Origin of the sequence: Robertkochia marina, from assembly GCF_004799345.1 — a bacterium.
Lineage (GTDB): Bacteria > Bacteroidota > Bacteroidia > Flavobacteriales > Flavobacteriaceae > Robertkochia > Robertkochia marina.
This window is the reverse complement of sequence record NZ_SSMC01000001.1, coordinates 461,371-519,041: the sequence shown is the minus strand read 5'-3', so window position 1 is coordinate 519,041 and position 57,671 is coordinate 461,371. Positions and strand designations below refer to the sequence as shown.

The 57,671-nt window shown below is 44.2% G+C and carries 49 protein-coding genes and 1 tRNA gene (2 of these 50 only partly in view); 30 read left to right on the top strand and 20 right to left on the bottom strand.

Translation table 11 applies throughout. The features are described from left to right. The 4 genes from E7Z59_RS02160 to E7Z59_RS02145 form a co-directional block, all read left to right on the top strand. A protein-coding gene (locus tag E7Z59_RS02160) for a glycosyl hydrolase family 17 protein (RefSeq protein WP_394346644.1) crosses the window boundary here: on the top strand, window positions 1-1,121 show its 3' portion. The gene continues 175 nt to the left of window position 1, outside the view; 1,121 of the gene's 1,296 nt are visible here — the last part of the coding sequence; its start codon lies beyond the left edge, outside the window; the stop codon is at window positions 1,119-1,121. Then, window positions 1,111-2,127: a glycoside hydrolase family 2 TIM barrel-domain containing protein gene (locus tag E7Z59_RS02155; RefSeq protein WP_136334645.1), complete on the top strand. Its 1,017-nt coding sequence runs from the start codon at window positions 1,111-1,113 to the stop codon at window positions 2,125-2,127. Before E7Z59_RS02160 ends, E7Z59_RS02155 begins: the two co-directional genes overlap by 11 nt. A 58-nt stretch (window positions 2,128-2,185) precedes the next feature. Beyond that, entirely contained in the window at window positions 2,186-3,685 is a 1,500-nt protein-coding gene (locus E7Z59_RS02150; RefSeq protein WP_317130449.1) for an MFS transporter, read from the top strand. 62 nt (window positions 3,686-3,747) lie between these two features. Next, window positions 3,748-5,250, top strand: a complete 1,503-nt coding sequence (locus E7Z59_RS02145) for a glycoside hydrolase family 30 protein (protein ID WP_136334644.1) — start codon at window positions 3,748-3,750, stop codon at window positions 5,248-5,250. 100 nt (window positions 5,251-5,350) lie between these two features. Here E7Z59_RS02145 and trxA read toward each other — a convergent pair whose 3' ends face one another. The 8 genes from trxA to E7Z59_RS02105 all read right to left on the bottom strand — a co-directional run bounded on the left by trxA (window position 5,351) and on the right by E7Z59_RS02105 (window position 15,092). Then, a complete protein-coding gene (gene trxA, locus E7Z59_RS02140; protein WP_136334643.1) occupies window positions 5,351-5,713 on the bottom strand; it encodes a thioredoxin in 363 nt (120 codons plus the stop codon). Window positions 5,714-5,810: 97 nt separating this feature from the next. Continuing rightward, entirely contained in the window at window positions 5,811-7,199 is a 1,389-nt protein-coding gene (locus E7Z59_RS02135; protein WP_136334642.1) for a DUF418 domain-containing protein, read from the bottom strand. A 294-nt stretch (window positions 7,200-7,493) separates the two neighbouring features. Next, window positions 7,494-8,777 carry an L-lactate MFS transporter gene (locus tag E7Z59_RS02130; protein ID WP_199287164.1) on the bottom strand — a complete coding sequence of 428 codons (1,284 nt, stop codon included), beginning with the start codon at window positions 8,775-8,777 and terminating at the stop codon, window positions 7,494-7,496. An 11-nt stretch (window positions 8,778-8,788) separates the two neighbouring features. Next, entirely contained in the window at window positions 8,789-9,535 is a 747-nt protein-coding gene (pflA, locus tag E7Z59_RS02125; RefSeq protein ID WP_136334641.1) for a pyruvate formate-lyase-activating protein, read from the bottom strand. A gap of 70 nt (window positions 9,536-9,605) precedes the next feature. After that, window positions 9,606-11,861, bottom strand: a complete 2,256-nt coding sequence (pflB, locus tag E7Z59_RS02120; RefSeq protein WP_136334640.1) for a formate C-acetyltransferase — start codon at window positions 11,859-11,861, stop codon at window positions 9,606-9,608. A gap of 276 nt (window positions 11,862-12,137) precedes the next feature. Then, window positions 12,138-12,539, bottom strand: a complete 402-nt coding sequence (locus E7Z59_RS02115; protein ID WP_136334639.1) for a hypothetical protein — start codon at window positions 12,537-12,539, stop codon at window positions 12,138-12,140. A 231-nt stretch (window positions 12,540-12,770) separates the two neighbouring features. Then, window positions 12,771-13,412, bottom strand: a complete 642-nt coding sequence (locus E7Z59_RS02110) for an SDR family oxidoreductase (protein ID WP_136334638.1) — start codon at window positions 13,410-13,412, stop codon at window positions 12,771-12,773. Window positions 13,413-13,508: 96 nt separating this feature from the next. Next, entirely contained in the window at window positions 13,509-15,092 is a 1,584-nt protein-coding gene (locus E7Z59_RS02105) for an amidohydrolase family protein (RefSeq protein ID WP_136334637.1), read from the bottom strand. A 144-nt stretch (window positions 15,093-15,236) separates the two neighbouring features. Between E7Z59_RS02105 and E7Z59_RS02100 the strand changes: the two genes are divergently transcribed. Beyond that, a complete protein-coding gene (locus E7Z59_RS02100; RefSeq protein WP_136334636.1) occupies window positions 15,237-15,581 on the top strand; it encodes a VOC family protein in 345 nt (114 codons plus the stop codon). A gap of 18 nt (window positions 15,582-15,599) precedes the next feature. Here the strand turns inward: E7Z59_RS02100 and E7Z59_RS02095 are convergent, their stop codons facing one another. Together E7Z59_RS02095 and E7Z59_RS02090 are read right to left on the bottom strand one after the other, a co-directional pair. Beyond that, on the bottom strand, window positions 15,600-16,076 hold the full coding sequence (locus E7Z59_RS02095) for a cupin domain-containing protein (protein ID WP_136334635.1): 477 nt from the start codon (window positions 16,074-16,076) through the stop codon (window positions 15,600-15,602). A 118-nt stretch (window positions 16,077-16,194) separates the two neighbouring features. Then, on the bottom strand, window positions 16,195-16,629 hold the full coding sequence (locus E7Z59_RS02090; RefSeq protein WP_136334634.1) for an RrF2 family transcriptional regulator: 435 nt from the start codon (window positions 16,627-16,629) through the stop codon (window positions 16,195-16,197). Between the two features lie 151 nt (window positions 16,630-16,780). Here E7Z59_RS02090 and E7Z59_RS02085 point away from each other — a divergent pair, with 151 nt between their 5' ends. The 8 genes from E7Z59_RS02085 to E7Z59_RS02050 all read left to right on the top strand — a co-directional run bounded on the left by E7Z59_RS02085 (window position 16,781) and on the right by E7Z59_RS02050 (window position 23,819). Continuing rightward, the gene (locus tag E7Z59_RS02085) at window positions 16,781-17,296 is read left to right on the top strand and encodes a c-type cytochrome (RefSeq protein WP_136334633.1); all 516 of its coding nucleotides are present in this window, start codon (window positions 16,781-16,783) and stop codon (window positions 17,294-17,296) included. Between the two features lie 21 nt (window positions 17,297-17,317). Beyond that, window positions 17,318-17,902, top strand: coding sequence for a fasciclin domain-containing protein (locus E7Z59_RS02080; protein WP_136334632.1), 585 nt, complete (start codon window positions 17,318-17,320; stop codon window positions 17,900-17,902). Between the two features lie 43 nt (window positions 17,903-17,945). Beyond that, window positions 17,946-19,913, top strand: coding sequence for a Sec-dependent nitrous-oxide reductase (nosZ, locus tag E7Z59_RS02075; RefSeq protein ID WP_136334631.1), 1,968 nt, complete (start codon window positions 17,946-17,948; stop codon window positions 19,911-19,913). Between the two features lie 85 nt (window positions 19,914-19,998). Continuing rightward, a complete protein-coding gene (locus tag E7Z59_RS02070; RefSeq protein WP_136334630.1) occupies window positions 19,999-20,610 on the top strand; it encodes a hypothetical protein in 612 nt (203 codons plus the stop codon). Window positions 20,611-20,617: 7 nt separating this feature from the next. Further along, a complete protein-coding gene (locus E7Z59_RS02065; protein WP_136334629.1) occupies window positions 20,618-21,094 on the top strand; it encodes a nitrous oxide reductase accessory protein NosL in 477 nt (158 codons plus the stop codon). Between the two features lies 1 nt (window position 21,095). Then, complete coding sequence (locus E7Z59_RS02060; RefSeq protein WP_136334628.1) at window positions 21,096-22,334, top strand: nitrous oxide reductase family maturation protein NosD; 1,239 nt, start codon at window positions 21,096-21,098, stop codon at window positions 22,332-22,334. Then, complete coding sequence (locus E7Z59_RS02055) at window positions 22,331-23,044, top strand: ABC transporter ATP-binding protein (protein WP_136334627.1); 714 nt, start codon at window positions 22,331-22,333, stop codon at window positions 23,042-23,044. The genes E7Z59_RS02060 and E7Z59_RS02055 overlap by 4 nt, the downstream gene beginning before the upstream one ends. Then, window positions 23,037-23,819 carry an ABC transporter permease gene (locus E7Z59_RS02050; protein WP_136334626.1) on the top strand — a complete coding sequence of 261 codons (783 nt, stop codon included), beginning with the start codon at window positions 23,037-23,039 and terminating at the stop codon, window positions 23,817-23,819. Before E7Z59_RS02055 ends, E7Z59_RS02050 begins: the two co-directional genes overlap by 8 nt. Window positions 23,820-24,000: 181 nt before the next feature. On the opposite strand, the gene E7Z59_RS02045 is transcribed toward E7Z59_RS02050, so the two are convergent. Genes E7Z59_RS02045 through E7Z59_RS02035 form a run of 3 tightly spaced genes read right to left on the bottom strand, consistent with a single transcriptional unit; the run spans window position 24,001 to window position 27,917 of the window. Further along, on the bottom strand, window positions 24,001-25,749 hold the full coding sequence (locus E7Z59_RS02045) for a glycoside hydrolase family 9 protein (RefSeq protein ID WP_136334625.1): 1,749 nt from the start codon (window positions 25,747-25,749) through the stop codon (window positions 24,001-24,003). Between the two features lie 57 nt (window positions 25,750-25,806). Then, entirely contained in the window at window positions 25,807-26,661 is an 855-nt protein-coding gene (locus E7Z59_RS02040; RefSeq protein WP_136334624.1) for an ROK family protein, read from the bottom strand. Beyond that, entirely contained in the window at window positions 26,661-27,917 is a 1,257-nt protein-coding gene (locus tag E7Z59_RS02035; protein ID WP_136334623.1) for an MFS transporter, read from the bottom strand. Before E7Z59_RS02035 ends, E7Z59_RS02040 begins: the two co-directional genes overlap by 1 nt. A 329-nt stretch (window positions 27,918-28,246) precedes the next feature. Between E7Z59_RS02035 and E7Z59_RS02030 the strand changes: the two genes are divergently transcribed. Further along, on the top strand, window positions 28,247-29,419 hold the full coding sequence (locus E7Z59_RS02030) for a hypothetical protein (RefSeq protein ID WP_136334622.1): 1,173 nt from the start codon (window positions 28,247-28,249) through the stop codon (window positions 29,417-29,419). 789 nt (window positions 29,420-30,208) lie between these two features. On the opposite strand, the gene E7Z59_RS02025 is transcribed toward E7Z59_RS02030, so the two are convergent. Continuing rightward, a tRNA-Asn gene (locus E7Z59_RS02025) sits at window positions 30,209-30,282 on the bottom strand. A gap of 131 nt (window positions 30,283-30,413) precedes the next feature. Then, the gene (gene rseP, locus E7Z59_RS02020; RefSeq protein WP_136334621.1) at window positions 30,414-31,736 is read right to left on the bottom strand and encodes an RIP metalloprotease RseP; all 1,323 of its coding nucleotides are present in this window, start codon (window positions 31,734-31,736) and stop codon (window positions 30,414-30,416) included. Window positions 31,737-31,892: 156 nt separating this feature from the next. Here rseP and E7Z59_RS02015 point away from each other — a divergent pair, with 156 nt between their 5' ends. The 9 genes from E7Z59_RS02015 to E7Z59_RS01980 all read left to right on the top strand — a co-directional run bounded on the left by E7Z59_RS02015 (window position 31,893) and on the right by E7Z59_RS01980 (window position 39,493). Further along, window positions 31,893-32,567: an SCO family protein gene (locus tag E7Z59_RS02015; RefSeq protein ID WP_136334620.1), complete on the top strand. Its 675-nt coding sequence runs from the start codon at window positions 31,893-31,895 to the stop codon at window positions 32,565-32,567. A 69-nt stretch (window positions 32,568-32,636) separates the two neighbouring features. Next, a complete protein-coding gene (locus E7Z59_RS02010; RefSeq protein WP_136334619.1) occupies window positions 32,637-33,422 on the top strand; it encodes a DUF4198 domain-containing protein in 786 nt (261 codons plus the stop codon). A 178-nt stretch (window positions 33,423-33,600) separates the two neighbouring features. Then, entirely contained in the window at window positions 33,601-33,846 is a 246-nt protein-coding gene (locus E7Z59_RS02005) for a FeoA family protein (protein ID WP_136334618.1), read from the top strand. Beyond that, window positions 33,843-35,942 (top strand): ferrous iron transport protein B, encoded by a 2,100-nt coding sequence (gene feoB, locus E7Z59_RS02000; protein ID WP_136334617.1) that lies wholly within the window; start codon window positions 33,843-33,845, stop codon window positions 35,940-35,942. Before E7Z59_RS02005 ends, feoB begins: the two co-directional genes overlap by 4 nt. A gap of 59 nt (window positions 35,943-36,001) precedes the next feature. Continuing rightward, entirely contained in the window at window positions 36,002-36,157 is a 156-nt protein-coding gene (locus E7Z59_RS15200; RefSeq protein ID WP_168731212.1) for a hypothetical protein, read from the top strand. A gap of 590 nt (window positions 36,158-36,747) precedes the next feature. Continuing rightward, on the top strand, window positions 36,748-37,263 hold the full coding sequence (locus tag E7Z59_RS01995; RefSeq protein WP_136334616.1) for a DUF6155 family protein: 516 nt from the start codon (window positions 36,748-36,750) through the stop codon (window positions 37,261-37,263). Window positions 37,264-37,448: 185 nt separating this feature from the next. Further along, complete coding sequence (locus E7Z59_RS01990; protein WP_136334615.1) at window positions 37,449-38,123, top strand: hypothetical protein; 675 nt, start codon at window positions 37,449-37,451, stop codon at window positions 38,121-38,123. Between the two features lie 248 nt (window positions 38,124-38,371). After that, the gene (locus E7Z59_RS01985; protein ID WP_136334614.1) at window positions 38,372-39,061 is read left to right on the top strand and encodes a Tat (twin-arginine translocation) pathway signal sequence containing protein; all 690 of its coding nucleotides are present in this window, start codon (window positions 38,372-38,374) and stop codon (window positions 39,059-39,061) included. A gap of 18 nt (window positions 39,062-39,079) precedes the next feature. Next, window positions 39,080-39,493: a DsrE family protein gene (locus tag E7Z59_RS01980; protein ID WP_136334613.1), complete on the top strand. Its 414-nt coding sequence runs from the start codon at window positions 39,080-39,082 to the stop codon at window positions 39,491-39,493. Window positions 39,494-39,667: 174 nt separating this feature from the next. Here E7Z59_RS01980 and E7Z59_RS01975 read toward each other — a convergent pair whose 3' ends face one another. Both E7Z59_RS01975 and E7Z59_RS01970 read right to left on the bottom strand, forming a co-directional pair. Next, window positions 39,668-40,492, bottom strand: a complete 825-nt coding sequence (locus E7Z59_RS01975) for a ZIP family metal transporter (protein ID WP_136334612.1) — start codon at window positions 40,490-40,492, stop codon at window positions 39,668-39,670. 5 nt (window positions 40,493-40,497) lie between these two features. Beyond that, window positions 40,498-41,151 (bottom strand): metal-dependent transcriptional regulator, encoded by a 654-nt coding sequence (locus E7Z59_RS01970; protein WP_136334611.1) that lies wholly within the window; start codon window positions 41,149-41,151, stop codon window positions 40,498-40,500. 84 nt (window positions 41,152-41,235) lie between these two features. Here E7Z59_RS01970 and E7Z59_RS01965 point away from each other — a divergent pair, with 84 nt between their 5' ends. Together E7Z59_RS01965 and E7Z59_RS01960 are read left to right on the top strand one after the other, a co-directional pair. Next, complete coding sequence (locus E7Z59_RS01965; protein WP_136334610.1) at window positions 41,236-43,500, top strand: TonB-dependent receptor; 2,265 nt, start codon at window positions 41,236-41,238, stop codon at window positions 43,498-43,500. Between the two features lie 53 nt (window positions 43,501-43,553). Beyond that, window positions 43,554-44,711 carry a lycopene cyclase family protein gene (locus E7Z59_RS01960; RefSeq protein ID WP_168731219.1) on the top strand — a complete coding sequence of 386 codons (1,158 nt, stop codon included), beginning with the start codon at window positions 43,554-43,556 and terminating at the stop codon, window positions 44,709-44,711. Here the strand turns inward: E7Z59_RS01960 and E7Z59_RS01955 are convergent. Then, window positions 44,708-45,682 (bottom strand): polyprenyl synthetase family protein, encoded by a 975-nt coding sequence (locus tag E7Z59_RS01955; protein ID WP_136334608.1) that lies wholly within the window; start codon window positions 45,680-45,682, stop codon window positions 44,708-44,710. The genes E7Z59_RS01960 and E7Z59_RS01955 overlap by 4 nt on opposite strands. A 128-nt stretch (window positions 45,683-45,810) precedes the next feature. Between E7Z59_RS01955 and E7Z59_RS01950 the strand changes: the two genes are divergently transcribed. Genes E7Z59_RS01950 through E7Z59_RS01935 form a run of 4 tightly spaced genes read left to right on the top strand, consistent with a single transcriptional unit; the run spans window position 45,811 to window position 52,475 of the window. Further along, window positions 45,811-46,422 (top strand): TetR/AcrR family transcriptional regulator, encoded by a 612-nt coding sequence (locus tag E7Z59_RS01950; protein WP_136334607.1) that lies wholly within the window; start codon window positions 45,811-45,813, stop codon window positions 46,420-46,422. Further along, window positions 46,422-47,774 (top strand): TolC family protein, encoded by a 1,353-nt coding sequence (locus E7Z59_RS01945; RefSeq protein WP_136334606.1) that lies wholly within the window; start codon window positions 46,422-46,424, stop codon window positions 47,772-47,774. The genes E7Z59_RS01950 and E7Z59_RS01945 overlap by 1 nt, the downstream gene beginning before the upstream one ends. Window positions 47,775-47,794: 20 nt before the next feature. Continuing rightward, window positions 47,795-48,955: an efflux RND transporter periplasmic adaptor subunit gene (locus E7Z59_RS01940; protein ID WP_136334605.1), complete on the top strand. Its 1,161-nt coding sequence runs from the start codon at window positions 47,795-47,797 to the stop codon at window positions 48,953-48,955. Window positions 48,956-48,962: 7 nt separating this feature from the next. Continuing rightward, window positions 48,963-52,475, top strand: a complete 3,513-nt coding sequence (locus E7Z59_RS01935; protein ID WP_136334604.1) for an efflux RND transporter permease subunit — start codon at window positions 48,963-48,965, stop codon at window positions 52,473-52,475. Window positions 52,476-52,531: 56 nt separating this feature from the next. Here the strand turns inward: E7Z59_RS01935 and E7Z59_RS01930 are convergent, their stop codons facing one another. Then, window positions 52,532-53,629, bottom strand: a complete 1,098-nt coding sequence (locus tag E7Z59_RS01930) for a PA0069 family radical SAM protein (RefSeq protein ID WP_136334603.1) — start codon at window positions 53,627-53,629, stop codon at window positions 52,532-52,534. A gap of 100 nt (window positions 53,630-53,729) precedes the next feature. Here E7Z59_RS01930 and E7Z59_RS01925 point away from each other — a divergent pair, with 100 nt between their 5' ends. Further along, window positions 53,730-55,148, top strand: a complete 1,419-nt coding sequence (locus E7Z59_RS01925; RefSeq protein WP_136334602.1) for a Gfo/Idh/MocA family protein — start codon at window positions 53,730-53,732, stop codon at window positions 55,146-55,148. Window positions 55,149-57,164: 2,016 nt separating this feature from the next. Here E7Z59_RS01925 and E7Z59_RS01920 read toward each other — a convergent pair. Then, a protein-coding gene (locus tag E7Z59_RS01920; protein ID WP_136334601.1) for an amidophosphoribosyltransferase crosses the window boundary here: on the bottom strand, window positions 57,165-57,671 show its final stretch. The gene runs 1,392 nt beyond the window's last position; 507 of the gene's 1,899 nt are visible here — the last part of the coding sequence; its start codon lies off the right edge, out of view; it ends in the stop codon at window positions 57,165-57,167.

The following is a 57,671-nucleotide window of genomic DNA, read 5'->3' as shown; positions in this document are numbered from 1 at the left end:
AAGGGAGTAGAGATGATCAGCCATCTCTTGAAGAGTTAAAGGAGGATATGCTGATCTTATCGGCCATGGGGGTGAATATGATACGAACCTACAATGTCCATTTTCCTCATGCAGCAAATGTGCTGCAGGCCATCAAAGAGTTAAGAGATGAAGATCCGGAGTTTGAGATGTACGTGATGCTGGGTATCTGGATCGATTGCAAGGATGCCTGGACCGACCACCCGGATCACGAGTCGGAGGCTCTTGATAAAAATACCGGGGAGGTCGAGAAGGCTGTTGCGCTCTCAAAAAAATATCCTGAGATCGTTAAGATACTTGCAGTAGGTAATGAGGCTATGGTGCACTGGGCGACCAGCTATTTTGTTCAGCCGGGAGTTATTCTCAAATGGGTGAACCATTTACAGGAGTTAAAAAAAGAAGGGCAGTTGTCGCAGGATCTGTGGATTACCAGTTCAGATAATTTTGCTTCCTGGGGAGGTGGAGATGCTTCTTACCATAAGGAAGAATTGGAAGCACTGGCCCGAGCTGTAGACTATATCTCGGTGCATACCTACCCATTTCATGACACCCATTACAATCCGGAGTTTTGGAACGAAGCCATAGATACAAGCGCTGCATTATCTCAGGAGGAACAACTGGAACGATCGATGAAGGCAGCAGCAGATTACGCTAAAATTCAGCACCAAAATGTATTGGATTACCTTGAAGAAATAGGGGTGAGCAAACCGGTACATATCGGCGAGACCGGGTGGGCCAGTAGTACAGATGGTTTCTATGGTCAGGAAGGGTCAAAGGCTGCCGATGAAGTAAAACAAGCATTGTATTACAGAAATATAAGAGCGTGGAGCAAGGCCCAAAATATAGCTTGCTTTTATTTTGAGGCCTTTGATGAGATCTGGAAAGATGCTGCGAATCCCATGGGTTCTGAAAATCATTTTGGCCTTTTCACCGTTGATGGCAAGGCCAAGTATGTACTCTGGGATGAGGTAGATCGGGGGGTGTTTAAAGGATTATCAAGAAACGGTAATCCAATAGAAAAAACCTTTGAAGGCGACAGGGAAGCACTGATGCAGGAGGTATACCTTCCGGAACTGACTAAAACGGATGCAAATGAACAATAGCATATCAAAAAGGATATTGTTTACGGTACTGTGCTTTGCAATCTTATTTACTGCTGCAGCCCAGGAGGTTTCCCTTTCAGGACGACAGCTGCAGGTTAATGGTACTCCGTATACCATAAAAGGGGTATGTTACCACCCTGTTTCCAGGGGCGAAACCCAAAGGAGTTTTGAGCATCTTGACCGTGATCTGCAGCTCATGCAGGAAGCCGGTATTAATACCGTAAGGGTTTATGAGCCTGTTGCAGACAGCATGGTGCTCGATAAGCTCTATGAAGCGGGTATTCGTGTGATCGTAGGATTTGGATATAACCAAAACGGGCAATTCGATATACTTTCTGAAACCTGTCTGGACTATGTAAGAACATACAAAGACCATCCTGCGATCTTATTTTGGGAGCTGGGTAATGAATACAATTATCACCCTGAATGGTTCGGGGGCGATATCAATACCTGGTATAAGGCCTTGAATACTATGGCGGATAAAATTCAGGGGATCGATCAGGATCATCCGGTGGCTACCGCCCATGGAGAGTTGCCCTCTGCAGAAATTTTGGAAAAGTGTCCTGCAGTGGATATCTGGGGGATGAATATCTACCGGTGGGATAATCCACAAGAGCTGTTTTCACAATGGGAGGCGATAAGTGAAAAACCGATGTATATTTCAGAAGCCGGAGCAGACAGTTATATGACGGTAGCTGCTCAGGGATATGAGGAAGGTAAGAACGAGAAGGCTCAGGCTGATGCCTTACAAAAAATATTGACCCAGGTTTTAGAGCATGAAGAGGTTAACCTGGGTGTTGCTGTGTTTTCTTTTGTAGATGAGTGGTGGAAGGCCGGAAATCCTTCCCAACAGGATAAAGGAGGATGGGCCCCGGGGAGTTCCGGAGTGCCATATGACCGCACCCCTAATGAAGAATACTGGGGTATCATTGATATTGACAGACAAAAAAAGGAAGCCTATTACATTTTGAAAACATTGTTTACCAATAATACTAAAACCAACTAAATGGTTTTTATCCCGTGCATTCCCTTTGCCGGCAAAAGCCAACCTTAAACTAAACCACATGAAAAATGCCGAGGATATTATAGGCGATCAAGTTGCCATGACTCCCGATACCACTCTTAAAAAAAAGGATATGAAAAATACACATGAATATTCAGAAAAAGTACCCATGGGGCAGAAGATCGCCTTTGGACTGGGGATGCTGGCCAACCAGATGTTCCCGGCCGCCCTGGGGGTTTTTATGGTGGTTCTTGTGCAAGACCTTGGATTTCCGCCCTTACTTTGGGGTTTGATCTTCTTTCTTCCGCGATTGTTTGACGCCATTACTGACCCAATTATGGGGTTCATTTCAGATAATACCAAATCGAAATGGGGGAGACGCAGGCAGTATGTCTTTACGGGGGCAGTTATTATGGGGGTTTCTTTTGTTGCCATGTGGCAGCTCTATGAGGCCAATGGACTTACCTATAATTTCTGGTATTTCCTGTTGTTGTCGTTCGTTTTTTATCTGGGATTAACAGTGTTCAGTGTGCCCTATGTGGCTATGGGATACGAGATGAGCGATGATTTTCATGAACGTACCCGCATCATGGCAGTAGCACAATGGATCGGGCAGTGGGCCTGGGTCATTGCACCCTGGTTCTGGGTGGTGCTGTATAAGCCAGAGTGGTTTGAAACTGCCGATGCCGGGGCCAGAGAGGTTTCCATCTATGTCGGTATTGGATGTATGCTCCTGGCAATGGTACCTGCAGTTTTCATCAAGAGTCATTCTACCCTGAATGACTCCAACCTGAAACCTATAACCCTGGGTAATGTAAAAAATAGTTTTACGGAAATTACGCAAGGCTTTAAGCAAGCCTGGAGAAATAAACCCTTCATGAAGCTTTGTGGAGCTACCTTCCTGGTCTTCAATTCTTTTAATACCATTGCGGCTTTTTCTTTTTTCATTATTGTATACCACCTTTTTGGGGGTGACGCCGGAGCAGCAGGTAACTGGCCAGCGCTGCACGGCAGTGTGGGTGCCCTTGCAACGACCTTTATTGTGATCCCTATCGTTACGAAAATGTCTGAAAAAATTGGGAAGAAGAGAACCTTTATGATCTCCCAGGCCATTTCCATTATTGGTTACATCCTTTTCTGGTTCTTATTCGTTCCGGGAAAACCCTGGCTGTTTCTTATCGCATTACCTTTCTTCTCCTTCGGTATCGGGAGCCTGTTTACCATGATGATGAGTATGACTGCCGACGTATGTGACCTGGATGAACTTAAATACGGCCTGCCTCGTAAGGAAGGTACCTTTGGAGCCATTTACTGGTGGATGGTAAAATTTGGTCAGGCCATAGCCGGATTATCTACCGGGCTTATTATGGGGTTGGTTGGTTTCACCGAAGGGGCAGCTGAACAGCCTGATGGAGCCATTACCGGACTCCGGTTGTTTTATACCCTCCTCCCTATTGCAGGAACCCTGCTGGCTATGTATGTAATGCGTAACTATGACCTTACCGAAGAGAAAGCGAACGAGATCAGCCAGGAGCTTAAAAGGAGAAGAAAAGAACAGTAAGGAGCTGCATCCTGACCGACGGCTGTAACAGAAGAAATTTAATTTCAAAATTTGAAAGCATTATGAATATTAAACACCTTGTTTTAGTCCTGCTTACCGGTGGTGTGATCACGTCTTGCCAAAAGGAAGAGCAGCCGGAGATCACTGTGTTTGAAACTTCTGCCGGTGGTAATAAATTAACACAGGTTACCGGGGGTAAACCTGCAGAGGAAGTCTCTGTGATCACCATAGATCCTGAAGTGAGCTACCAGACCATTACAGGTTTTGGAGGGGCCTTTACCGAGGCCTCGGCCTCCCTCCTTAACAGGATGAGTAAGGCCCAAAGAGATACCATTCTGCAGGCATACTTCGGGAAGGAAGGAGCCCGGTATTCTCTTACCCGGACTCATATGAATTCCTGTGATTTTTCCCTGGGTCAGTATTCCTATACTCCGGTAGAAGGCGATACAGCACTGGAACATTTTACCATTGATCCGGATAAGGATGATCTCATACCTATGATCAAAGAGGCGATGGAGTTTTCAGAAGACGGATTCCGTATCATTGCCTCACCGTGGACCGCTGCTCCATGGATGAAGGATAATAACGAGTGGGTGGGCGGAAAGCTCCTGCCTGAATATTATGACGCCTGGGCCGGGGTATTTTTAAAGTATACCGATGCCTATAAAAATGAAGGCATAGATATCTGGGGTTTTACCGTAGAGAATGAACCTAACGGTAACGGGAATAACTGGGAGAGTATGCATTTCACTCCTGAAGAAATGACCGATTTTGTACAACATCATTTGGGGCCTATGTTGGAGGCAGACGGTAAGGGAGAGATGATTATCCTGGGCTATGATCAAAACCGTGAAGAACTCCCTAAATGGGTGGATGTAATGTTCCGCGATGAGGAAAGTTCCAAATATTTTGACGGGACAGCCATTCACTGGTATGAAAGCACCTATGATTACTTCCCTGAAGAACTGCAATATGCTCATGAAAAGGCTCCCGGAAAATATTTGATTCAGACAGAAGCCTGTGTAGACTCTGAGGTACCGCAATGGCAGGATGATGCCTGGTACTGGAAGAAAGAAGCTACAGATTGGGGGTATGATTGGAGAGAAGAAGAGAAAAAATACCTGCACCCCAAGTATGCTCCGGTAAACCGCTACGCCCGCGATATTATCGGGTGTTTGAATAATTGGGTTGATGGTTGGGTAGACTGGAATATGGTACTCGACAGGCAGGGAGGTCCGAACTGGTTCGAAAATTGGTGCGCAGCTCCGGTGATCGTTGATCCTGAACAGGATGAGGTGTACTTCACGCCACTGTATTATGTCATGGCCCATTTCAGTAAATATATACGTCCGGGAGCCAGGATCATTGAGGCAAAGGCTACCGATGAATCTCTGATGGTAACCGCAGCTGTTAATCCTGATAATACCATGGCGGTAGTGGTGTTTAATGAGGGGAATACTCCGAGGTCATTTCGTTTAAATTGGAACGGACTCGAGCGAGAGATCCGGATCAGTGCCCAGGCCCTGCAAACCATTGTGATACCAACAGCCCAAAAGGAGCTTTGATACAATGTGTAATTCATTTCATAGATTAAAACAGCATTGAGATAAAAACAAAAAAACCGGGGCATTTGCCCCGGTTTTCTGATTTTGAATTGATAGTAATCTAGGAAACAGTGTTTAAAAGTTCTTTTTCAATAACCTCCTTAAGCGCATGCTTTGGCAAGGCTCCGGCCTGCATCATCGGCTGGCGATCCATCGGGATGAACAAGAGGCTCGGAATACTTCTGATCCCAAACGCGGCTGATAATTCCTGTTCTTTCTCAGTATCCAGCTTATAAATGGTGATCTCCGGATGCTCATTGCTTAATTCTTCCAATATTGGGGCTACCATTTTACACGGGCCACACCAATCGGCATAAAAATCTATAATGGCGGGTTTGTCACCCTTGAACTTCCACTCTTTTTCTGCGGTATAATCGAATATCTCTTCTCTGAATTTTTCAGCAGTTAATTGTACTGTTGGCATATTTATGACATTTTGATGGTACAAAGATAAGTTGCAACCAGGTGGCCTACAGTAACCTATGTTACCTACTTTTCCTGTGGAGGTCAACAGGGTCAGGTTATTTGTCGCTCTTTACCTGTAACGGCTGCCCCGGCATAGCCACGATTCCCGGGGTTGACCTTTTAAAAGGCATTTTACGCCAATAAGTAAGGCTTCTCCACAACCATTCACAGGGCCCGAAGCGGTAGTATCGCAACCAGATCGGACTGTAGGCGATCTGCAATATCCATATAACACCTACTACGTAATAAAGCTGGTAGAACTCGAGTTCGTCAAAATAATTAAGTCCGTACCCAAAAAAGAAAAAGGTAACCAATACCGATTGCATAAGATAGTTGGTCAAAGCCATTTGGCCTACGGCTTCAAGCCTTCGGAGCAGCCATGAGAATACATTGGCCTTGTGCAACAGCACGATCAGGGAAACATGGCCCATCACCAGAAAAATACGCTGCACCTGGTAATTCAATTCGAACCAGATAAATGGGTTATTATCAATAAAGTTCATGAAAGCTTCCTCACTGTTGAAAATATACAGATCAGTGTATATGTTATTAATGGCTATCGGGAAGCCCACCAAATACCCTATGACCAAAGTGTAGAGGTACCATTTTTTCTTCCAGCGCCCGGTAAAGAATCCCCATTGTAATAAGGCCATACCTAATAGCATCAGTGGAATTTGATCTGTCAAAAGAAACAATAGGTATTTGGTCTGTCCCTCGAAGGAGCGCTCATAGGTGACTGAAGCGACATCGAGATAGCCTGATTTCAATTTTTCTGTATTTTCATCCCTTTTTTCTCCCGAAAAATCCATGTCGGCATAGATCTCTTCCCAGGCCTCTATAGCCTCTGTTTGTTCAGGAGTTATTTCTTCACCTTTCTCTTGCAGGGCGGTAGCTTCCAGGTAGGTTAATCGTGTTTCCCGATCGCTTCGGTACATGACATTATCTGTTATCAGCCCGATAAGAATGAATATAGGAAGGATCAGGGTTTTCATTCCTGGTTTCAGGTAGCGCATTAAGAAAACGATCATTCCGGCAACAGCATAAGAATAAAGGATGTCGTAGTAGAACAGCAATATATAGGCATTGAATAACCCGAAAATCAGCAGCCAAAACATGCGGGAGTAGTATAGTTTCCAGAGCCCTTTGGGGTTTTCCGGGTTTTTTTTCTGTAAAATATAAAGCATGAGTCCGGCACCAAAGAGCATGCAGAACAAAGCCCTCATCTTACCTTCAAAAAATATACTGATTATTACGGTGGTTATAAAATTCGGGCCGGTAGTGTTTGCTATCAGTGTTTGATTGTATTCGACTCCTCCGTAATTTCCGCCTATGTAAATATTCATTAAAAGAATACCTAAAAGAGCAATACCCCGAATGGCATCGAGTACCCTGATCCGGTCTTTATCTTTTACCGGAGCCGGGTTTTGTTTGGCGTGGGTTTCCATGAGTGGTATTAATTAATTGGTTCCTGAATAATGTCTAAAAAGCCTAATGAAGCTTTTTTGCAGAGGAATGGGAGAAGATCAAAATCAAAAATTCCAACGCATATAGCTGGAAGTCTGTTAAATATAGGAAAATAAACCTTGCAAAGACGATTATTCCCCGTTTTAACCCTTTGCCTGTTCACTCCGTCGCCTCTTTGCTCCCCTGCCTGGCGGCAGGAATTCCTCCCGAAGGGATGGCAGGTTTGCCTCTTCACTCCTTAACCCCTTAACCCTTAACTCTTAACCCTTAGACCCTCAACCCACGTTCTCCAGTTTCGGTGAAAATAGATGTTTTACTTTATCACCCCTGGTTTTTCTAACCTTGAACCACATAAGAAGTGCAATGCCCAGGGCTGCCATCAGCATAACAGAGAACACTCCCAGGGTGGTCTGTATAGATCCGGTTTCTGCCTTTACGATATCATAAAGGGTAGGGCCGGCGATCCCGGCCAGGGCCCATGATGATAATACCCGGCCATTAATAACCCCCATATGTTTTACCCCGAAAAGATCGCTTACAAAGGCCGGCAAGATGGCAAATCCCCCTCCGTACATAGACACGATCACGAACAATAGCAGTAGGAAAGTCCAATCTGCGCCTGTATTCGGTAGCAGGTAAAAGGCGAGGGACTGGAAGAGGAAAAAGAAAATAAAGGTGGGGAGCCTGCCCGTGTAATCGGATAGGCTTGACCAGAAAATACGCCCTAAGCCGTTAAATACACCTATAATGCCAACCATGGCAGCAGCCTTTAAAGGAGAAAAGTGTAAAGCCTCCTGCATTAACGGACTCGCTGCTGATATCAGGGCAATACCGGAGGCGATATTAATGAACATCAGTGTCCACAGAAACCAAAAACGATGGGTTTTAAGGGCCGCGTCGGGGCTGTTAATACTATCTGTATTTACCTGGGCTGAAATAACCTTTTCAGGATGAAATCCTTTCGGAAGGTAGTCGGCAGGAGGGTAAGACAGGTAAAGGGAAGATAGTATGATGACGGAAGCGTATAGCAATCCCAGGATAAAGAAGGCTTTGGCTACTCCCACCTGCTCAAAAAGACCTTGCATCAGTGGCCCGAAAAGCAATGCCGAAAAGCCGAAGCCCATAATGGCCAGCCCGGTAGCGAGTCCCTTACGGTCGGGGAACCATTTGACCAGGGTGCTGATGGGCGCCATATAGCCGATTCCGAGCCCGATACCGCCCAGTACTCCATAGCTAAGGTAGAATAGGGGGAGCGATTGCAGGTGCACGCCAAGCCCGGCGCCAAGGATTCCTGTTCCGTAAAAAAGTCCGGCCGCAATTCCGCTCTTTTTCGGGCCCTGTTCTTCCACCCATTTTCCCAGAAAGGTAGTGGTGAGTCCGAGAAACAGGATAGCCAGCTTAAAGGCCCATTTAATGGCTGCTGCATCGGTTGAAAATATGTCCTTAACAGGGTTGGTCATTACCGAGTAGGCATAGATCGATCCGATGGAAAGGTGAATACCTATGGCAGATGCAGCGATCAACCAGCGATTTTTTATGATTTTTTGAAGTTCAGGCATTTGGGGTGTTTTTAGTTTACATGTACCTCTTTAAAATATTCTCTCAGTATGTTCACTGCTTCCCCGATCTCCTCCGGAGTGTTTTCACGCGCATGGGGTATGGGGTATTCCCATCCTAAAGCCTCCCACTTATGAATGCCAAGCTTGTGATAAGGCTGAAGTTCAATTTTTTCAATGCTCCGATACTCTTTAAAATGCTGTCCCAGTTCATGAAGTAATTCCGGTTGGCCTGTTATTTCGGGGATCAGTACATAACGAAGCCACAAGGGTTTTCCTGAAGCTTCCCTGCGGGCGGCATATTCCAGGCTAAGGTCTTTGTTCTTTTCTCCTGTAATTTCCTGAAAGCCTTCTTCCCGCACATGTTTGATGTCGAGCATTACAAGGTCGGCCATTTCGGTAAGCTCGTCAGTAAAATGATTCAGGATCCTTCCGTTGGTGTCAATATTGGTATGAATGCCTTCGGCCTTTAGTCTTCTGAACAGGGGGATCAGGGCTTTTGCCTGCAAAAGTGGTTCTCCGCCGGAAACGGTGACCCCTCCGGTTTCTCCGAAATAGGGTTTCATTTTAATGGCCTTCTCCACCAGGGCGTCAACATTGTACACTTTCCCTCCGTGGGTAGCTATGGTGTCAGGGTTGTGACAGTATTGGCATTTTAGTTTACACCCCTGTAGAAAGATCACCAGGCGGATCCCCGGACCGTCATGGGTGCCGAATGATTCAATAGAATGAACGACAAGGTCGTTTTCCGGATAGTGCATGGTGTTGAGATTTAAAAATTAAGGTGCCCGATTATTCCTGAAAAATACCCGGGCACCGATCAAAATAAAATTACATGGACTCGTGGAACGATCTTGTGATCACTTCCATTTGTTGTTCGCGGGTCAATCTGATGAAATTAACAGCATAACCGGATACTCTGATGGTGAGTTGAGGGTGATCTTCAGGATGTTCCATGGCATCGAGCAGGGTTTCTTTATTAAGGACATTCACGTTAAGATGGTGAGCGCCCTTGGCAAAATACCCGTCCAGGATCATGATCAGGTTGTCAATACGTCTGCCTTTATCGCTTCCGAGTGACTTGGGAACGATAGAAAACGTATTGGAGATCCCATCCTGGGCGTCCTCGTAATTGATCTTCGATACAGAGTTTAAAGATGCTATGGCCCCATTGGTGTCTCTGCCGTGCATGGGGTTGGCACCCGGTGCAAAAGGAACTCCCTTTTTACGTCCGTCAGGGGTGGCCCCGGTTTTCTTTCCGTAAACCACATTAGAGGTAATGGTCAGAACAGACAGGCTGGGGATGGCGTCTTTATAAACTTTTAATTTCTGCAGCTCCTTATTGAATATAGACACCACATCCCTGGCAATAAAATCTACCCGGTCATCATCATTTCCGTAGGCGGGAAATTCTCCTTTGATCAAAAAGTCGGTGGTTAACCCCTGCTCATTCCTAACCGGCTTCACCTTGGCGTACTTAATGGCCGACAAGGAATCGGCAACGATAGACAACCCGGCTATTCCGTAGGCAATATTGATCTCAGGGTTGGTGTCGATCAGGGCCATTTGAGCCTTTTCGTAATAGTACTTGTCATGCATATAATGAATGATGTTCATCGAATCATTATATACCCTGGCGATCTCTTTCATGGCAATGCGGAAATTCGACATCACCTTCACATAATTAAGTTCCTCATCGGTGTAATCCGGAATGCCCTTAATTATTTTTTTACCGGTAATTTCACATCGCCCTCCGTTAATGGCCAGCAACAGGGTTTTGGCCAGGTTGGTTCGGGCGCCGAAAAACTGGATAGATTTTCCGATCTCCTGGTAAGATACACAGCATGCAATTCCGTAATCGTCAGATCCTCTGCTTTTACGCATCAGTCGGTCGTTCTCGAACTGAATGGAAGAGGTGTCTATGGCCACCCTTGAACAATATTTCTTAAAGTTTATTGGCAGATCTGAAGACCACAATACCGTGATATTGGGTTCAGGAGACGGCCCCAGGTTGTAAAGGGTTTGAAGGAACCTGAAAGAGGTTTTCGTAACCTTGGTACGGCCATCTCTGAGGGTGCCGCCAATGGCTTCGGTTACCCAGGTAGGATCTCCGGCAAAGATCTCATCGTAAGCCCCTGGTCGCAGGTGGCGTACCAGGCGAAGTTTCATCACGAACTGGTCAATATATTCCTGGGCCTGTGCTTCGGTGATCACCCCGGCCTGCAGGTCGCGTTCTATATAGATATCAAGGAAAGAAGAGACATTACCCAACGACATGGCAGCACCGTCCTGTTCCTTTACAGCAGCCAGGTAGCCCATATAGGTCCATTGTACAGCTTCTTTCGCATTTTCTGCAGGTCTGCCCAGGTCGAGTCCGTAATAAGACCCCATGACCTTCATGTCATTCAGGGTGCGGATCTGTTCAGATACCTCCTCCCGGAGCCGAATAACGGCATCGCTCATGGGGCCGGTGATCTGGCTGAGGTCATCTTTCTTTTCTGCGATCAGGAAATCGATCCCGTACAAGGCTACCCTTCGGTAATCGCCAATGATCCTTCCCCTGGCGTAGTTGTCAGGCAGTCCTGTTACAATACCAAGCGACCGGAAGCGTTTGATCTCTTCATTGTAGGCGTCAAAAACTCCGTCGTTATGGGTTTTTACATATTTGGAGAATAATTCAGTAATGTTCTCAGAAGGCTCGAGCCCGAGCTCCTCCAGGGCCTTTTGTACCACCTTGAATCCGCCAAAGGGCTTCATGGCTCTTTTTAAAGGCTCATCGGTCTGAAGCCCTACAATACTCTCCAGTTCTTTGGCAATATAGCCTGCCTTGTGGGAGGTAACTCCCGATATGGTTTGAGTGTCTACCGCAAGAACTCCGTTGCGGTTGCGTTCTTCTTTCATAATGGCTTTACAGCGATCCCATAAAGCCTGGGTCTTGGCAGTTGGCCCGGTTAGAAACTCATCATTGCCATGGTATGGGGTAATATTCTTAACCACGAAATCTCTTACATTAATCGTGTTGTTCCAATACCCTTTTTTGAATTCAGTCGTTCTTTGAACTTCGCGTGTCAGGGTTGCAGTTGTCATAGGTCTTTATTTTTAGAATTCTTCAATTTTTCTTTCTTAGAGACTTCTAAGCTAGGGGTGAAATCTTCCTGAAAACATGACAAAAGGCAGGTTTTAATTGGGCTTCCGGAATGATGCCTACTATTACGTTTGAGTAGCTATAAAAAAATCGAAAATTTTTATTTTTTCTTCATGGCACTAAAAAAATGGGTTTGTTTTAAGCTATGAAAGAGGGAGAGTTAGCTATTGGGATTTGCAATAGGAGCTATTCAGTTTCTTGCTCTTCAACGAGGTATTTCAGAGATCAATGGTTATGGAAAGCCCCGAGTAACGGACTTCTCTGTTATGGCCAATGGCCCCCGATTGCAACTGAAATTTGGCTTCTTTCTTGTGAAAAAATCCCCTTTCAAAAAAGTAAATACTGGATAGTCCGATTATTGCTCCGGAAATTGCCAAAGGCATGCCATCATTACAATCGTCAAAGAGACAATTATCAAGATTTTGAGACATGCCTCCTAAAAACATGGCCGTGCCACCCCCTAGTGTAATAAAGGCAACCGTGAAGTTCTGCTTCTTTTTCTTAGTATGAAAATCGAATAGCTCCGGAGAGGTTTGAGTTTCTTCCTCTTCGATTACCTGGGCCACGGTCCCGTAAAATGATCCGATAAAGAACAGGAGTGATAGAAAAAATGTTTTCATGACAACTGAATTATACTACTGAATATCAGTGATTAAGGGTTGTAATTCAATGATGGTGCTCATGAATAGGAAATAATCAGGAATTTTATTATTTACCCCGTCATTCAGTCGATTGAGTAAGATCATTTCAAGGGTTTTATACGGAGGTTTTCACATAAAAAACAACCCGATAAAAGTCGGGTTGTTTTTCTAATACTGTCAAAAGGATGAAATGAAATCATCGCCCGGTATTCAGGCCACTACTTCGTGGGCTTGTTTCAGGGCTTGTTCAACAGGCGTATGACCCTCGAGAATTTCAAAAGCCAGGTTGTTAGCCGTTTCTGTATCCAGGGCTTTAACCAGGGTTTGGGCTACATCTTCGCGACTGATCTCTCCTTTTCGGTCCAGGTATTTTTCTAAATCGATCTTTCCTTGCCCTTTTTTATTGGTCAAAGATCCGGGCCTGACAATGGTGTAAGAGATATTGCTCTTCATTAAATAGTGATCAGCCGCTTTTTTCGCCTTTAAGTAATCTTCCAGCTCTGGAACCGATTGTGGATCTTGGGTTCCCATAGAACTCAACATGACAAACTTTTTAACGCCTTCAGATATCGAAGCATCAATAAGCTTTATGGCTCCTTCCTTATCAATGCCTTTTACATCTTTTCCTTTAGAACCTGCAGCGAAGATGACCTTATCAATATTTTTGGTAACATGATCTACCTTTCCGGAGAGGTCTCCGAGAATGGCCTCTATTCCTTTTTCCTTGAAATCCTTCACCTGTTCCTCCTTTCGCACCATGGCGACCGGAGTAAAATGTTCAGATTGCTTTAAAATATTGATGATGATATTTCCTGTGGTGCCTGTGGCACCGGCTACTAATACTTGTTCCATAGTAATAGTATACAGTAACTCCGGCAGGTGTCAAAAGATAAAAAGCTGTTTAACGAAGGTTTAATATAAGTTTAGCAGTTGTTAAGTGATCTGCTGTCAATGCTGGTGTTGTGGATTGATACCCGGTTGTGTTATTTCGAAACCTTTTTCTTTCTTCGCTTTATCTACCATATCTTTCACATCCTTCAGTAGTTGTTTTGCATCGTACACCACCCCGTCTTTGATGGTGTATTTGACCCCGCCAACACGTACCACCTCATTGTCTTCCGTAAGTTTAATGGCTCCGGTGCCGTATAGTACCTTCAGGTTTACCAGCGGATTCTCTTCTACAATGACCAGGTCGGCCAGTTTACCAATGCTTACCGTTCCGATCTTATCGTCCATCTTCAGGGCTTCGGCCCCGCTTAGGGTAGCGGCCTTGATGATCTCCAGGGGGTGAAAACCGGCCTCTCTCAGCAATTCCATTTCGCGGATATAGGCAAAGCCGTATAGCTGAAAGATAAATCCGGAGTCAGAGCCAACGGTCACTCTACCGCCGCGATTCTTGTATTCATTTACAAAGGTCATCCACAACTGGTAGTTCTTCTTCCAGGCCACCTCCTGTTCGGTGCCCCAAAAATGCCAATAGGACCCGTGTGACACCATGCTGGGCTGGTAAAACTTCCACAGGGAAGGCAGGGTATAATCTTCGTGCCATTCGGCCCTTCGGGCCCGTTGCAGATCACGGCTGGCTTCGTAGATATTGAAGGTAGGGTCAAGGGTAAAATCCAGGTCGATCAGCTCGTTCATGACCTTGTTCCAGTGATCAGAATAAGGCTCGGCAGCCTGCTGCCAAAGCTTTCCGGCTTCTTCAAAACGATGTTGTTCGTTCTGGTAGTTATAATCTAAAGGGTAGTCCTGAACGGTTCTGTCGGTAAACAGGGCTTCCGGCAACCCATACCAATGCTCCATACTGGTAAGTCCGGCACGGGCAGAATGCAATACGTTCCATCCTGCTACGTTGAGCTGGGCATGATGGCAGGCCGAACCTAATCCAAGAGCTTTATTTTCTTCGAGGGCAGCCTGCATGATCTCAGGGGCAGCTCCAAAGAATTTAACGCCATCAGCACCATTTTTAGCGTTCTCTCGTACCCATTCCCGGGCCATTTCCGGAGTGCTGATCGGTTCTTCGCTTCCCTGGCCGAAAACCGTATAGGCGAATACCCTGGGAGCAACAATGCTGTTCTTTTTACTTTTCTTTTTAAGGTCCAGGGTCCCTTTAAGTCCGCGTCCCCCGGGTTCTCTCACCGTGGTTACGCCGTGGGCCATCCATAATTTAAATACATAATCCCAGTCGGCCCCCTGGGCTTCCCCTCCTATATGTCCGTGCATATCTACGAAGCCCGGTAACAGGTACATGCCTTCACAATCGAGTTCTTGTCCCCCTGCTTTAAGTTGCGGACGGTCTTCGTCTTTGATGGTCACGCCCGGATACCCCACATTGTGAATGCCGGTAATAATATTCTTCTCGATCACAATATCAACCGGTCCCATGGGCGGTGCCCCATTCCCGTTGATCAGGGTGACCCCCCTGATGATCAGTTGCTCAAAAGGCCCTTGATCGTGCAGGGATTCAGCAGATTGAGCATTGGTGGTAAATGAGAATATAGAACATAGAATAACAAGAAGGTATCGTTGCATATGAATTGGATTACGAATAACTGAATTTTGCCTCAAGATAGTACATAAAGACCTATTGTAATAATTTTTGAATTCGAGTACTGATGAATGACAAGTGTTTCTTTCTCCTGTATATTATTGTGACTAATAGAGTACCTTAGTGGTATGAGTACGAACAATCATATAGACTATATTGAATTCAAAGCTGCTGACCTGGAAGCGGTCAAGGCGTTCTATAGCGGCTGTTTTGGCTGGGAATTCACCGATTACGGAGAGGGGTATACGGCCTTTGCTGCCAGCGGACTGGCAGGGGGTTTTGAGAAGTCAACCAGCCCCGTGGTTAATGGAACCCTGGTAGTGCTTTACCATGAGGATCTGCCGGAAGTAAGCAAGCGCATCGTGGAGCATGGGGGTAAAATATCAGTTCCCATTTTCTCTTTTCCCGGAGGTCGCAGGTTTCACTTCAAAGACCCTGCAGGTAATGAATTGGCGGTGTGGTCGGATAAATAGTTACGGTTACCTCTGGTTTCAATCTACCTTGAGTTGTTCCGCAACCCGGTCGTAATCTTCCTGGCTTAACACCTCGGTCCATGTAGTCGGGGTAGTACCTCCATAGAGTGCCAGGTAGGTCACATCACTTTCTTTAGAAGAGGCATGCCAGTGTTCGGTATTTTCAGGACATTTTATCACATCACCGGCTTTCATACGAATAGGCTCTTTTCCTCTTTCCTGGTAATACCCTTCTCCCTCTACCACAATGATCACCTGAGGAGATGAGTGTTGATGCCAGTCAAGGGTCGAATTGGCCTTGAAAGTGGCTTTGGTGATCTCATAACCTAAATGATCACTCTCTTCTGTTAATCTGTTCAGCCAGGCTTCCCCTATATAATGGGTGTTGGGTGCCTTGGTGCCCTCATCTTTATAAGAGGCTACAGAATAATCTGAATCCTGTGAATAGCCTGTAATTGCGATTATACTGAAAAGAAGAAATGCAATTGTTTTCATAGGTGGTATTTTATTTAAAGATATAAAAATTACCCGTGCCGGTTTTGGAGGGTGTTTTATGACCACGTAATGGCGAGAAAGTACAATTCGTAGGAGGAGAAATCATTTCTTTAGCGAATTACAGTTTTAAAAAAACATTTCCTTTTTTTAGATCTTTAGCCAGGTCTTCTAAACTTGTAGTTTCCAAAAGGTGCTGTAGGTTATCCCTAACAGACTTAAAACGGTGATGAAGGGGACAAGGTCTGCTCTCGTCACACTCTTCAAGTCCTAGTCCGCAACCCTTGTAAATGGAATCCCCGTCAATGGCGGTAACTATCCGGGCCAGGGTAAAATTTTTCAGTGCATTTTCCGGTACGTGGAAACCTCCATTGGTACCTCGGGTAGATTTAATGAGTTTTTGCTTTACAAGTTTCTGAAGAATCTTGGAAGTAAAGGCCGAGGGTGAATTGATATGATCTGCTATTTCCTTTAAACTAACCGCCTTTCCTTCTGAGGAATTAGAGACAATAAAGATGGTGGCTTTTATTCCGTATTCACAGGCTTTTGAAAACATAGGATGCTGATTTATTGGTTTTAAGGAGTGTTATAAAATTAAATTGGACATTTTTATCCAATTATGATAAATGTCATCGTTTTTGATAACACCCCCTACCTAAATTTGAGATGTATTTACAATATAAGTCTAAAATATAATTTCAAAAACCATGAAGAAAATCAGCCATATCATTTTACTACTGTTCGGCCTTTTATTAATGGCCTGCGGGGGTAAGGAAGAGAAAAAAAAGGAGGGTTTTGAATACGCCACCCCCCAAACGGAAAAAAAGGAAGTTCTTAAGGAACAAGCCACACAATCTGATGAGGTACCCGCATCCCAACGTATTACTCTTGATGAAAAAGGAGTTGGCCCCATTGAGAATATCACCCTTGATCCCGCGATCGATCAGGCTATGGTGGATAGGGGTGCCGCTCTGTTTAAAACCAATTGTACAGCCTGCCACAAGGTAGAACGAAGGTTCATTGGTCCCTCTCCTAAAGGGATCATGAAGAGAAGAAGTCCCGAGTGGATCATGAATATGATCCTTGATCCGCAACTGATGGTCGAGCAGGACCGTTGTGCCAAAGATCTGTTGGTGGAGTTTAACGGGGCCGCCATGGCTAACCAAAACATAACCGAAGAGCAGGCCCGGGATATCCTGGAATACTTCAGAACATTAGAATAATTATCAATAAAACACAATCCTATGAAACCATTCCACCAATTAATTTTCAAAATGGCCCTACTGGTACTTTTTGTCATGGTTGGCTGTAAACAGAGTAGTTCGGGTACAACTGAGGCCCCTGGTAATAATGCAGCTACCACCGACCAGTATAGTAAAGAACAGGGACAAGCCTTTATCGAGGGCGATGTAGGCAAGCCTAACGTATTGCAGATTGCGCTGGGCTCTGAAGATCACACCATCCTGGTTAAAGCCGTTCAGGCTGCCGACCTGGAAAATGCGCTGGTCAATGCAGGACCACTTATGGTTTTTGCTCCTACAGATGAGGCCTTTGAAGCCCTTCCTGAAGAGGCGCTTAATGACCTTTTAAAACCTGAAAATAAAGATGCGCTGGCAAACATTCTGAAGTACCATGTAACTCCGGGAAACTACACCAAAGACTTTCTTAAGAAATTCAAAAAGGTAGGACAGGCCAACGACCAATCGGCACCGGTAGAAGTAAAGGGTGACGACGTTTATGTTGGCGGGGCGAAGATTATAGCCAGCGTACCGGCCGGGAATGGAATCGTGCATGTTGTAGACAAAGTCATGCTTCCTCCCTCTGAATAGTCACTATCAATAGTTCAACGTATTACATTAAAAACAACAACCTATGCAATTTAAAAACTTCAATAGATTAGCCTTTTTAGGGGTGTTTTCTTTACTCTTATTCTCCGGTTGCGGAAATCAGGGAAGTAAAGAAGGAGCCAACGGAGCCCTGAATTCCAGCGCTGCCGAAAAGGTATACGTAGCTCCGGGAGAAAAAGATGATTATTATGCTTTTCTTTCAGGAGGTTACAGCGGAAATTTAACGGTTTACGGTTTGCCCTCAGGAAGAATGTTCAAGGAGATTCCTGTATTTTCTCAATTTCCTACCTCAGGATACGGGTATTCTGAAGAAACCAAACCTTTGTTGAACACCTCTCACGGATTCATTCCCTGGGATGACCTTCACCATCCTGATATTTCACAGACCAATGGAGAACTTGACGGGCGCTGGGTATTTGTAAACGGTAATAATACTCCCCGGATTGCCAGGGTAAGTCTGGCAACCTTCGAAACTGAAGAGATCATTGAAATACCCAACAGTGCGGGTAACCACAGTTCGTCATTTATAACGGAAAATACCGAGTATGTGGTGGCCGGAACCCGGTTTTCGGTACCGGTACCTCAACGCGATATGCCTATTAATGAATACAAAGGAAACTTTAAAGGAGCCCTTACCTTTATCGGGGTAGAGCCGGAACACGGACATATGGAAATCAAATTCCAGGTAATCATGCCCGGGTTTAATTATGACCTGTCGCACCCCGGACGTGGAAAATCTCATGGATGGTTCTTCTTTAGTACCTATAATACCGAAGAGGCCAGCTCGCTACTGGAGGTAAACGCCTCCCAGAACGACAAGGATTTTATCGCAGCCATTAATTGGAAGAAAATAGAAGAGTATATCGCCAATGGAGGCGGAAAGATGGTGCCCGCCGAATACGCTCATAATGTCTATGATGAATCTACTCACATGGCCACATCAACCATGATAGATGAGGTACTCACGGTAGATCCTACTGAGATTCCCGGTGCCGTATACCTGCTGCCAACGCCAAAATCGCCTCACGGCTGTGACGTAGACCCAAGCGGACAGTACATTATTGGATCAGGAAAGCTTTCAGCCGATATCACCGTACACTCTTTTGATAAGATGATTGCAGCCATAGAAAATGAAAAATTTGACGGGGATGCCTATGGTATTCCGATCCTGAATTTTGAAGAAGTATTGGCCGGTACGGTGAAAAGTGGAGGTCTCGGACCCCTGCATACCGAGTTTGACAGTGATGGTAATGCCTATACCACCTTCTTCATCTCCTCTGAGGTGGTTAAATGGAAGTTGGGATCATGGGAGGTGGTAGACCGAAAACCCACCTTCTACTCTGTAGGACACTTGATGATTCCCGGGGGGAATTCAAGAAAGCCCTTTGGTAACTACCTGGTGGCCATGAACAAGATCACCAAGGACCGATACTTGCCTACCGGCCCGGAGATGGAGCACTCTGCCCAGATCTATGATATTTCAGGTGAAAAAATGGAGCTCATCTATGACTTCCCTACCCACGGAGAACCACATTATGCGGCAGGATGTCCGGCAGAATTGCTGGCGCCTAAATCGCGCAAGATCTACCGCTTAGATGAGAACAAGCACCCCTATGCTGCTATCGGCCCTGAAGGCGCTAAGGTGGAAAGAAATGGTAAAGAGGTGCACGTATATATGTCTACCATAAGAAGTCACTTTACTCCTGATAACATCGAGGGGATTAAAGTGGGAGACAAGGTGTATTTTCATATTACCAATCTCGAACAAGACTTTGATGTGCCCCACGGATTCAGTATGATCGGACAGAATACTTCTGAGATTCTGGTCATGCCGGGACAGACCAAAACAACGGTCTGGGAGCCAAAGAAACCCGGAGTCTGGCCATTTTATTGCACGGATTTTTGTTCTGCACTACACCAGGAAATGCAGGGATACGTAAGGGTATCCCCGGCGGGTTCTAAGGTAGAACTCAAGTGGTCTGTGGGAGAATAGTATTGTGTAAAGTTGCGCAGGTGGCGATAGTGGCTTCCCGCTCCGTCACCTGCTTTTTATTTAGAATCTGATAATACAGGATACCATGAAAAAAGCGAGTTTGCTAATGATGCTGGGAGCCTTGCTTCTCCTGGGGTTGTTTCAGTTTCCGTTATGGAATATCATGTTGGGGGCACCCCAATATCCGGAACCTCTTGGGATTAATATCTTCATAAACGGACTGGAAGGGCAAAGTGAGTTCGATCTTCAGAATATTGACGGGCTCAACCATTATATCGGGATGAAAACCCTGCCAAAACCGGAAGATATGTGGGAATTCTCCGTTTTTCCCCTGGTGATTGGAGGGATGGCATTGCTCGGTTTTCTTCTCGGAGTCTTCGGATTATTGGGTAAAATAGGGGCCAGATGGTTCCTGGGTTGGCTTATCCTCATGACGGTTTTAGGGGTTTTAGGAATGTACGATTTTAATGCCTGGATGATCGACTACGGCACTAACCTCGATCCGAATGCAATCATGAAGCTCCAGAATCCAGACGGAACCCCGATGTCGTACAAGCCGCCATTGTTAGGGCATAAACAACTTTTGAATTTTGACGCCTATTCCTACCCGCGTTTAGGGGGGTACCTCATGGGGTTTGGCATGGTGCTTACCTTCTTTGCCTACCTGGTGGGAAGAAAAAAAGAATATCAAAACTAAATAGATCATGTCAGGATTACGTATCGCATATTCGTTTTTGTCTATTGCAATGCTGTTCGTTTTGTGGGGTTGCTCCAGGGGTGAGCCAAGACCAATAAACTACGGCTCTGACGGATGCCACTATTGTAAAATGACCATAGTAGATAAGATTCACGGGGCCGAATTAATAACAGGGAAGGGAAAGATCTATACCTTCGATGCCCTGGAATGCCTGATCCACTACCTTAAGGAATCTGAATTAAAAGATGGAGATCAATACCTTACCAACGTCTATGAAGCACCCGAATCTTTGGTTGGGGTTGAACACTCCGTATTCCTTATCAGTGAGAATATGCCCAGCCCGATGGGTGCGAACCTGACGGCCTTCCAATCTGCAGAAAAGGCAAAAGAACTTCAGGAAAAAAAGCAGGGAACCCTGTTTTCCTGGGAAGAATTGTTAGAAAAGCAACTCCACCCTGTTGGTCCTGAACCTAAATCATATTAAAATGATCTTACTCCAGAGATATATTGCCTTCATTTTCTTGCTGCTGGGTATTCCGGTAACGGCAGGCACCCTTATCGTGAGCCCCGATGGCCCGGTATATTCCGTGAAAGCAGCCCTGGAGCAGGCCGCAGCAGGAGATACCATTCTTGTGAGAGCGGGGGTGTATAAGGAGTATAACCTGCTGATCGATAAACCGGTGACCCTGATGGGCGAAGGCCTTCCGGTGATCGATGGGGAAGATCAGGGAGAAATCATCAGAGTGGTCGCCGATAATGTGCATATTGAAGGGTTGCTCATAAGAAATGTAGGTACCAGCTATACCAGCGATCATGCTGCCATTCGAATGGTTCGTTGTGAGAACTTTCTGATAAAGAATATGGTCTTCGAAAAGCTATTCTTCGGTATTTTTTTAGAGAAAAGTAATAAAGGCATTATTTCCGGAAACAAGATTACCGGTGATGCCACCGATGAATACAGTTCCGGCAATGGTATCCATCTCTGGTATTCCCATGAGGTAAAAGTTCTGGATAATTCCGTAGAGGGGGTAAGAGATGGCATCTACCTCGAGTTCTCTGATCATATCCTGATCAAGGATAACACCAGTAAGGGGAACCTCCGGTATGGCCTGCATTTTATGTTCTCCAATAACGATACCTATATCAACAATGTTTTCAAGGACAATGGGGCAGGTGTAGCCGTGATGTTCTCCAAACATATCAAAATGTTTGATAACCATTTCCTGAAGAACTGGGGTACCGCTTCTTTTGGATTGTTGCTCAAGGAGATCAACGATTCTGAAATAAAGGGGAATGTTTTTGAACAAAATACGGTAGGCATCAATATAGAGGGTTCAAACCGGGTTCATTACGATAGCAATGACTTTATAAGTAACGGGTGGGCAGTAAAAGTGCTGGGGGCATGTTATACCAATATCTTCACCCGGAATAACTTTCTGAGCAACTCCTTTGATGTATCCTACAATAACAGCATGAACGACAATACTTTTCACGGCAATTACTGGAGTGAATATACCGGGTATGACTTGAATAAAGATGGTGTGGGCGATGTGCCTTACCGTCCGGTCAAATTGTTTTCCTATGTGGTTAACCGTACCCCGGAGACCCTGGTGCTGCTGAGAAGCCTCTTCGTTGATATGATCGATTTTTCCGAAAAGGTATCCCCTGTTTTTACCCCTGATGCCTTGGTGGATGCCACCCCCTTAATTAAAAGAAGAAAATGATAGCAGTAGAGCAGTTATATAAGCGTTTTGGAAAGAACGAGGTACTAAAAGGGATTGATTTGAAAGTTGATCAACCCGGTGTCTATGCCATTTTAGGGCCTAACGGGAGTGGTAAAACTACCCTGATAAAAGCTATTTTGGGTATGGTGATCCCCAATAAGGGAGAGATTACCGTGAACGGTAATAATGTTTCGAAAAGTCCTGTATACAGGCAAGACATCGGGTACCTTCCGCAGATCGCAAACTTTCCCGCCAACCTTACGGTAAAGGAAATCATCAGAATGATTCAGGATCTTCGAAACAGCACTCCCGACACCGGGCAATTGATCGAATGGTTCGGGCTTCAGCCCTTCCTCGATAAAAAGCTTAATACGCTCTCCGGAGGTACCCGCCAAAAAGTGAACCTCGTGCTTACCCTGATGTTTGACAGTCCGCTGATTATTTTGGATGAACCGACTTCCGGACTTGATCCGGTGGCGCTGTTGAAGTTGAAAAGATTGATACGTCATGAGCGGGAAGCCGGGAAGACCATCCTGATCACCTCTCATATCATGAGTTTTGTTGAGGAAATGGCAGATGAGATCATTTTCCTGCTGGAAGGCCGTATTCACTTCAGGGGCAGTGTACATGCCCTGAAAGAAAAGACACATACTCACGATTTTGAAAAGGCTATTGCCAAAACCTTAACCTTAAATGATTCCTATGTTTAAGATATTAAAATACAGTTTTTACGATCTGATGAGAAGCCGGTGGAGCTATGTCTATTTACTGTTTTACCTGGCCCTGGGCTTTGTTTTGCTATTCCTCAACAATGACCTTTCTAAAGGGGTGATTACTCTGATGAACGTGATCGTGATCCTGGTACCTCTGATCGGGACGATCTTTGGGGTGATGTATTATTACAATTCCAGAGAATTTACCACGCTGTTGCTGGCGCTGCCCTTAAAAAGATTTACCATATTTATTGGGCAATACCTAGGGGTTGGATTGTCTCTTTCTTTTAGTCTGTTAATAGGTTTGGGAATTCCCTTTGCCAGTTACGGTCTTTTTCAATCAGATGCTGTTGGGCAATTTAGTTTGTTGCTGATCACCGGGGTGTTTTTAACACTTATTTTTACGGCTATATCCTTCAGCATTGCCCTGTACAATGATAATAAGATCAAAGGGTTTAGTTACGCAATTTTATTGTGGTTGATCATGGCAGTTATTTATGACGGTGTATTTCTGATGACCCTGGTGGTGTTTGAAGAGTATCCCCTGGATAACTTTTCTATTTTGGCAACCCTATTAAACCCTATAGATCTGTCCAGGATACTGATCCTGCTTAAACTTGATATTTCTGCATTGCTCGGATACACCGGTGCGATCTTTCAAGGCTTTTTTGGCACCGGTGCCGGAATGGTTGTTTCCTTATCCTGTCTTGCACTCTGGGTAATTCTGCCCTGCATGAATATGTACCGGAAGGCACGGGTCAAAGACTTTTAGAGAAACACCCAATTCAAGGCGAAACGAATCATTCCTTCCTCATAGCCATTCAAATTGAAAAGGTTGAAGTGATTTCCACACGAATTCTCGCTCCTCTTTAATTATGGCTGGAAAGGTCGGCCTGCTAGGAGGTGATCTTCTTGGATCTGCCGTTTTACTTATCTGGTAGAACTACGCTTCATTACAATCCACCGGTAACAGCTAATATGAACCACCCGGCATGAGGGATCCATTGCTCAGGCCACCTCCATAGCTGGGCAGGATCTTCGTTTTGAGGCGAAGGCAGAAAGGCAATGTCTGCTTCGTTGTCAACACCTGCAGTTATACCGTTGGCAATGCCTCCTTCATAATTCCAGTCGTGCGGATCCAGGTATTCCGGGTTGTTATAGCCTATCCCGTCAAGCATGGATATATTAAAAGGGTTCAACCCGAGGATCCAATTCACCTGGTCCTGGTAAAATTCTCTCGCGGATTCATTCTGCTCAGCACGAAGGTACTTGTTGCAAAGCTTAAAGGCGGCAGCCAACGATGCCAGCCTGGCGTTTTCTCCCTGGTACCAATATCCGGATTCGTTTTTATGAGGAATAAAGAAAGAAGCCCTTGGGGCCTCATCAATGGCTTTTACATATTGCCTGGGGTAACCGAATGGATTGACAACCTCATTGGTAATGGATAAGGTAAAATCAAGATGTTGCTGAATGGTGGCAATGGCCTTTTCTCTTAACGGCTGATCTTCTTCAAGATCCAGGTACCGGTTTAAGGCTATCAGCGGGTAGCCTGCTTCTGCAGCGTGAAAGTAGGGGCGGGTGCCTTGATCGGCTGTAAACCAACCGCTGTAGTTGTCATTTTTAGAGATTCTTTTGTTGAGATTCTCTGCCCGCATACGTGCATGATCTAAATATGCCGGTTTTTTGGTAGCGTTGAAGAGCTCGGTCGCAGCCATAAGGGCGCAATAATCATCGATGATGTTTTCCCGGCCGTCATCACAATAGCTTGGATTGTTTTCCAACAGATGGGCAAATCCCTTTTCGGCTGTTTCTAAGTAAACAGTACTGTCGTATTCACCCGAAATCCCCGCTGCACTTAACCGGGCCAGGGCGGCAATTGAGATTCCCGCTCCTTCTCTGAAGGCAGCCTGATATTCATCGGTTCGGGTACCGTTCTGGGTTTCATAAGCACAAACTTCCCGCTTGCTTGGGTCTTTACTCCAGGTATCAAAGATCGTGGTGTAAAAGTATCCTTCGGGATCCTGCATTCTGACCAGGAAATCAGCCCCATAAGCGGCCTCCTGAACATATTGCGCTGCGAGTTCCGGGTAGCGTTGCTCCATACGCAGGGCAGCATCATACAGGTTGTACACTACTAAGGGAGTTTGTTGTGGGGCCATAAAATTGGTATAACACAAATGGCTAAGGTATTTACTGTAATCGCCCGAAGCATCATACCAACCGCCATGTACGTCTACCGTATCCGTCCGATCCCCGAAAAAGGATATAGCCTTGTCCCATTCTTCATACTCCTCAGCAGGGTGTATCGATTGGAATCCCTTTAGGATGAGGGGCAGCGTAGATGACGCCAGCAGATGTTCTTTTATCTCGAAAGGTGGTGTTTGGGTTTCGGTACCTTTTACCTGAATGGTATATTTCCCAGGGGCGGTTACCTCCGTAAAGTAACCCGCAAACGCTGCTCCGGTATGCCACTGATCGGTACGCCCCCCTTCCTGAAAGGTGCCTTTATAGACTACTTCTCCGGCCTCATTCATTACCTCAAAACCCTGGGGTTTAGATGAAGTAGTGGTCTGAAAAATGACTTTTTTAATGGCATTGGCATCATAACCCAGATGGTTGGTCAGAAGTTCTCCCTCCGGGTTAGAGGTGCAGGCAACAAAGAATAGGCTTAGCAGGATGAGGTAAGTATATATGCTTTTCATGATGCTTCTGTTTTTAATGGGTGCTTATTAAATATGGGTATGGTTTTACGGCTTTGTTCATGGATCAAAACACAGGGCTGCAGCCCCTAATATGCCTGCATCCGTGTTTGTGGCTTTTATGATCTTAAGGGTATCGATCATGTTTTTATATGGAAATTCTCGAAGCGTTTGATACAGGGCATCAGAAAAAAACTCCCATGACCCGGCGATAGAGCCTCCTAAAATTATGGCTTCCGGATCAACTGAAAACAAGATCATTTGTATGGCTTTGCCCAGGTGATGTCCATAGGCTCTGAAGGCCTCCAGGGCCTGTTGGTCGCCCTGTTGGGCCCTTAAAAACAGGTTGGCTCCTGTAGCTTGGTAGTGGTTAATAAAAAATCTGCTGCCGCAGTAATCTTCAACGATACTGTCAAGATAAAAGAGACTTCCAAACTCCCCGGAGCAGCCATTGGCATCGGGTAATAGCTTTCCGTTTTTTATAATACCACAACCCAGGCCTGTTCCAATGCTTAAGCCTACAAAATCATCAAAATCCCGGCCTGCTCCGAATTTTCTTTCTCCCAGGGCGAAACAATTGGCATCATTGTCTATCCAGACGGGAACCCTGAAGTGTGCCTCCAGGATTTGCTTAAGATGGACTTCTTTCCAGGAGGGGATGTTCTGAACATCATAAACGATCCCTTCTTTCTTGTTAAGTAAACTTGGCACCCCCACTCCAATGCCACGAATGTGTTGGTCAAAGGTGTCTTCAATGGTTTTTATTAGTTTGTCTATAACATCTTGTTCCCTTGAGGTTTTTGGAACTTTGCTCAGCCTTATTTGCTCTATTCTTCCATCTACCACTCTTCCTGACCTGATGTTTGTACCACCCAGGTCGACTCCCAGAATAGGTTTTGAATTTTCTAATTCCATCAGACGATCTCCTTACGGGTTTTTAAGCTTATGGTGGCATTACTCACCAGGGGCCTGGCCCAAAACCCTACACTAAATATATATGCCAAAGGCAGGATCAGAAAGAACATGCCGCCTCTTAACCCAATGATGTCTGCCAGGGCACCAACGATGAGGGGCATTACTGCGCCGCCAACAATTCCTGTACATAAGATCCCTGAAAATGAACCGTGATGTTTTTTAACAGAATTCAGGGCCAGAGAAAAGATCACAGACCACATCACGGAGGCAAAAAATCCGCATGCCGGAAAGGCAACCAGGGCCATCGATCTCGATCCGAACAGGGCCAGTAACAGACTCACCAGAGCTAATAGTGAGAATAGTTTCAATACGGTACGACTATCCAGAAATTTTAATAATACCAGCCCTAACAGACAGCCGAGGGTGAGCAGGCCCCAAAAGGAAGAAACCGTATCTGCACCCCCCAACCTTGGGTCGACCTCATGATATGAATACAGGTATTCAGAGATCCAGTTGGCAATTCCCTGCTCTACGCCTACATAGCAGAAGATGGCCAGGAAGAATAACCAAACCGTTTTACTGGCAAACAGCTCTTTGTAGGTGTCCCAGCCTCCTGCTTTCTCATCTTCCTTTAATTCCACCTTCGGAAACCGCACTAACGCGATAATAAGAAGCATGATCACCGATACCACGGTGAATATCCAGTACAGGCTCACCCAGGAAAGACCGGCCGGAACCAAATCTCTTAGAGTAGAAATAATAAGGCTATCACTTTGTCCGCTTTCAATGCCGGAAACCAGGTACGAAAACACCTGCGGACTTAGAAATGAGGCCCCTCCAAAGGCTAATTGTGCCAATACAGAATTAAAGGCAAAATGTTCTTCCCCTCCCGCAACTCTCAACAGGGGGTTAATAGCAACCTGCAGTACAGCCATGCCCATGCCGATCATGAAAAGTGAAAAGAGTACGATGGTATAGCTCGGGAAAACTGAAAACAGTAATGAGCCGGACATGGCCATGGCAAAGGCAAAGAGCATCACCTTTTTTTCCCGGTATTTTTCGATAGCCATTCCCGCAGGAATGGAAGATACCCCGTAGGCAATAAAAAAAGCAAAGGGGAGAAATCCGGCCATGGAACGACTCAGATCAAAACTTCTGATGATGTCGGGAACCAGGGGGCCAATGATGTTTGTGAGGAATGATATGACAAAAAATATCAATAGGATGAGAAAGATGATGCCGTAGTTTCTTTTCATGGTAAGTGTTGGTCAGTTTAGGAGAATGGAACTCTTGTGATTTAAATATAGGTCTTTTTTGTTTTTAGGAAATAAGAAATTGGAGTTGAGTCATCAACGAATTCTATTCCTGTGATCTGTTAATTCATCGAAATGAATGACTCCTGTTTTGTTTGTAAAATTCCAAATCTTCGTCATTTATAAATCTTCTCTTGTAAGATTAATTGAGAAAGAAATGGAAAAATCTACTGATATTACGTTTTCTTCAAATAAGTTTCTTTTTAAGAAATGGTATTTAAATATTTGTTTTAGATATTCACAATAGCACTAATTAATTCGATAATGATTTTATGAAGATTTTTGAAGTCAACACCAGAGAATTAGAGAAAGATTTTTTGGAGGTTCATGTCCTAATTAACAAAGCGTATCCAAATTGGATCCAGCCATTGGATAGCGATGTTCTTTCAGTATTCGACAAATCAAAAAACAAGATCTTACAAAAAGCTGAGGCCATACGATGGATATTGAAAAATGATCAAGGAAAGTTGATAGGAAGAATTGCTGCTTTTGTGAATAAAAAATATTCCAATAAAGGTGATGATGTTGAGGTTGGGGGTGTCGGATTTTTTGATTGTATAGATGATCATAAGGCTGCAGAATTGTTGTTTGATACTGCAAAAAAATGGTTGATGGATAGGGGGATGGAAGCCATGGATGGCCCTATTAATCTTGGTGACAGAGATAAATGGTGGGGTTTGTTGGTAGAGGGATTTCATCCTCCGATTTACAACATGAATTACAATCCGCCTTATTATGAAAAATTATTTGAGGCATACGGGTTTCAAAATTTTTACAATCAATTATGTTGGAGCCTTACTGTATCCGGTGAAACGCATCAATTAGCTCCCAAATTTTATGAAGCTCATAAAAAATATTCAGGAGCTCCTGACTTTAAAGCCGAATTTATCAATAAAAAGAATTTGGAAAAATATGCCAGAGATTTAAGTATTGTTTACAATAAAGCCTGGGCACAACATGAAGGAAACAAGGATATTTCGCCCGAACAGGTGTTAAAACTTTTTAATACCATAAAGCCCGTTTTGGATGAGAAACTTATTTGGTTTGCATACTACAAAGATGAACCTGTAGCTATGTGGGTTAATTTACCGGATATCAACCAGGTGATCAAACACCTTCATGGAAAGTTTGGGTGGTTTTCAAAGCTGAAATTTTTTCTAATTAAAAAGCTGGTTAAAAATGAGAATTTTATAGGTCTGGCCTTTGGTGTTGTTCCCGAGTTTCAAGGAAAAGGTCTTGATTATTACTTGATCGTTGAAGCAGAACAGGTTATTAAATCTACCACTTCTTACAAAAAACTAGAACTTTATTGGCAAGGTGACTTTAATCCTAAAATTCTGAGTATTTCAAAAAATTTAGGAGGAAAGCATAATCGAACATTAGTGACCTACCGGTATTTGTTCGATAGAAATAAAAAGTTTGAAAGACATCCTGTTTTGCTATGAAATTGATTACAATATTGCCTGAAAGAATTAGCTGTAATTCGGGCGCTCCTCCAGAAGTGTCGGGATCGCCCCTCACTATCAAAGCTGCGGTGGAAGGTTGATAGGCTAAAGGCCCTCCCGCCGGCTCGCCCTGTCGCTAAAAACATCCACATGCCAGCGCACCACCTGGCTCCTCACTACGAAAGGTTCACGGAACCTTTCGCTGCCGTTCGGCCCTTTTAACGCTCGGTCGTCCTCGTCGCTTCGCTTCTCGGGACAGGCTTCTCGCCCTGCGAGGTGTCGCAAATAAAAAAGCCACACTGTAATTGTATAAACGGAGGGGAATAATTGGAAGAAATGCCAGCGCTCCGGCTCGCTCCTCACTATCAAAGCTCCACCGGAGCTTTGATGACTGTTCGGCCGTCCCTCTTGGGCTCTTCTCGCCCTGCGAGGTGTCGCAAATAAAAAAAGCCACACTGTAATTGTATAAACGGAGGGGAATAATTGGAAGAAATGCCAGCGCTCCGGCTCGCTCCTCACTATCAAAGCTCCACCGGAGCTTTGATGACCGTTCGGCCGTCCCTCTTGGGCTCTTCTCGCCCTGCGAGGTGTCGCAAATAAAAAAAGCCACACTGTAATTGTATAAACGGAGGGGAATAATTGGAAGAAATGCCAGCGCTCCGGCTCGCTCCTCACTATCAAAGCTCCACCGGAGCTTTGATGACCGTTCGGCCGTCCCTCTTGGGCTCTTCTCGCCCTGCGAGGTGTCGCAAATAAAAAAAGCCACACAATCGTGTGGCTTTTTTTTTGCTCCCCCTCTTGGGCTCGAACCAAGGACCCTCTGATTAACAGTCAGATGCTCTAACCAACTGAGCTAAGGAGGAGTGTTATTTTCTTAACTTTTGTTACATTTTTTCCTCTTGTGAGGCCCGCTGTAACTGGGGTTATCCCTTTTTTGCGGTTGCAAATATATATGTTTTTTTATTTACGCCAAACAAAAATTTAATTTTTTGCACTATTCAAATATGGCGCGGTAAATGTCGTTCCCGTTGGCGTACAAAAGTAAGCCAATTAATAGAAAGAACCCAACCATTTGAGCATATTCCATGAATTTATCACTGGGCTTTCTACCACTGATCATTTCATACAATAAGAACATTACGTGCCCGCCGTCTAATGCAGGAATAGGAAGAATGTTCATAAAGGCCAGAATGATAGAGATAAGTGCCGTACTGTTCCAGAAGCCCAGCCAATCCCAGGTGTCAGGGAATAACTGTGCAATAGTTCCGAATCCACCGATCTCTGTGGCCCCTTTCTTGGTGAAAAGAAACTTAAGGGAAGCCACATAGTCATGCAGCGTCCAATATCCGTAATCGATTCCCGCCGGAATGGCTTCACCCATGCTGAATTTCCGTTGTTGCATGAAATCAGTATTGTAGTTGTTAGCCACGGCAACACCGATAACCTTATCTTCGGTGGCATTAACCTGTACGGTGTCGGTAATGCCGTTTCGTTCGTATACCAACTCCATAGGGCCTTCATTGGTTCTTACCTCACGTGAAAAATCATGCCAAAGAGAGGTGTTATTTCCGTTGATGCTAACGATCTTGTCGCCAGCTCGAATACCGGCTTCGTAAGCAGGGAGACCTTCTTCTACTTCCTCGATAACAGAAGGCGTTAAAGGGGTTAGCGGATTGGTGGCTCCCGACTTATAGAGATATGTTCCCAGGCTGTCCGGTAAGGCTAAAACCTCAGTGGTTCCGTCCTTGTGTTTTACTTCTACTTCCTCGATACCACGTATAACGAACATGCGGTTTAGGTTCATTACATTATCAGGAGTTTTTCCATCCATTTTAAGGATCATGTCTCCGTCCTGAAATCCATAGGGTTTTAGCTCTTCAGCCACAGCAAACCCATCAGGTAGCGCCTCGGGAAGGATCTCCTGTTTGCCCCAGTTAAAAATGATCATGATATAGATAAGAAACCCGAGTAACAAGTTTACGGTTACCCCGCCTATCATAATGATCAACCGTTGCCATGCCGGCTTGGAGCGAAACTCCCAGGGCTGAGCGGGTTGAGCCATTTGCTCCTTGTCCATGCTCTCATCGATCATCCCTGATATCTTTACGTAGCCTCCCAAGGGCAGCCAGCCGATACCGTATACGGTTTCTCCGATCTTTTTCTTAAAGATGGCGTATTTCACATCAAAGAACAGGAAGAACTTCTCTACCCTGGTCTTAAAAAGTTTAGCAGGGATAAAGTGTCCTAATTCGTGTAGTACAATGAGTATGGATAAGCTTAAAAATAGCTGAATGGTCTTTACTATAACAGGGCTCATAGGCTTTCTTAGGATTCTTAGGCCACAAAAGTAAGCTTTTCGGCCTTTTATGCACAATCTTATTCTGTTGCCTGTTATTTTTTAGCATGGTTTTAAGATTATATCCTTGATTCACAAAGTATCACTTAAATTTGCACTCGCTAAGCCGTACGAGTAATGCTGAAATTCTTCCGGAAATATCGCTTCTTTTTCGCAGTCATGTTGGTACTGAGTGCCGTGATCGTTTACCTGTTTTATAACGCCTTAAAGCCGAAGGAGGTATTGCCGGTGTATCAGCCTTCTATGGTCAATGCAGAGCTTGTTGATGTTGATCTGCAATACAAAAGGAAATACCATACCATTGCCCCTTTTAGCCTGGTGAATCAGAATGGAGATACCATTACCCAAAAGGACTATGAAAATAAGATCTATATAGCCGATTTCTTTTTTACAACCTGCCCCACTATTTGTCCGGTGATGACCGGGAATATGGCAGCCATTCAAAAAGAAATACTCGATGATGAGGAGGTCATGCTGCTCTCGCATACGGTGACCCCGGAGATCGATTCCGTACCTCAATTAAAGGCGTATGCCCAAAAGAAAGGGGTAGTTGATAAGAAATGGAACCTGGTTACCGGCGATAAAAAACAGATCTACAGCCTGGCGCGAAAAAGTTACCTTGCTGCAAAATCTGCGGGTGATGGCGGCCCCTTCGATATGATCCATACCGAGAATTTCGTGCTCGTGGATAAGGAAAAGCGCATCCGCGGATTTTATGATGGTACCAATGAAGAGGAGATCAGTAAACTTTTAAACGACTTGAAAACCTTGAAAGCAGAATATCGGAATTAAACCTCTGAAAATCTGGTATTTACAATTTAATTAGGTGTATCGTTTACTTTTAGGTAAAACTATTCTCCGATGCGTCAATTTATATGGGTTTGTTTTCTTTTTCTGCTTAGTAGTCATGAGTTATTCCTGAAAGCGGACACCTATTTCCTGGATCCTGATACTACCACAGAATTGTACCTCTTCAATGGAACCTTTACTGAAAGTGAGAACGGAATCACTTCAGACAGAATTATTAATCCTCTCGTACTTGGGCCAAATCTCCGATATCAGCCGCAAATTAATTCTTTCAGTATCGACGATAACGTTACCCGTTTTCCATTTACCAGTGCCGAGACTGGCACGTATACGGTTGGGGTTTCTACCTTGCCTCGCACTATAGAACTTAGTGCGGAAGACTTTAAGGATTACCTTGAACACGAAGGATTGAATCAGGTGATCGCTTCAAGAGAGCAACAGGGTATTTCAGACCGCTCTGCAAAAGAACGTTATTCGAAACATGTGAAAGCTCTTTACCAGGTAGGTGTTGAAAGGTCAGGTGTCAGCGATCCTTTGGGATATCCAATAGAGTTCCTTCCCATTGATAATCCTTATGACATTCCGGAATCAGGAGTACTGAGATTTCGTTTACTCAGAAAAGGGAAACCCCTTGCCGGGCAGACGGTGCACTACAGTTATCTCAATGAAGGCATTCTGGCGCCCGAGCAACACCATACTACCGATAAGAATGGAGAGGTTGCAATTGTTGTAGATCAACCGGGGGTTTGGTATCTTGCCAGTATTCATATGGAAGCCGTACAGGATGATGAGGTTGATTATGAATCTAACTGGACCACCCTTTCTTTTGAAGTTAGATAGGAGCCAGATGGCGGGAAGGCTTTATAGTTAAGATAGGAGTATAGACAATTCCTTAAATTTCAGAATTCACAATCCACAATTAATCATTCATTATCCATAACCCATCATCCATAATTCGTCATTGAAACTCCATATCTTTTCCTTACTTTTGCTTCTTTAAAATCAATCTAAATAAGATTTGAAATATACGATCGCAGATCTAAGGAGAGGGCAACGGGCTATCATCAAGTCGGTTAATGCAGATACGTTGCCTATTAAGTTGCTTGAAATGGGTTGCTTGCCGGGGAACGAAGTAGAATTGATTCAGTTTGCCCCGTTCCAGGATCCTATGTATCTCAACATTAACGGGTCTTACCTTGCCATCCGTCGCGAAACAGCCTTTCAGATCGAAATTCACCCCATAGAACAAAAGACCGGCCTATGAGTAAACAGATCAATGTAGCCCTCATTGGAAATCCCAATACCGGAAAAACTTCTGTTTTTAATGCCCTTACCGGACTCAACCAAAAGGTTGGAAACTATCCCGGGATCACTGTAGAGAAAAAAGAAGGTGTTTGTAAATTGCCCAGGGGGGTAAAGGCTCATATTCTTGATCTTCCGGGAACCTATAGTTTGAACGCCTCTTCTCTTGATGAGAATGTTGTTATTGAGCTTTTGCTGAATAAAAATGATAAGGATTTTCCTGATGTAGCCATTGTCGTTGCCGATGTAGAGAATCTCAAGCGAAATCTTTTGTTGTTCACCCAGATCAAAGACCTGGGTATTCCAACCATCCTGGTTATTAATATGGCCGACCGAATGGATCGCCGTGGTATCAGTCTTGATATCCCCATTCTTGAGAAACACCTCAAAACAAAAATTGCAGTTGTAAGTACCCGTAAAGGAGCGGGAATAGATAAAATAAAAGAACTCATTTGTGATTATCGTTATCTTTCTGTAGAGCCCTGTCTGAATGCTTCTCTCATAGATCCGGAGTATTTTGACGGATTGCGAAAGGCTTTCCCGAACCACGATCTTTATAAGCTTTGGCTGGTAATCACCCAGGATGTAAATTTTGTAAATCTCGACCGTCAGCTTGTTGCCGACACCTCTTCTTTTGCTACCCATTCTAAATCAGCCTTGAAAAGATTGCAGCAAAAGGAAACCATCATGCGCTACCAGTTCATTAACGGGGTGCTCAAGGAAGGTTATAAAGTAGACAGCTCTACGGCAACAGGGTTCAGGGCAAGGCTTGATCGGATCTTAACGCATAAGTTCTGGGGGTATGCTATCTTCTTCCTCATTCTGCTTGTTATTTTTCAGGCCATCTATGACTGGAGTGGTTATCCTATGGACCTGATCGATGAAACCTTTGCCTCCCTGAGTGAGTGGACTAAAACAACATTGCCCGCAGGATCTTTTACCAATCTGTTGGCGGAAGGAATTATTCCCGGACTGGGGGGTATCGTGATCTTTATTCCTCAGATCGCCTTCTTGTTCTTGTTCATTGCTATACTCGAAGAAACCGGATATATGAGTCGGGTAGTGTTTTTGATGGATAGGATCATGAGGCGTTTCGGACTCAGCGGAAAAAGTGTGGTACCACTGATCTCCGGTACGGCATGTGCCATTCCGGCGGTGATGGCAACCCGAAATATTGAGAACTGGAAAGAACGTCTGATCACTATTTTAGTGACGCCTTTTACTACTTGTTCTGCCCGATTGCCTGTATACCTGATCATTATTGCGTTGGTGATACCAAATACCAGGGTTTTGGGAATGAACCTGCAAGGGCTTACCCTGATGCTGCTGTATTTGCTGGGCTTTGGGATGGCTGTTTTTTCAGCCTGGGTACTTAATAAGATCCTGAACATAAAGAGTCGTTCATTCTTTGTGGTGGAAATGCCGGCCTATAAATTACCATTGTTTAAAAATGTGGCCATTACCGTAGTTGAAAAGACAAAAAGTTTTGTGTTCGGAGCCGGTAAGATCATTCTGGCCATTTCCATCATCCTGTGGTTCCTCGCCTCAAACGGCCCTTCGGAAACTTTTGACAAGGCGGAGCAGCGGGTTGCAGAAACTGTTGGAGCGCAAAATATCCCCCGGGAAGAACTTTCAGAAATGGTCTCCTCTTATAAGTTACGTGAATCTTATATCGGTATTATGGGTAAGGCCATAGAGCCTGTAATACAACCTCTCGGATACGATTGGAAGATCGGGATCGCAGTGATCAGCTCTTTTGCAGCAAGAGAGGTTTTTGTAGGTACTTTGGCTACCATTTACAGTGTTGGTAGTGATGAGGAAGAAACCATCAAGAACCGTATGCGCGCTGAGGTGAACCCCCAAACGGGTGAGGCGTTGTTTAATCTTGCCTCCGGGGTTTCCCTGCTGTTGTTTTATGCCTTTGCCATGCAATGTATGAGTACCCTGGCTGTGGTCAAAAAAGAAACGAACTCCTGGAAATGGCCGGCCATTCAATTGGTGTTCATGTCGGGGTTCGCCTATTTGGTGGCCTTGGTGGCCTATCAATTACTTAAATAGGAAACGCAGGAGGAAGCATCCTGACCCGAGAACTCCTCTCTTTTCCGTATCTTTGCACTATGAATAGCCTTGTACAAGACATCCTGGTTTACCTGATCACTTTTATCGCCGTGGCCTACCTGGTGAACAAGTTTTTATTGCCTTCTCGTTTCAAGCTTTTCACCCCTCGTAAACCCAATGCCGCCTGCGGAAAAAATGATTGTGGCTGTCATTAGGCAGAGAGCAGTTTACGGTTTAGAGGTTGCGGAAATCTTGTCTTCGCGAAGTTTTTGAAATCCGGATTACTTGTGGAGGAAAATGACGTTTTTGCTAAGAAGTAAAGGAGCGAAGAAGCAAAGAATAGAAAGCTGTCCTCAGGTTCTGGCAGGCCCGGATCCGCTTGATGAAGTTGCCGTGAAAAGCCAGGTGCTGTTTAAGCCACGCTGGAGGCGTGGTGAGCCTGCCTGCGGTAGGCAGGTTCAGCTGGCTTAGGCTACGAATCATTAGCGGATGGCCGAAGAACCAGGACTAGACTTTTTTGTTACTTTTTTACTCACAGCTTTTATATTGTTTTAGAGGTGTTCGTGAGCCCTACTGGGTTGGGCAATGCAAAAAAGTAAGGGCTAATCATTCATGAGAGGTCAAAAATAAAATCCGTCAGGCAGGCTCGTCCCTTTTTACCGACCGTAGCTTTAGCGAAGGTTGGCAAACTCGATCCTCAAACTCAAAACCTTTGCTCCCCTGCAGTCATTTTCGTACTTTTCTTATCACGCTCTGATAGGAGCCCATTAAGTTGCAATAATTGCCGTTTGAAATAGAAATCAGGATGTCAAAAAGATCCCTTCAGAAATATTTGTCTGAACTCACAGAAGATCAGCTCAGAGAGCAGTTAATGCACCTTTACACTACCTTTAAAGATGTAAAGGTGTATTATGATTTTGTATTCAATCCGCGTGAAGAGAAATTGGTGAACGAAAGTAAAGAGAAGATCGCCAATGAGTATTTTCCGGTAAGAAGAAAGCGGCCGAGGGCAAGGCGTTCAGTAGCCCAGAACTATATCAAACATTTTATGACCCTCGGAGTTAATCCGCTGCACATAGCCGATATTATGTGGTTTAACCTGGAGATCGCTGTTACTTTCAATAAAGAGCGAAAATTTAAACAGGAAGCCTTTTACAAATCTATGGCCAAGTCTTTCGATGAAGGGATACGTTATTGTTCTGTGAATGGTTTAACCGATGAATTCTTACCCAGGATCCGGAAAGTTTATGAAGAGGTCGTAACTCAGAACTGGTCATCGCTGGATCAGATCGAACGAAGTATGGAGTTGTTGTCAGATTAAGTTTATTTTTCAATAACTAGTGGTGTCAATGGCCGAAAGCGGCTTTTTATAAGATTTTTAAGTTCTTCTCGGTGGCTATGTAAACTGGTGTTTTTCGTATATTGAAAGAAATACTTCCCTCTTTCCTGCCATCCCGTGATCTCGGGTTGAAGCTTTTTGTTTAACCTTCATTAATACGTATTACTATGCACAGAAATTCATTTTCCGGGAGGAGAGCGTTTATGAGTTCTTTTTCCCTGGGAGCACTTGCTGCAGGACTCTCTGTTATACCATCCCCTTGGTCGTCAGTCAAAGCTGCTGTACCCAAACAAACTTTATATACACCCGGTAGCTGGCTGGAAAAAATAAAGGGACCACATAAGGTGGTTATTGATTCTCCGGAAGTGAATGCAGGAAATGCCATTCACTGGACAGAAAACTTATACAATTCCTTCGAACAGGAAAACGTACCGGCTTCTGAGGTAACTGTGGTCTGCGTTTTACGCCATTTCGGAATCTTTTTAGGGATGAACACTGCAGTGTGGGCCAAGTACAATTTGGCGGAGATGGCCCAATTGATCACGCCCTATGGCGAAACACTTAAGGAAAACCCCATGTATGAGGGCAATTCAGAGCTATTCGGATATGAAATGAGGGGTATCAAGGGCCTTATAGAGCAAGGAGCGGTATTTGTGATATGCGGTTTGGCGCTTGAAAAAGGCGCTGGGTTTATAGCGGAACAAAATGGTATGGATAAAGAAGAAGCCAAAAAAGACTTTATGGATAGTGTGTTTCCCGGTATAGAGGTCGTTTCTTCGGGAGTTTGGGCAGTAGCCAGGGCACAGGAGCAAGGGTGTAGTTTTATATACGCGAGTAAATAAAGTTGCACTCTCCGTTAGTCAACAGCAAATTTTTCTTTTCAGATTGCTGAACATATGTTTTTGTTTTTTGTATTTCCCATGGTTGAAAACACCGGAGGCTGGTGTAATTGATTGATACACAAAAAATTAAATTGGAGTGTATTAAGATATTTCTTAATTTCAAAGTTAAATAAGTTTCAACCTTCCCCCATTTTTTCCTCCCCGCCTGCGTTATCAGCATGTAATAGTATCAACTAAAACCAATAATTATGAACGCCGATTCAACCAATTCCAGACGAAAGTTTTTAAACTCCATGGCTCTGGGAGCTACCGCCTCAACACTTTCCATGTTTGCAGCCCCTCTCATGGCAGCTGAAGCTTTAAATATTGACGTAAAAGCCTATCAGGATGCCGATGAATGGCTGAAAAAGATCAAGGGGAGTCGCAGGGTAGTCTATGATGGAACCACTCCGCATGATGGGTTACCTGTATTATGGACCTATGCTTTTTATCAGACTAATAACGCTACCGGAACTCCTGATGATGATATGACGGCCATGACCGTATTGCGTCATAATGCCATACCCTTTGCATTACAGGATTCACTTTGGTATCAGTATAAATTGGGAGAATTTTTCGGTATTCAGGACAATCAAACCGGAAAGCCTTCCATGCGAAACACGGTGTATGAACCGGTGAACGGAGATTTTCCGATTCCGGGTGTTCCGGGACTCAAGGGAATGCAGGAACGTGGTGTCATGTTCTGTGTGTGCGATCTTGCTCTTCAGGTGTATAGCGGATTTATTGCCGATAAGAATCAAATTCAGGATAAGGATCGGGTGTATCAGGAAATGAAGTTAGGGGTGCTTCCCGGAATCCAAATTGTACCTTCAGGAGTATGGGCCCTGGAAAGAGCTCAGAATGACCACGGATGTGCATACATCTTTGCCGGAAATTAATCCATAAAACGAAGAATTATGAAAATTTGGCTATCCCTTATCCTAATGGTGGTTTCAGTTGGAATAACCACTGCCCAGGATGAGTCTGTGAATATTCTGTTTGATGTTACCAGCAGTGATGTCAAAGTACAGGAAGCAACAGTAAGACATGTCAATGCGATGTCAGCGTCTTACCCCAATTCAAAATTTGAAGTAGTCATGTATGGGGGCGCCTCTCAAATGGCTATTCAGGGAAAATCTACCGTAGAAGAACAATTGAAAGAATTGGTAGCCCGCGAAAATGTGAGCTTCTTAATGTGTGAAGGTACCCTTAAAAGAAAGGAGATCAAGAAATCAGATCTCATTCCCGGGATAGGTACGGTACCTGACGGCATTATGGAATTAGTTATGAAACAGCAGCAAGGCTGGGGATATATAAAAGAGGGGGGCTGAGGTCTTCTTCCATTCATTGATCAGAAATTGTTACCAAAGTAAGGTAAGTTGATGAAGAATCTCTTTAGCATGGTATTCAAGGTTAGCTTTAAGAGTTCTCATATTTAGAATTAATTTGATTTAGCGATCATCTAAAAACAATCAACTCCCCCTAAATGGTAACAATTTCTCTTTTTACCCCAAAGCAACATCAAGGGTCATCATGACCATAAATCCACCCATAAAACCTAAGGTGGCTATATCAGTGTACTTGTCTCTTTGGGTTTCCGGAATTACTTCTTCTACCACTACAAATATCATAGCGCCTGCTGCAAAAGCGAGTGCATAGGGCAGGATGGGGGTAAAAAAGCTCACCGCCAGGGCGCCCACCACTCCGGCAACCGGTTCTACGATGGCCGAAAGCTGCCCGTACCAAAAACTCTTTCTGCGACTTACTCCCTGGCGCCTCAAAGGCATGGAAACGGCTATTCCTTCGGGAAAGTTCTGTATTCCTATTCCGATAGCCAGGATCACGGCACCTGCAATAGAGGCTTCAGGCATACCCGCAGCCACCCCGCCAAACAGAACGCCCACAGCAAGTCCCTCAGGAATGTTGTGCAGGGTGATGGCAAGGACTAATAAGGTGGTTTTGTGAAAGTTGGTGTCAACCCCTTCGCTTTCACTTTCCTTAAAATTAATATGCAGGTGAGGCAGGTATTTGTCCAGAACAAACAGGAATAAAGCCCCCAGGCCAAAACCTACTACAGCCGGTATGGTCTTGGTAAAGCCTTCTCCTTCGCTCATTTCAATAGCCGGAGCTAAAAGACTCCAGAAACTTGCTGCTACCATAACTCCTCCCGTAAAACCCAGCATCCCATCAAGAACACTTCGCTTCATGGTCTTAAAGAAAAATACTAAGGAGGCCCCCAGGGCAGTGACGATCCAGGTGAAAGAAGTGGCTATTAAGGCTCCTATGACCGGATCCAGATTTTCAAAAAACGCTATTATTGCTTTGAACATAGTTCTTAAATGATTTTGAGATAAATGTTGTTGGCGGTTAAGGCCGAAATGGTGAACGTTCTGTCCTGGCAGCTGATCTCGACAGAATTGTCAAAAGGTTCCCTGCGGATTATGCTTATTTCCATACCCAGAGCAATTTGCATCTTATCCAGGTATTGAAGAAACTCGGAAGAAGAATTCTTAACCCCAACTACCAGGCCTCGCTCCCCTTCTGAAGCAGAGGCAATGGGTACCTTGACCATGCTTTTAATAACTCCGTTTTTGTCAGGGATCGGATCTCCATGAGGGTCAAAACGAGGATGATTCAGAAAATCATCCAGCTTTTCAATAAGTTTTTCACTCTTTATATGTTCCAGTTCTTCGGCAATGTCATGTACCTCATCCCAGGAGAATTGAAGCTTTTCAACCAGAAAAACCTCCCAAAGTCTGTGTCTTCTGACAATTTTAGCTGCCATCACCTGCCCCTTTTCAGTTAATCCGGCCCCCTGGTATTTCTTGTAAGTGATCAATCCTTTCTCGGCCAGTTTTTTTAACATGTCGGTCACTGAAGAAGCCTTAGTGTCCATACGACCGGCAATGGCATTGGTGGCAATCAACTCCTGGTTATTGCGGCTTAAATGATAGATGGTCTTCAGGTAATCTTCTTCAGAAAGTGTCATGTAATTTACTTTGAAGCAAAAATACATTTTTATGGGTAAAAACAAATGTTTAGTTTTGTCTAAAAATAAATTTAAGCTAGAGTAATGAAGAGAGCCTTTGGGTTGTTTTTTACACTTTTACCCTTGTTAGCTGTATGGTGTCAGGAGATAAAAGTGCAGGTGAAAGATGGTGCCGGACCCTTGCCTTATGCCAATGTGTATATTAAAGATCTGAGAAAAGGGGCTGCGACCGATGAGAATGGATGGGCGGTACTTACTAATATTCCTTCAGGAGAGCACGAACTTCAGGTGTCTTTTACAGGATACTTTCCCTTCAGGGAAGTGATCACAGTGGGTGCTTCCAATAATAGTTACGAAATTGAATTAAAACCGGCAGCCAACCTCGATGAGGTGGTGGTTTCCGGAACCTTGAAACCCGTGAACAGGATGGAGACTCCCGTGCCTGTGGAGGTTTACAATCCGACCTATTTTAAAAAGAACCCAACTGCCAATATTTTTGAGGCCCTTCAGATCGTGAATGGGGTAAGGCCCCAAATTAATTGTAATGTTTGTAATACCGGTGACGTTCACATTAATGGTCTGGAAGGTCCATACACCATGGTACTCATTGATGGGATGCCCCTGGTAAGCGGTCTTTCTACGGTCTATGGCTTGTCAGGCATCCCTAATTCATTAATAGAAAGGGTGGAGGTTGTAAAGGGGCCGGCCTCTTCCATATACGGGAGTGAGGCTGTTGGCGGTCTGATTAATGTGATCACGAAAGATGCAGAATTTGCAAATACCTTTTCTTTTGACAGTTTTTATACCGATTGGGGAGAGTTGAATCTCGACCTGGGTTATAAGGCGTCTCTGGGTAAAACTGCCGACGTACTTACCGGAGTGAATTATTTTAACTATGATCAGCCCATTGATAACAACGGTGACAATTTTACCGACCTAACCCTGCAACACCGGGTTTCTGTTTTTCAGAAATGGAATTTTAAAAGGCCTTCCGGGAAGGCCTTCTCAATGGCAGGTCGGTTTTTTTATGAAGATCGATGGGGTGGTGAAATGCAGTGGACACCTGAGTTCAGAGGAGGAGATGAGATCTATGGTGAAAGTATTTACACCCGTCGATTTGAGTTGATCGGCAGGTATGAGCTTCCGCTTCAGGAGCATATGGTATTAAGTTTTTCATATACCGATCACGACCAGAATTCGGTATATGGTGATACGCCTTACATTGCCAATCAGCGCATTGGCTTTTCTCAGCTTACCTGGGATCGCAATATCGGAGCCCACGACCTGCTGTTGGGTGCAGCACTGAGGTATAATTTTTATAACGATAATACCACCGCAACCGGGAATGGAGTGCTGGATGAACCGGATGAAGTGATAATTCCCGGAATCTTTATACAGGATGAGATTTCTTTAAGCGACGACTGGACCTGGCTTCTTGGTGGACGTTTTGATTATGACAAACGCCATGGTGCTATTTATACGCCCCGAACGGCTTTAAAATGGGCTATTTCTGATTTTGATATTCTTCGGCTAAATGCAGGAACAGGCTTCAGGGTTGTAAATATATTTACTGAAGAACACGCTTCGCTTACCGGTGCCCGGGAGGTGGTTATCACCGAGTCGTTAAAGCCGGAACAGTCATGGAATGTAAATTTAAATTACCTGAAGAAGATCTATACTTCGGGAGGGCACTTTATTGGCTTGGATATGTCTGCGTGGTATACCAGGTTTAGTAACCTGATCCTTCCGGACTATGACACCGATCCAAATCAGATCATTTACGATAATTTAGACGGTCGTGCAGTAACAACAGGTGTAAGCCTGAATGCAGAGGTAGCCTTAAGGAACGGTCTTAAGGTAATAGCCGGCGCCAGTGTGATGGATGTTTCCCAGACTGAAAATGGAGAGACCGTCCGTCCTGTACTTACTGAAAGATATTCGGGCACCTGGGGGGTAACCTACGAGATAAGGCCTTGGCAAATGACCATTGATTATACGGGTAATGTATACGGCCCAATGCGGTTGCCTTTGTTAGGTGATCTCGATCCAAGATCTCCCGAATCGCCCCTGTACAGTTTGCAGAATATTCAGTTCACCTATAAAGGATTTAAAGATTTTGAACTCTATGGGGGGGTGAAGAATCTCCTGAACTGGACCCCCGACCGGGGCAATCCTTTTTTGATCGCCAGGGCGAATGATCCGTTTGACAGGGAGGTAACCTTTGATAACCAGGGCAATGCAGTGGCAACCCCCAATAACCCATATGCCCTTACGTTTGACCCGTCCTATGTTTTTGCTCCCAACCAGGGCATCAGGGCCTTTTTCGGATTGAGATATCGTTTAGATTAAGGGTATAAATGAAGAAGTTGCCCGAAAAGCGCTGAATTGTTTATCTTTCCCTTGTGAATGCCCGATCAGAAAACTTCGAATTTGACCTGGTGATCCTCGGTGGAGGAGCCTCCGGCCTGTTGGTAATCGATCAGTTACTTGATGATCCCTTTTTCAGTACCTGGAATATACTTCTTATAGAAAAGGAAGAAAAGGTGACTGATGATCGAACCTGGTGCTATTGGGAAGCCGGAGAAGGGCGATTTGATCAATTACTTACCTGCGAATGGAAGAAGGCGCTATTTAAAAATGAAGTAGAAGATAAATATTTTGACCTCAGTCCTTATACCTATAAAATGCTGAGGAGTTCTGCTTTTTACAAAAGGGTTTACGGCCGTATAAGAGAAAGTTCCGGTGTTCAGGTTTTGTACTCAGAAGTAATGTCTGTCATGGATACCTCCGGTGGCGTTGAGGTTCAATTAAGCGATCGGGTTATTGCTGCTAAAAAATGTCTGAGCAGTGTGCGCGATCTCAGGTTTTTAAAAAATATCAAGAAATATCCCCTGCTCCAGCAGCATTTTGTGGGTTGGTTCATTGAGGTAAGGTCACCTGTATTTGATGAAAAATGTGTTACCCTGATGGATTTCTCCGTAGACCAAAAAGGGAACACCAGGTTTATGTATGTGCTGCCCGTAAGTAAAACAGAAGCCCTGGTAGAGTACACACTTTTTTCTGCAGATCTCCTGGAAGAAAGCGAATACGAAGCTGAGATCATGAAGTACCTGGATAAAGCAGGAATCACCGAGTACCGGATCGTAGAAAAAGAGAAAGGTAATATTCCAATGACGGCCTATCCTTTTCATCATAAAAACTCGAAGAACCTGATGTATATTGGTACTGCAGGAGGTTGGACCAAGGCCAGTACAGGATATACCTTTTACAACGCCATGCGCAAAGCAAAAGCCCTGAAGGAGTTCTTAAAGAGTTCTTCAGATATGCGCAAATTCACCAACAGAACCCGTTTTGATCTCTATGATCGTATCTTTCTGAATGTATTGTTTGCAAGAAACGGCCTCGGGCAGCATCTCTTTAGCAGGATGTTTATAGAAGGGAACCCGATCACCATGCTGAAATTCCTCAACAACAACACGGCCATTGCAGAGGAGTTTGATATTATGGCTGCTATGCCAACGTGGTTGTTCTTAAAGAATATAATCAAACCAACCTCTTAGGTTGTTCTTCGCATGAGCTGATGGGCAAATCCTTTTAAAATGGTCTTTTCGGCTTCACTTCTCTCCAGACTATTCAGGATGTCTAATGCCTTATTCGTGTACTTTTCTATGGCCTGTTGGGTTAGATCGGCTGCGCCGCTGGAGACCACAAGCTCCTTGACAGATCGCACCTTATCTTCAGGGTCTTCAGGTGTGATGGAATACAGGTCTGTGAGCTGCTTGGCATCTGCCGGGCTCAGGTGTTCCAGGGTTTTTAAATACAGAAAAGTCTTTTTGTTCTCAATAATGTCGCCTCCTACCTGCTTGCCGAAAGATGCCTGATCGCCAAATGCGTCAAGGTAATCATCCATGATTTGAAATGCGATACCGAGATTGATCCCGAAATCGTAGATGGCCTGGGCTTCCCGGTCTGATGCCCCTGCAATGATGGCACCCATTTTAAGACTGGCGCCTAATAATACGGCCGTTTTATAGGTGATCATTTTCAGGTATTCATCAATCGTTACGTCATCGCGATTTTCAAAATCAACATCGTATTGCTGTCCCTCACATACTTCTATAGCTGTTTTACTAAATAGCTTTGCCAGTTTTTGAAAAGTTTCAGGTTCGTAGCTTTCAAACAATTGATAGGCTAATATAAGCATGGCATCGCCGGAGAGGATAGCAGTATTTACATCCCATTTCTCATGAACCGTAGCATGGCCTCTTCGCAATGGGGCATCATCCATGATGTCATCGTGCACAAGAGAGAAATTATGGAAGATCTCTACGGCCAGGGCGGCATCAAGAGCATGGCGGTGGTTACCTCCGAAAAGATCTGCTGTGACCAGGGTTAAGGTCGGGCGAAGCCGCTTGCCCCCGAGATTCATGATATAATTCATAGGGTCGTAAAGATTGATGGGTTCTTTACGACTTATTTTAGAGTTCAGGTATTCGCTAAAAACCTCCCGGTAGGCCTCAATGCTCTTCATGCGTACAATTTTTCAGTAAAAATACCACAATTCAGTTTTTTGACCTTTAAAAATGACGTGTTAAATAATTGTAAAACTTTGGAAACTATAATAGTTTTTAAAGTTTCCAAGCTTAATTTTGTCGCGTCATGAGAGAACTAATTTTAAACAAAAGTGCAGAGATGTTCCTGAGCCTCGGCTTCAAGAGCGTTACAATGGATGATATTGCTGCAGCCCTGGGAATCTCAAAGAAGACCATCTATCAGCATTACAGCAATAAGACCGAGTTGGTGCAAGCCTCCGTTTTTTATGTTTTTGAAACAGTTTGCGCCAGTATCAACCGGGTGTGTGAAGCCGGGTTGAACCCCATACAGGAATTATACCAGATCAAAAAGGTGGTACGAGAGCAATTGAAACACGAAAGTTCGTCGCCTTACAACCAGCTGAAAAAGTACTATCCGCAGTTATTTGATCAACTCATAAAAAAGCAATATGAGGTAATGATAGAGAGTGTTACTGAAAACATCAGGCGGGGTATTGCCCTGGGGTTGTTCAGAGACGATGTGGATATCTTTTTTATATCACGGATCTATTTTTCAGGGATGAACAGTATTAAAGATGAAGATCTGTTTCCGCACGAAACCCACTCCATTCAATATTTAACCTCTTTGTTCCTGGAGTATCACCTCCGTGCCATTGTGACCCCGAAAGGTCTTGAAATGCTCAACGAATTTATAAACGAAGAAAAAATTGTTCAGTAATGAATAAATACCTGGTTTTAGGTTTATTGTTTTCAATTTTTACGGTCACCGCCCAGGAAAAGCAATACAGCTTTTCACTGGATGAAGCCATTGATTTTGCTTTGGACAGTAGTTACACGGCTATGAATTCCCGAAGGGAAGTTGCAAAGGCCTTAAAGCGAAAATGGGAAACCACGGCTTCCGGTCTACCCCAGATCGATGCTAACGTTGATTACCAAAATCAATTAAAGCAGCCTGTTTCTCCTATCCCGGCAGAATTCTTTGGAGGAGAGCCCGGTGAATTTGTACCTGTAGTCTTTGGAGTGCAGCAACAAATGAATGCGACGGCCACCCTGCGTCAATTGATCTTTGACGGGTCATATCTGGTGGGGCTTGAAGCAGCTTCAACCTTCCTTGATTATAATGAAAATGCCGATGAAAAAACACGTCTTGAAGTTCGCAAGGCCGTTATTAACGCCTATGGTGGAGTATTGGTAACGCGTGAACGTGCCGCCATTCTGCAAAAAGATAAGGCGAACCTTGAAGAAAATCTAAGGGAAACTACCGCAACTTTTGAGAACGGACTGGCAGAAGAAGAGTCTGTAGAGCAATTACAGATCACCCTTTCTCAGATCGATACAGAGTTAAGCAATTCTCAGCGTCTTCAGGAGATTGCAGAGCAAATGCTGAATATTACCCTGGGTATTCCGGTTGATGCTCGTGTAGAGCTTAAAGATGACCTGAGTGCCCTGGCAGTTAAAAATATGGGGAATGACATTCTGGATCAGGAGCTAAGCCTGGAAGAAAATATTGATTTTAAGATCGCAAGAAACCTTACCGAGCAGCGGGAATTAGAATTAAAGCTGGAAAAAAGCCGTGCCTTACCAACCCTGAACGCCTTTGTGAATTACGGGACAACCGCCTTCGATCAGGACTTTGTTTTTCTAGATGGGCAAACCCCCTGGTTTCAAAGTTCAATTCTTGGGGTAAGCCTTAATATCCCGATTTTCAGTTCTCTGTTGAGAAGTGCAAGAACCCAGCAGGCAAAAATTGCTCTCGATCAATCGCAGACCAGCTTCAGGGAGATCACCCAGCAGATCGAATTAGAGTACAACCAGGCTAAAAGTAATTTTCGGTATGCAGTAGAAAAATACCTGACCTCAGTGAAGAACCTGGATCTGGCCGAACGCATTGAGGCTAAAAACCAGGTAAAGTTCAGAGAAGGAATAGGGAGTAGTTTTGAATTGAGACAAGCCCAGACGCAGCTTTACAGAGCCCAGGAAGAGTACATTGTTTCTATGCTTGATGTAATTAATGCCAAGGCTGCGTTGGAAACCGTATTAAACACCCCTCAATTAAGAATCGATAATTAAGTTTTATAGTTAGCATCACCATGAAAAAATTTATCATATCAAGTCTCATCGCTGTTTTAGTTTCTTCCTGTGGAGGAGGAGAAACTTCTGTTGATGATGTAATAGCCACAGAAGACCTTGCCCAATTGCGTGAAAAGAAAGAAGCTCTTACCATACAACGGGATTCTTTAAATAACAGGATCGGACGTCTGGACAGGGCAATTGCAGCGGTAGATACCGTGCAGAAATTGTCTTTAGTGTCTACCTTCCAGGTAAAGGACACGATCTTTAACCATTTTGTAGAATTACAGGGTAATGTGTCTACCAGGAAAAATCTGATTTTGAATGCAGAGTATGCGGGCATTCTTCAGGAGCTTAAAGTAGAAGAAGGTCAGAAGGTACAGCGGGGGCAAGTGTTGGCCGTTCTCGATGATGGCGGACTGGGGGCTCAGCTTGCACAGTTGCAATCGCAGGCAGAGTTGGCAAAAACCACCTTTGAGCGACAAAAAAGGCTCTGGGATCAGAACATAGGTTCAGAGATTCAGTACCTCACCGCTAAAACTCAGTTTGAGAGTGCCAGTAATGCGGTTACACAGCTTAAAAATCAGTTGGCAAAGACGCGTATAACTGCTCCTTTCAGTGGGACGATAGATCAGGTGATCGCCGATCCCGGAGCGAACCTTTCTCCCGGTATGCCGGTTATCAGGATCGTGAGTCTTGAAAATATGTATGTAGAGGTAGAGGTGCCTGAGATTTACCTGCCTAATATTAAAAAAGGAACTTCTGTAAGAGTGTATTTCCCGGTTCTCGGAGAAGAAGTAGAAACCAAGGTCAGACAAGTGAGTGATTTTATCAGGCCTTCTAACAGAACCTTCAATGTAGAAGTTGGGGTACCCAGCCTGAATGGTATGGTAAAGCCGAATTTGAACGCCAGGGTATTTATAAATGATTACAGCAGTGAAGATGCCATTTTGATACCCCAAAGCATTATTACTGAAAATGCTGCCGGTGAGCAATATGTATATGTTGCCAAAGAGATCGATCAGCAAAACAGGGCGGTTGTAGAGCAAACCGTTGTAAGGGTTGGTAAATCACAGGGAGATCTGGTAGAGATCCTTGAAGGGGTTAAAGCAGGTGATGCGGTGATAGAAGAAGGTGCCAGGAGCTTATTGCCCGGGCAAAGAGTGAAGATATTAAAGTAAAGGAAAAATGAGCAAGATCAAGAAGAATGCCGATAAGGAGTTTGTACTCTCCACATGGGCCATTGAAAACAAGACTACTATCTATGTTCTGATCGGCCTCTTTTTTGTACTGGGCTTGTCGGCCTACTTTGGCATGCCACGGGAGAACTTCCCGGAGGTAAAAGAAACCAAGATCTATATAAGTACCATGTATCCCGGAAATACCTCCGAAGATATTGAGCGACTTATTACCGATCCGCTGGAAGACGAGCTGAAAAATGTGAGCAATGTAGTGGAGATCCTCTCCACTTCTCAGGAAGACTACGCGATCATAACGGTAGAGTTTGATGAGAATATTACGGTAGAGAATGCCAAGCAAAAGGTAAAAGATAAGGTCGACTCTAAAACTGCCGGTGAAGACTGGCCCGTGTTTAATGGAGCCAAGGTAGAACCGAATGTCTTTGATCTGAATCTTTCTGAGGAGATACCAATTCTGAACATTAACCTCAAGGGGAATTATCCTGTTGATAAGCTGAAGGAATTTGCAGAATACCTTCAGGACAAGGTAGAAGATCTTCCTGAAATTAAGCAGGCCGATATTCGGGGTGCCCAGGAGAAGGAGGTTGAGGTAGCCGTAGATATCTATAAAATGATGGCTGCCAAGGTGAGCTTTGATGATGTGCTTAATGCCATCAGAAACGGGAACGTTACCATGTCTGCAGGGAACCTGGTTAAAAGTGATCAGCGAAGAACCATCAGGATATTAGGAGAGATCGAGCGCCCATCAGAGCTGCAAAACTTTGTGGTCAAATCTGAAAATGGGGCTGTTTACCTCAGAGATATTGCCCGGGTTACCTTTAAGGAAGAAGATAAAACCACCTACGCCCGTGAAATGGGTAAAAACGTGGTGATGCTCGATGTTAAAAAGCGGGCGGGAAAAAATATGATCGAAGCGGCCGATAAGATCAATGTGATCATTGAAAAGGCCGTTGCAGATTACTACCCCAGAGACCTGGAAGTGTCTCTGGCAAATGATCAGTCTCAGAAAACCTTGAACCAGGTAGACGACCTGGTAAATAATATCATTTTCGGGGTGATTCTTGTGGTTGGGGTGCTCATGTTCTTCCTTGGTTTTCGAAATGCACTCTTCGTAGGATTTGCCATTCCAATGTCGATGTTCATGAGCTTTATGATCCTTCAGGGATTAGGGTATACCCTGAATACCATGATCCTGTTCGGACTGATCATGGGACTGGGAATGCTGGTTGATAACGGTATTGTGGTTGTAGAAAATGTATATCGATTGATGGATGAAGAAGGCTTGTCCAGGCTGGAGGCTGCCAAGAAAGGGATCGGAGAGATCGCCTTCCCGATCATCATTTCAACAGCGACCACCGTAGCGGCCTTTGTGCCTCTGGGAATGTGGCCCGGGGTAATGGGAGAGTTTATGAAATTCTTCCCCATTACTCTATCTGTAGTTCTCGGTTCCTCTCTTTTCGTGGCCATCTTTATGAATTCCATGCTGGTGTCTCAGTTCATGGAGACCGGGGAAAAGGTATTGACCAGAAAACAACTTATCAGGTTAAGCTTATTATTGGGAGTGCCCGGTATATTGATCATGTTGGTGGGCGGCCCGGTAAGAGGCCTGGGAAGTCTTATGATCTTTACAGCCATCATGTTCTGGATTTATCGATATGCTCTCAAAGGCTGGGCGAATTGGTTTCAGCGCAGGGTGCTTACTGCTATGGAATCCATGTACCAGCGAACCCTTAGGTTTGCTCTCAGCGGTTGGAAGCCCGTGATGTTTGTGGCGGGTATTTTTGGGATGCTTATCCTGGTGTTTATGATGTTCGGTGCTTCCCTTCAAAGCGGCAGAACCAAGGTGGAGTTCTTTCCTGATAATACTCCTAATCAGATCATCGTATACATTGAGTATCCTCAGGGTACCGATATTGAAAAAACGAATAAGATCACCAAAGAAATAGAGGAAAGGGTATACGCGATCATAAATGATGAGGACTATACTGAGGGCGATTATAATTTTCTTACCGAGAGTGCTATTTCCCAGGTGGGTGAAGGGGCAGGGAATCCTATGACCGATGGAGGTTCTGCTGCAGAAATGCCTCACAAGGCCAAGATCACCGCTACCATGAGAGAATATAAGTATCGCCAGGGCAGGGATAGTGAAAAACTTCGTGCCCGTGTTCAGGAAGCCCTGAAAGGGATCTACCCGGGTGTAGCCATCTCTGTTGAGAAAGATGCTGTAGGTCCACCGGCAGGATATCCGATCAACCTGGAGTTGTCCGGAGAAGATTATGATGAACTCATTCAGACAGCTGAAGGAATGTTGAGATACCTTAATACCCGAAATATTGCCGGAATCGAAGAGCTTAAGATCGATGTAAATAAAGGGAAACCATCAATGCAGGTAGAGGTAGACCGCAAAAAAGCGGGAGAGCTTGGAGTCTCTGTCGGGCAGGTTGGTAATCAGTTGCGTCGTTCCCTGTTTGGTGAGAAAGCAGGTATTTACAAAGAAGAAGGGGAAGATTATGATATTTATGTGCGATTTAATGAGGATCTGAGGTATGACCAAAGTGCACTTTTTAATCAGAACATTATTTTCAGAGATCCTTCGAACGGACAGATCAAGGAGATCCCTGTGTCGGCTGTTGCCAGGCAGAAAAACACCTCTTCTTTCAGCGCTATCAAGCACAAAGATCAAAAACGGGTGGTAACCGTATACTCAGGTCTGGCCCCGGGATACACCGATGCACAGGCAGTAGTGAGCAAGATCCGTAAGGAGATGAAAAATTACCAGGTGCCGCAAGGTGTGGAGATCGATTATACCGGACAGCTTGAAGAACAGAATAAGCAGATGCAGTTCCTTATGGGAGCTTTCTTTGCAGGTCTCGGTCTTATTATGTTTCTGCTGGTCTTCCAATTCAGTTCCATCTCAAAACCTACCATCATTATGCTGGCTATCTTCCTGAGCTTCGTTGGGGTGTTCGGTGGATTAATGATCACCGGTTGGCCCTTCGTTATCATGATGACCATGATGGGTATTATTTCCCTTGCCGGGATCGTGGTGAATAATGGGGTGGTATTACTTGATTATACCCAGATACTGATCGATAGAAGGAAGTTGAAATTAGGCCTTGATGAAGGGGCTTACCTCCCCGTAAACGATCTGAAAGATGCCATTATGGAAGGTGGGCGTGCAAGATTACGACCGGTTATCCTCACAGCGATTACTACCATTCTCGGGCTGATCCCGTTGGCAATAGGATTAAATATTGATTTCTTTAGCCTGTTTTCGGAGTTCGATCCAAAAATTTATGTCGGGGGAGATAATGTGGTCTTCTGGGGGCCACTTGCCTGGACAGTGATCTTTGGTCTGATCATAGCCACGTTTTTAACATTGATAATTGTTCCGGCACTATTTTATCTCTCCTACAGATTAAAAATTTGGTTGTTCCGGAAAAGGAATAATTCGGTTGTAGAAGAAGAGAAAAAAGAGGAAGAAGAAATTATACTGGCTTAAGGTTTGTTTTTAATTTAATGTTGAAGAGTCTGCAGGTTTTCTGTAGGCTCTTTTTTTTAAAACAGGGTGAGTTGATCTCCTTCGTTGCGCAGCAGATGTTTTTTTCTCCCTTCGTAAAGGGCGGTATTTAATTGGAAAGATTGGGCATCATTAAAATATTTATTCTTTGCTACCCGTATTAAATGCTGAATCTGTGACGCGATAACACCCTCCCCTTTGTTTCTAACGCCATATCTTGAATCGTTAAGTTGTCCTCCATGGCATTCTTTGATCTGAGAGATGATCTTTTGTGCGCGGTCAGGAAGTGTTTTTTGAACCCAATCTGTAAAGATGGGTCCTACTGCCCCGTTTAAACGAACAACGGTGTAGCCAATACTGTTGGCGCCGGCATCTCTGGCTGCTTCGGCAATGGGCAGGATCTCATGACTGTTGAGGCCGGGGATAATCGGAGCTACCATGACATTTACCGGAATACCCTCTTTGCGGAGGGCCGTAACGGTTTGAAGGCGTTTTTTTATGGAAGCCGTTCTGGGTTCTAAAAGTCTTCGGGTTTTCTCTTCAAGAGTGGTAATTGATATGTGCACCCCTGTCAGTCGATATTCATGTAGGGCGGCAAGTATTTTCAAGTCCCGGAGTATCAGCCCGTTCTTGGTAATGATGCTCACCGGATGCTGGTATTTTAAAAATACCTCCAGGCACTTTTTGGTGATCTGAAATTTCTTTTCAGCAGGTTGATAACAATCGGTATTTCCGGAAAGAACTATCGTCTCAGCCTCCCAATTCCGGGAGCGTAATTTTTTTTCAAGCAGATCGGGTGCACTGCGTTTTACTAAAACGGTTCGCTCAAAATCCAATCCTGCATTAAGTCCCCAATATTCATGTGTGTTACGGGCATAGCAGTAAATGCATCCGTGCTCACAGCCCTGATAGGGGTTCATTGACCAGGACATGCCTACATCAGGGCTGGTTACCTTGTTAACAATAGATTTTGGGTCGGTAAATAAATACCTGGTTTTGTTTTCTTCGGCACTCTCCCCTTCCTTTCTGCAATATTCAAGGTAGTTCTCATCCCACTCCTGGTGGTGTTTCTCGAATTTGTTGGGGTGGTTGATCCGGGCTCCCCGACCATGTGTATTTATAACGCTCTTGGACATAATCCAAAAATAAGGAAAAATTCCTAAATATTAAGATTTATTGTGAAGCTGTAAATTTTCTTGTACCTTTTTTCTGTATTTAATTTTCTCAGTTTCAAATATGAATAGAAGATCCTTTGTAAAGAATGTTAGTACCGGTGCGGCCGGTTTATATATTGTTCCTGCCCATGTGTTGGGTGGTAAGCATGTTCCCCCCAGTGATACGGTTTATCTGGCTGCTTTCGGTGTTGGTGGTCGTGGTTCGAATGTTATCAGTGCTCTTGATGATACCAAAAGAGTGAAGTTTGTAGCACTTTGTGATGTGGATGATGTCAGGGCAGCTGATACCTATGCAAATTTTCCGGAATCAAAACGGTACAGCAATTTTAGAGCGGTCTATGATAATCACCTTAATGAGATCGATGGGATCATGGTGGCTACCCCAGATCATACCCATGCTTCTATAGCAATTCCTTTTATGATGGAGGGTAAACATGCCTATGTAGAAAAGCCTTTGACCCACAATATCAGGGAAGCCAGGCTTATGCAGGAAATTGCAGCCGAAAAGAATCTTGTAACTCAGATGGGGAACCAGGGAAGTTCCGGAGATGGGATACGTACCCTTACAGAATGGATGGAAAGCGGGGTTCTGGGTAAGGTGAACCGGGTAGATTGCTGGACAAATCGTCCGGTATGGCCCCAAGGCCTTGGTTTGGATGTTGAAAAGCAGGAAATTCCGGAATCTCTTAACTGGGACCAATGGCTTGGTCCTGCAGCTATGAGACCCTATAACAGGGCTTATCTTCCTTTTAGATGGAGAGGCTGGTGGGATTTTGGTACCGGGGCTCTCGGTGATATGGGATGCCATATTCTGGAATCCCCCTTTAAGTCACTCGGGTTAGGATATCCGTTAGAAGCAGAAGCCAGCTGTACAACAGTTTGGTCAGGCGATTTCGTAGAATCGCCTCGTACAGATGGTTGTCCTCCATCTTCCGTGGTCCGGTTGAAATTCAGATCAGAGATGCATGGTGAGGTGGAAGTTAATTGGTACGATGGGGGTATTTTGCCTGAGATACCCGAATTATTATCTCCTGAAGAAACCATTGGTGACCCTGCAGGGGGAAGCATCTTTTACGGTGAGAAGGGGGTGGCCGTGAGTGATACCTATTCTCGAAATCCGCGGATACTGAAGGCCTATCAAAACAGCGTGGGTGATTTCCCTAAACGCTATATAAAAAGACAAAAAGAAGATCATGCACGAAATTGGATTAATGGGATCCTGAAAGGAGGAGATACCTCATCTCCTTTCTCTTATGGAGGTAAGCTTACTGAGGCTGTTCTTATGGGGAACCTGGCAATAAGATCATTTCAGTATAAGGTTTTGGAAGAAGGGAAAAATAGAGACTACTATACCTATCCCGGTCGTAAAAAGTTGATATGGGATGGAGAAGCTATGCGGGTTGTAAATTTCGAAAAGGCCAATGAGTGGGTTCATGGTTCTTATCGGGATGGATGGAAGTTGGGTACATCACTTACGTAATGAAGTTAAGATATAGAAAAATAAAAAAGGCGGATCAATGATCCGCCTTTTTTGCCCCAAATCTTACCATGAACTTAACCTACTTATGCTATGGTGATATAAAAGTATGTGGTAGGAATTTGCTGTTGAAAGTATAGGGTTGAAAAACACTTTAATTAGTTGAAATACAGCGGTGTAATTAATTTCTGCTATTCGCTGAAGATTTGTAAAGCAGTTAATTGAAGCCATAAGTGTAGTCTTGTCGTAAATAAAAAGGCGGATCAGTGATCCGCCTTTTTTGCCCCAAATCTTACCATGAACTTAACCTACTTATGCTATGGTGATATAAAAGTATGCGGTAGGAATTTGCTGTTAAAAGTAAAGGGTTGAAAAGCGGTTTAATTAGTTGAAATACAGTCGTGTAGTGTTTTTCTGTTATCATCTAAAGAATTGTAAATCAGTGATTTAAGGGAGAGGTTGTAAAAGTGTCGTAAATAAAAAGGCGGATCATTGATCCGCCTTTTTGCCCCAAATCTTACCATGAACTTAACCTACTTATGCTATGGTGATATAAAAGTATATGGTAGGAATTTGCTGTTAAAAGTAAAGGGTTAAAGAGCGCTTTAATTAGTTGAAATACAGTCGTGTAGTGCTTTTCTGTTAAATGCTAAAGAATAGTAAATCAGTCATTTAAGATTTATATTGTAGTCCTGTCGTAAATAAAAAGGCGGATCATTGATCCGCCTTTTTGCCCCAAATCTTACCATGAACTTAACCTACTTATGCTATGGTGATATAAAAGTATATGGTAGGAATTTGCTGTTAAAAGTAAAGGGTTAAAGAGCGCTTTAATTAGTTGAAATACAGTCGTGTAGTGCTTTTCTGTTAAATGCTAAAGAATAGTAAATCAGTCATTTAAGATTTATATTGTAGTCCTGTCGTAAATAAAAAGGCGGATCAATGATCCGCCTTTTTTGCCCCAAATCTTACCATGAACTTAACCTACTTATGCTATGGTGATATAAAAGTATATGGTAGGAATTTGCTGTTAAAAGTAAAGGGTTAAAGAGCGCTTTAATTAGTTGAAATTCAGTTATGTAGACCTTTCCTGGTAAATATCAAAGAATTATAAATCAGTGATTTAAGGGGAGGGTTGTAGAACTGTCGTAAATAAAAAGGCGGATCAATGATCCGCCTTTTTTGCCCCAAATCTTACCATGAACTTAACCTACTTATGCTATGGTGATATAAAAGTATGCGGTAGGAATTTGCTGTTAAAAGTAAAGGGGTAAAAGGCGTGTTAATTAGTTGAAATACAGTCGTGTAGTGTTTTTCGGTTATTTTCTAAAGAATTGTAAATCAGGGACTTAAAGGGAGTGTTGTAGAAGTGTCGTAAATAAAAAGGCGGATCATTGATCCGCCTTTTTGCCCCAAATCTTACCATGAACTTAACCTACTTATGCTATGGTGGTATAAATGTATATGTAAGGATAGCACTGTTAAAAGTAATGGGGTGAAAAGCACTTTAATTAGGTGAGTTGTTTTATATGGTTCGGAGTGGCCAATATGTTGTAAGGTTTGAAGTGCATACATGATTCATTTCTGCTTGTTTTTATAAGTGCATTAAAAGAGATTGGTTGATGTAGTAATGTGGAGTATTAACCCTTAATGATCCTGGCTTATTGGTCCGAATTTTATTTATGTATCAATTCTTTTTTGTGGTTTGCCTTGATCCTTTTCAATCCTGTACAAGGTTCGCTTTTCAGGTAATAGGTTTTTAGCCGGTCAGGGATAATAGCTTAGAAAGGGAAATTGATTGAGAGAGGCTCGAATGATCCTTGTTTTTGGAATAGGTATAAAATAAAAAAGGCAGATCAATGATCTACCTTTTTTGCCCCAAATCTTACCATGAACTTAACCTACTTATGCTATGGTGACATAAAGATAATGTCATGGGGTGGGATAAATATTAATAATCGGATAAAGCGCAAAATAATCCGATAAAATGCATGTCGACGTTTGCTTATGACAAAACCATTAATAAGCCCGTTCTTTTATTCCTTCATAAAAGTTGATAAAAGCCCTGTTAACTACGCGGTTTCCTCCTGGAGTCGGGTAATCTCCTGTAAAATACCAGTCTCCAAGATTGTGCGGACACGCTTTGTGCAGGTTGTCAACCGTTTGATAAAGAATTTTGACCTCGGCATTAATACCTTCAGGAGCCAGGATCTCCGAAATTTTTTCTGAGATCTCGTCGTCAGTAAAAGGTTCGTAAATTTCTTTAACGGCATTAACTACTTCTTTGTCTTCAAAGTCTACCTGGGCCAGGCACTTCTCGTAAACTTCATCAACCTTATAATAGGTGCCTCTGTCCTTGTGAAGTTCCAGGGCTGCACGAAAGGCAACAAGGTCTTCCAGGCGGGCCATGTCAATACCGTAGCAATCCGGGTATCGGATCTGTGGTGCAGAAGAAACTACCACGATCTGTTTTGGGTGCAGTCTGTCTAATATTCTTAGGATACTCTTCTTTAGAGTCGTACCCCT

Excerpts from the sequence above, each read along its gene's own strand:
- E7Z59_RS02155 (WP_136334645.1), top strand. The coding sequence starts at position 1,111 with ATGAACAATAGCATATCAAAAAGGATATTGTTTACGGTACTGTGCTTT.
- E7Z59_RS02150 (WP_317130449.1), top strand. The coding sequence starts at position 2,186 with ATGAAAAATGCCGAGGATATTATAGGCGATCAAGTTGCCATGACTCCC.
- E7Z59_RS02145 (WP_136334644.1), top strand. The coding sequence starts at position 3,748 with ATGAATATTAAACACCTTGTTTTAGTCCTGCTTACCGGTGGTGTGATC.
- trxA (WP_136334643.1), bottom strand. The coding sequence starts at position 5,713 with ATGCCAACAGTACAATTAACTGCTGAAAAATTCAGAGAAGAGATATTC.
- E7Z59_RS02135 (WP_136334642.1), bottom strand. The coding sequence starts at position 7,199 with ATGGAAACCCACGCCAAACAAAACCCGGCTCCGGTAAAAGATAAAGAC.
- E7Z59_RS02130 (WP_199287164.1), bottom strand. The coding sequence starts at position 8,777 with ATGCCTGAACTTCAAAAAATCATAAAAAATCGCTGGTTGATCGCTGCA.
- pflA (WP_136334641.1), bottom strand. The coding sequence starts at position 9,535 with ATGCACTATCCGGAAAACGACCTTGTCGTTCATTCTATTGAATCATTC.
- pflB (WP_136334640.1), bottom strand. The coding sequence starts at position 11,861 with ATGACAACTGCAACCCTGACACGCGAAGTTCAAAGAACGACTGAATTC.
- E7Z59_RS02115 (WP_136334639.1), bottom strand. The coding sequence starts at position 12,539 with ATGAAAACATTTTTTCTATCACTCCTGTTCTTTATCGGATCATTTTAC.
- E7Z59_RS02110 (WP_136334638.1), bottom strand. The coding sequence starts at position 13,412 with ATGGAACAAGTATTAGTAGCCGGTGCCACAGGCACCACAGGAAATATC.
- E7Z59_RS02105 (WP_136334637.1), bottom strand. The coding sequence starts at position 15,092 with ATGCAACGATACCTTCTTGTTATTCTATGTTCTATATTCTCATTTACC.
- E7Z59_RS02100 (WP_136334636.1), top strand. The coding sequence starts at position 15,237 with ATGAGTACGAACAATCATATAGACTATATTGAATTCAAAGCTGCTGAC.
- E7Z59_RS02095 (WP_136334635.1), bottom strand. The coding sequence starts at position 16,076 with ATGAAAACAATTGCATTTCTTCTTTTCAGTATAATCGCAATTACAGGC.
- E7Z59_RS02090 (WP_136334634.1), bottom strand. The coding sequence starts at position 16,629 with ATGTTTTCAAAAGCCTGTGAATACGGAATAAAAGCCACCATCTTTATT.
- E7Z59_RS02085 (WP_136334633.1), top strand. The coding sequence starts at position 16,781 with ATGAAGAAAATCAGCCATATCATTTTACTACTGTTCGGCCTTTTATTA.
- E7Z59_RS02080 (WP_136334632.1), top strand. The coding sequence starts at position 17,318 with ATGAAACCATTCCACCAATTAATTTTCAAAATGGCCCTACTGGTACTT.
- nosZ (WP_136334631.1), top strand. The coding sequence starts at position 17,946 with ATGCAATTTAAAAACTTCAATAGATTAGCCTTTTTAGGGGTGTTTTCT.
- E7Z59_RS02070 (WP_136334630.1), top strand. The coding sequence starts at position 19,999 with ATGAAAAAAGCGAGTTTGCTAATGATGCTGGGAGCCTTGCTTCTCCTG.
- E7Z59_RS02065 (WP_136334629.1), top strand. The coding sequence starts at position 20,618 with ATGTCAGGATTACGTATCGCATATTCGTTTTTGTCTATTGCAATGCTG.
- E7Z59_RS02060 (WP_136334628.1), top strand. The coding sequence starts at position 21,096 with ATGATCTTACTCCAGAGATATATTGCCTTCATTTTCTTGCTGCTGGGT.
- E7Z59_RS02055 (WP_136334627.1), top strand. The coding sequence starts at position 22,331 with ATGATAGCAGTAGAGCAGTTATATAAGCGTTTTGGAAAGAACGAGGTA.
- E7Z59_RS02050 (WP_136334626.1), top strand. The coding sequence starts at position 23,037 with ATGTTTAAGATATTAAAATACAGTTTTTACGATCTGATGAGAAGCCGG.
- E7Z59_RS02045 (WP_136334625.1), bottom strand. The coding sequence starts at position 25,749 with ATGAAAAGCATATATACTTACCTCATCCTGCTAAGCCTATTCTTTGTT.
- E7Z59_RS02040 (WP_136334624.1), bottom strand. The coding sequence starts at position 26,661 with ATGGAATTAGAAAATTCAAAACCTATTCTGGGAGTCGACCTGGGTGGT.
- E7Z59_RS02035 (WP_136334623.1), bottom strand. The coding sequence starts at position 27,917 with ATGAAAAGAAACTACGGCATCATCTTTCTCATCCTATTGATATTTTTT.
- E7Z59_RS02030 (WP_136334622.1), top strand. The coding sequence starts at position 28,247 with ATGAAGATTTTTGAAGTCAACACCAGAGAATTAGAGAAAGATTTTTTG.
- rseP (WP_136334621.1), bottom strand. The coding sequence starts at position 31,736 with ATGAGCCCTGTTATAGTAAAGACCATTCAGCTATTTTTAAGCTTATCC.
- E7Z59_RS02015 (WP_136334620.1), top strand. The coding sequence starts at position 31,893 with ATGCTGAAATTCTTCCGGAAATATCGCTTCTTTTTCGCAGTCATGTTG.
- E7Z59_RS02010 (WP_136334619.1), top strand. The coding sequence starts at position 32,637 with ATGCGTCAATTTATATGGGTTTGTTTTCTTTTTCTGCTTAGTAGTCAT.
- feoB (WP_136334617.1), top strand. The coding sequence starts at position 33,843 with ATGAGTAAACAGATCAATGTAGCCCTCATTGGAAATCCCAATACCGGA.
- E7Z59_RS15200 (WP_168731212.1), top strand. The coding sequence starts at position 36,002 with ATGAATAGCCTTGTACAAGACATCCTGGTTTACCTGATCACTTTTATC.
- E7Z59_RS01995 (WP_136334616.1), top strand. The coding sequence starts at position 36,748 with ATGTCAAAAAGATCCCTTCAGAAATATTTGTCTGAACTCACAGAAGAT.
- E7Z59_RS01990 (WP_136334615.1), top strand. The coding sequence starts at position 37,449 with ATGCACAGAAATTCATTTTCCGGGAGGAGAGCGTTTATGAGTTCTTTT.
- E7Z59_RS01985 (WP_136334614.1), top strand. The coding sequence starts at position 38,372 with ATGAACGCCGATTCAACCAATTCCAGACGAAAGTTTTTAAACTCCATG.
- E7Z59_RS01980 (WP_136334613.1), top strand. The coding sequence starts at position 39,080 with ATGAAAATTTGGCTATCCCTTATCCTAATGGTGGTTTCAGTTGGAATA.
- E7Z59_RS01975 (WP_136334612.1), bottom strand. The coding sequence starts at position 40,492 with ATGTTCAAAGCAATAATAGCGTTTTTTGAAAATCTGGATCCGGTCATA.
- E7Z59_RS01970 (WP_136334611.1), bottom strand. The coding sequence starts at position 41,151 with ATGACACTTTCTGAAGAAGATTACCTGAAGACCATCTATCATTTAAGC.
- E7Z59_RS01965 (WP_136334610.1), top strand. The coding sequence starts at position 41,236 with ATGAAGAGAGCCTTTGGGTTGTTTTTTACACTTTTACCCTTGTTAGCT.
- E7Z59_RS01955 (WP_136334608.1), bottom strand. The coding sequence starts at position 45,682 with ATGAAGAGCATTGAGGCCTACCGGGAGGTTTTTAGCGAATACCTGAAC.
- E7Z59_RS01950 (WP_136334607.1), top strand. The coding sequence starts at position 45,811 with ATGAGAGAACTAATTTTAAACAAAAGTGCAGAGATGTTCCTGAGCCTC.
- E7Z59_RS01945 (WP_136334606.1), top strand. The coding sequence starts at position 46,422 with ATGAATAAATACCTGGTTTTAGGTTTATTGTTTTCAATTTTTACGGTC.
- E7Z59_RS01940 (WP_136334605.1), top strand. The coding sequence starts at position 47,795 with ATGAAAAAATTTATCATATCAAGTCTCATCGCTGTTTTAGTTTCTTCC.
- E7Z59_RS01935 (WP_136334604.1), top strand. The coding sequence starts at position 48,963 with ATGAGCAAGATCAAGAAGAATGCCGATAAGGAGTTTGTACTCTCCACA.
- E7Z59_RS01930 (WP_136334603.1), bottom strand. The coding sequence starts at position 53,629 with ATGTCCAAGAGCGTTATAAATACACATGGTCGGGGAGCCCGGATCAAC.
- E7Z59_RS01925 (WP_136334602.1), top strand. The coding sequence starts at position 53,730 with ATGAATAGAAGATCCTTTGTAAAGAATGTTAGTACCGGTGCGGCCGGT.